This window comes from Pseudomonas machongensis (assembly GCF_034961125.1).
Lineage (GTDB): Bacteria > Pseudomonadota > Gammaproteobacteria > Pseudomonadales > Pseudomonadaceae > Aquipseudomonas > Aquipseudomonas machongensis.
Window position 1 is genome coordinate 1 of record NZ_JAYFUI010000071.1, and the last position, 54878, is coordinate 54878.

At 63.8% G+C, this 54878-nt stretch carries 55 protein-coding genes, 1 pseudogene and 1 riboswitch (1 of these 57 running past the window's edge); of the genes and pseudogenes, 20 read left to right on the plus strand and 36 right to left on the minus strand.

Features of this window, described 5'->3' with window-relative positions; genetic code table 11:
- From VA602_RS05430 to VA602_RS05440, 3 genes and pseudogenes are all read right to left on the minus strand, one after another.
- Positions 1 to 162: pseudogene (locus VA602_RS05430) on the minus strand (IS110 family transposase); the annotation flags it as partial.
- A gap of 412 nt (positions 163 to 574) precedes the next feature.
- On the minus strand, positions 575 to 1513 hold the full coding sequence (locus tag VA602_RS05435; RefSeq protein WP_063545145.1) for a LysR substrate-binding domain-containing protein: 939 nt from the start codon (positions 1511 to 1513) through the stop codon (positions 575 to 577).
- 47 nt (positions 1514 to 1560) lie between these two features.
- Positions 1561 to 2730, minus strand: coding sequence for a porin (locus VA602_RS05440; protein WP_323452696.1), 1170 nt, complete (start codon positions 2728 to 2730; stop codon positions 1561 to 1563).
- A gap of 307 nt (positions 2731 to 3037) precedes the next feature.
- Between VA602_RS05440 and VA602_RS05445 the strand changes: the two genes are divergently transcribed.
- Positions 3038 to 3913 (plus strand): LysR substrate-binding domain-containing protein, encoded by an 876-nt coding sequence (locus VA602_RS05445; protein WP_125929716.1) that lies wholly within the window; start codon positions 3038 to 3040, stop codon positions 3911 to 3913.
- Positions 3914 to 3928: 15 nt separating this feature from the next.
- Here VA602_RS05445 and VA602_RS05450 read toward each other — a convergent pair whose 3' ends face one another.
- From VA602_RS05450 to VA602_RS05495, 10 genes are all read right to left on the minus strand, one after another.
- Positions 3929 to 5278: an MFS transporter gene (locus tag VA602_RS05450; protein WP_323452697.1), complete on the minus strand. Its 1350-nt coding sequence runs from the start codon at positions 5276 to 5278 to the stop codon at positions 3929 to 3931.
- Positions 5279 to 5375: 97 nt separating this feature from the next.
- Positions 5376 to 6815, minus strand: coding sequence for an NAD-dependent succinate-semialdehyde dehydrogenase (locus tag VA602_RS05455; RefSeq protein WP_323452698.1), 1440 nt, complete (start codon positions 6813 to 6815; stop codon positions 5376 to 5378).
- A complete protein-coding gene (locus tag VA602_RS05460; protein ID WP_323452699.1) occupies positions 6812 to 7846 on the minus strand; it encodes an aldo/keto reductase in 1035 nt (344 codons plus the stop codon). The genes VA602_RS05455 and VA602_RS05460 overlap by 4 nt, the downstream gene beginning before the upstream one ends.
- A gap of 9 nt (positions 7847 to 7855) precedes the next feature.
- Positions 7856 to 8368, minus strand: a complete 513-nt coding sequence (gene fae / locus VA602_RS05465; protein WP_054895590.1) for a formaldehyde-activating enzyme — start codon at positions 8366 to 8368, stop codon at positions 7856 to 7858.
- A 525-nt stretch (positions 8369 to 8893) separates the two neighbouring features.
- Positions 8894 to 9241: a hypothetical protein gene (locus VA602_RS05470; RefSeq protein WP_054895589.1), complete on the minus strand. Its 348-nt coding sequence runs from the start codon at positions 9239 to 9241 to the stop codon at positions 8894 to 8896.
- Between the two features lie 83 nt (positions 9242 to 9324).
- Positions 9325 to 10347 carry a UV DNA damage repair endonuclease UvsE gene (uvsE, locus tag VA602_RS05475; RefSeq protein WP_323452700.1) on the minus strand — a complete coding sequence of 341 codons (1023 nt, stop codon included), beginning with the start codon at positions 10345 to 10347 and terminating at the stop codon, positions 9325 to 9327.
- 64 nt (positions 10348 to 10411) lie between these two features.
- Positions 10412 to 11986 (minus strand): sensor domain-containing diguanylate cyclase, encoded by a 1575-nt coding sequence (locus VA602_RS05480; RefSeq protein WP_323452701.1) that lies wholly within the window; start codon positions 11984 to 11986, stop codon positions 10412 to 10414.
- Between the two features lie 79 nt (positions 11987 to 12065).
- Positions 12066 to 12869 (minus strand): HNH endonuclease, encoded by an 804-nt coding sequence (locus VA602_RS05485; protein WP_323452702.1) that lies wholly within the window; start codon positions 12867 to 12869, stop codon positions 12066 to 12068.
- Positions 12866 to 15205, minus strand: coding sequence for an AAA family ATPase (locus VA602_RS05490; RefSeq protein ID WP_323452703.1), 2340 nt, complete (start codon positions 15203 to 15205; stop codon positions 12866 to 12868). Before VA602_RS05490 ends, VA602_RS05485 begins: the two co-directional genes overlap by 4 nt.
- 52 nt (positions 15206 to 15257) lie before the next feature.
- Positions 15258 to 15737, minus strand: a complete 480-nt coding sequence (locus VA602_RS05495) for a DUF2059 domain-containing protein (protein WP_323452704.1) — start codon at positions 15735 to 15737, stop codon at positions 15258 to 15260.
- Between the two features lie 330 nt (positions 15738 to 16067).
- On the opposite strand from VA602_RS05495, the gene VA602_RS05500 reads away from it, so the two are divergent.
- Both VA602_RS05500 and dgt read left to right on the plus strand, forming a co-directional pair.
- A complete protein-coding gene (locus VA602_RS05500; protein WP_323452705.1) occupies positions 16068 to 17489 on the plus strand; it encodes a B12-binding domain-containing radical SAM protein in 1422 nt (473 codons plus the stop codon).
- Between the two features lie 46 nt (positions 17490 to 17535).
- Entirely contained in the window at positions 17536 to 18768 is a 1233-nt protein-coding gene (gene dgt / locus VA602_RS05505) for a dGTP triphosphohydrolase (protein WP_323452706.1), read from the plus strand.
- Positions 18769 to 18813: 45 nt separating this feature from the next.
- Here dgt and VA602_RS05510 read toward each other — a convergent pair whose 3' ends face one another.
- From VA602_RS05510 to VA602_RS05525, 4 genes are all read right to left on the minus strand, one after another.
- Positions 18814 to 18969, minus strand: a complete 156-nt coding sequence (locus tag VA602_RS05510; RefSeq protein ID WP_153773843.1) for a hypothetical protein — start codon at positions 18967 to 18969, stop codon at positions 18814 to 18816.
- Between the two features lie 54 nt (positions 18970 to 19023).
- The gene (locus VA602_RS05515; RefSeq protein ID WP_323452707.1) at positions 19024 to 20175 is read right to left on the minus strand and encodes a DUF1624 domain-containing protein; all 1152 of its coding nucleotides are present in this window, start codon (positions 20173 to 20175) and stop codon (positions 19024 to 19026) included.
- A 170-nt stretch (positions 20176 to 20345) separates the two neighbouring features.
- The gene (locus VA602_RS05520; RefSeq protein ID WP_323452708.1) at positions 20346 to 20801 is read right to left on the minus strand and encodes an REP-associated tyrosine transposase; all 456 of its coding nucleotides are present in this window, start codon (positions 20799 to 20801) and stop codon (positions 20346 to 20348) included.
- A 176-nt stretch (positions 20802 to 20977) separates the two neighbouring features.
- Entirely contained in the window at positions 20978 to 23104 is a 2127-nt protein-coding gene (locus tag VA602_RS05525) for a TonB-dependent receptor (RefSeq protein ID WP_323452709.1), read from the minus strand.
- A gap of 113 nt (positions 23105 to 23217) precedes the next feature.
- Positions 23218 to 23420: riboswitch (cobalamin riboswitch) on the minus strand.
- A 161-nt stretch (positions 23421 to 23581) separates the two neighbouring features.
- Here VA602_RS05525 and VA602_RS05530 point away from each other — a divergent pair.
- The gene (locus tag VA602_RS05530) at positions 23582 to 24328 is read left to right on the plus strand and encodes an outer membrane beta-barrel protein (RefSeq protein WP_323452710.1); all 747 of its coding nucleotides are present in this window, start codon (positions 23582 to 23584) and stop codon (positions 24326 to 24328) included.
- Positions 24329 to 24413: 85 nt separating this feature from the next.
- Here VA602_RS05530 and VA602_RS05535 read toward each other — a convergent pair whose 3' ends face one another.
- From VA602_RS05535 to lpxO, 3 genes are all read right to left on the minus strand, one after another.
- Positions 24414 to 24983: a GNAT family N-acetyltransferase gene (locus VA602_RS05535; RefSeq protein ID WP_323452711.1), complete on the minus strand. Its 570-nt coding sequence runs from the start codon at positions 24981 to 24983 to the stop codon at positions 24414 to 24416.
- A gap of 78 nt (positions 24984 to 25061) precedes the next feature.
- Positions 25062 to 25406: a carboxymuconolactone decarboxylase family protein gene (locus VA602_RS05540; protein ID WP_054890878.1), complete on the minus strand. Its 345-nt coding sequence runs from the start codon at positions 25404 to 25406 to the stop codon at positions 25062 to 25064.
- Positions 25407 to 25508: 102 nt separating this feature from the next.
- Entirely contained in the window at positions 25509 to 26408 is a 900-nt protein-coding gene (lpxO, locus tag VA602_RS05545) for a lipid A hydroxylase LpxO (protein WP_054890877.1), read from the minus strand.
- 196 nt (positions 26409 to 26604) lie between these two features.
- Between lpxO and thpR the strand changes: the two genes are divergently transcribed.
- Positions 26605 to 27153 (plus strand): RNA 2',3'-cyclic phosphodiesterase, encoded by a 549-nt coding sequence (gene thpR / locus VA602_RS05550; protein WP_323452712.1) that lies wholly within the window; start codon positions 26605 to 26607, stop codon positions 27151 to 27153.
- Here thpR and VA602_RS05555 read toward each other — a convergent pair.
- Positions 27114 to 27731, minus strand: a complete 618-nt coding sequence (locus VA602_RS05555) for an NAD(P)H-dependent oxidoreductase (protein WP_323452713.1) — start codon at positions 27729 to 27731, stop codon at positions 27114 to 27116. The two genes, thpR and VA602_RS05555, sit on opposite strands and share 40 nt — an antisense overlap.
- Positions 27732 to 27822: 91 nt before the next feature.
- Between VA602_RS05555 and VA602_RS05560 the strand changes: the two genes are divergently transcribed.
- The gene (locus VA602_RS05560; RefSeq protein WP_112898447.1) at positions 27823 to 28422 is read left to right on the plus strand and encodes a TetR/AcrR family transcriptional regulator; all 600 of its coding nucleotides are present in this window, start codon (positions 27823 to 27825) and stop codon (positions 28420 to 28422) included.
- Between the two features lie 8 nt (positions 28423 to 28430).
- Here the strand turns inward: VA602_RS05560 and VA602_RS05565 are convergent, their stop codons facing one another.
- Positions 28431 to 29336: an AraC family transcriptional regulator gene (locus VA602_RS05565; protein WP_054890873.1), complete on the minus strand. Its 906-nt coding sequence runs from the start codon at positions 29334 to 29336 to the stop codon at positions 28431 to 28433.
- 181 nt (positions 29337 to 29517) lie between these two features.
- Here VA602_RS05565 and VA602_RS05570 point away from each other — a divergent pair, with 181 nt between their 5' ends.
- Complete coding sequence (locus VA602_RS05570; RefSeq protein ID WP_323452714.1) at positions 29518 to 30570, plus strand: NAD(P)-dependent alcohol dehydrogenase; 1053 nt, start codon at positions 29518 to 29520, stop codon at positions 30568 to 30570.
- Between the two features lie 56 nt (positions 30571 to 30626).
- On the opposite strand, the gene VA602_RS05575 is transcribed toward VA602_RS05570, so the two are convergent.
- Positions 30627 to 31919 (minus strand): hypothetical protein, encoded by a 1293-nt coding sequence (locus VA602_RS05575; protein WP_323452715.1) that lies wholly within the window; start codon positions 31917 to 31919, stop codon positions 30627 to 30629.
- 194 nt (positions 31920 to 32113) lie between these two features.
- On the opposite strand from VA602_RS05575, the gene VA602_RS05580 reads away from it, so the two are divergent.
- On the plus strand, positions 32114 to 33325 hold the full coding sequence (locus VA602_RS05580) for a sugar transporter (RefSeq protein ID WP_323452716.1): 1212 nt from the start codon (positions 32114 to 32116) through the stop codon (positions 33323 to 33325).
- A 3-nt stretch (positions 33326 to 33328) separates the two neighbouring features.
- On the opposite strand, the gene VA602_RS05585 is transcribed toward VA602_RS05580, so the two are convergent.
- Both VA602_RS05585 and VA602_RS05590 read right to left on the minus strand, forming a co-directional pair.
- Positions 33329 to 33913, minus strand: a complete 585-nt coding sequence (locus tag VA602_RS05585; protein WP_323452717.1) for a LysE family translocator — start codon at positions 33911 to 33913, stop codon at positions 33329 to 33331.
- A gap of 48 nt (positions 33914 to 33961) precedes the next feature.
- Positions 33962 to 34792, minus strand: a complete 831-nt coding sequence (locus tag VA602_RS05590; protein ID WP_323452718.1) for an AraC family transcriptional regulator — start codon at positions 34790 to 34792, stop codon at positions 33962 to 33964.
- 134 nt (positions 34793 to 34926) lie between these two features.
- Here VA602_RS05590 and VA602_RS05595 point away from each other — a divergent pair, with 134 nt between their 5' ends.
- Entirely contained in the window at positions 34927 to 35796 is an 870-nt protein-coding gene (locus tag VA602_RS05595) for a hypothetical protein (protein WP_323452719.1), read from the plus strand.
- On the opposite strand, the gene VA602_RS05600 is transcribed toward VA602_RS05595, so the two are convergent.
- Positions 35793 to 36689: a LysR family transcriptional regulator gene (locus tag VA602_RS05600; RefSeq protein WP_151924836.1), complete on the minus strand. Its 897-nt coding sequence runs from the start codon at positions 36687 to 36689 to the stop codon at positions 35793 to 35795. The two genes, VA602_RS05595 and VA602_RS05600, sit on opposite strands and share 4 nt — an antisense overlap.
- A 102-nt stretch (positions 36690 to 36791) precedes the next feature.
- On the opposite strand from VA602_RS05600, the gene nfsB reads away from it, so the two are divergent.
- Complete coding sequence (nfsB, locus tag VA602_RS05605) at positions 36792 to 37442, plus strand: oxygen-insensitive NAD(P)H nitroreductase (RefSeq protein WP_323452720.1); 651 nt, start codon at positions 36792 to 36794, stop codon at positions 37440 to 37442.
- Between the two features lie 39 nt (positions 37443 to 37481).
- On the opposite strand, the gene VA602_RS05610 is transcribed toward nfsB, so the two are convergent.
- Positions 37482 to 38042 carry a TetR/AcrR family transcriptional regulator gene (locus tag VA602_RS05610; RefSeq protein ID WP_054890865.1) on the minus strand — a complete coding sequence of 187 codons (561 nt, stop codon included), beginning with the start codon at positions 38040 to 38042 and terminating at the stop codon, positions 37482 to 37484.
- 88 nt (positions 38043 to 38130) lie between these two features.
- Between VA602_RS05610 and VA602_RS05615 the strand changes: the two genes are divergently transcribed.
- The gene (locus VA602_RS05615) at positions 38131 to 38862 is read left to right on the plus strand and encodes an SDR family oxidoreductase (protein WP_054890893.1); all 732 of its coding nucleotides are present in this window, start codon (positions 38131 to 38133) and stop codon (positions 38860 to 38862) included.
- A 40-nt stretch (positions 38863 to 38902) separates the two neighbouring features.
- Positions 38903 to 39493, plus strand: a complete 591-nt coding sequence (locus tag VA602_RS05620) for a 2-hydroxychromene-2-carboxylate isomerase (protein WP_323452721.1) — start codon at positions 38903 to 38905, stop codon at positions 39491 to 39493.
- Here VA602_RS05620 and VA602_RS05625 read toward each other — a convergent pair.
- The 5 genes from VA602_RS05625 to VA602_RS05645 form a co-directional block, all read right to left on the minus strand.
- Positions 39485 to 39772 (minus strand): DUF7693 family protein, encoded by a 288-nt coding sequence (locus tag VA602_RS05625; RefSeq protein ID WP_063545120.1) that lies wholly within the window; start codon positions 39770 to 39772, stop codon positions 39485 to 39487. The genes VA602_RS05620 and VA602_RS05625 overlap by 9 nt on opposite strands.
- Before the next feature lie 6 nt (positions 39773 to 39778).
- Positions 39779 to 40324, minus strand: a complete 546-nt coding sequence (locus VA602_RS05630) for a cupin domain-containing protein (RefSeq protein WP_054890862.1) — start codon at positions 40322 to 40324, stop codon at positions 39779 to 39781.
- 88 nt (positions 40325 to 40412) lie between these two features.
- Complete coding sequence (locus VA602_RS05635; RefSeq protein ID WP_323452722.1) at positions 40413 to 41624, minus strand: MFS transporter; 1212 nt, start codon at positions 41622 to 41624, stop codon at positions 40413 to 40415.
- A gap of 56 nt (positions 41625 to 41680) precedes the next feature.
- Complete coding sequence (locus VA602_RS05640) at positions 41681 to 42214, minus strand: cytochrome b (protein WP_125929736.1); 534 nt, start codon at positions 42212 to 42214, stop codon at positions 41681 to 41683.
- Entirely contained in the window at positions 42211 to 43257 is a 1047-nt protein-coding gene (locus VA602_RS05645) for a catalase family peroxidase (RefSeq protein ID WP_323452723.1), read from the minus strand. Before VA602_RS05645 ends, VA602_RS05640 begins: the two co-directional genes overlap by 4 nt.
- Positions 43258 to 43387: 130 nt before the next feature.
- On the opposite strand from VA602_RS05645, the gene VA602_RS05650 reads away from it, so the two are divergent.
- The 3 genes from VA602_RS05650 to VA602_RS05660 are packed head-to-tail and all read left to right on the plus strand — an operon-like array spanning position 43388 to position 45112.
- Complete coding sequence (locus VA602_RS05650) at positions 43388 to 43909, plus strand: sigma-70 family RNA polymerase sigma factor (protein WP_054890858.1); 522 nt, start codon at positions 43388 to 43390, stop codon at positions 43907 to 43909.
- A complete protein-coding gene (locus VA602_RS05655; protein ID WP_323452724.1) occupies positions 43906 to 44658 on the plus strand; it encodes an anti-sigma factor family protein in 753 nt (250 codons plus the stop codon). The genes VA602_RS05650 and VA602_RS05655 overlap by 4 nt, the downstream gene beginning before the upstream one ends.
- A gap of 52 nt (positions 44659 to 44710) precedes the next feature.
- On the plus strand, positions 44711 to 45112 hold the full coding sequence (locus tag VA602_RS05660) for a hypothetical protein (protein ID WP_054890856.1): 402 nt from the start codon (positions 44711 to 44713) through the stop codon (positions 45110 to 45112).
- Between the two features lie 3 nt (positions 45113 to 45115).
- On the opposite strand, the gene VA602_RS05665 is transcribed toward VA602_RS05660, so the two are convergent.
- From VA602_RS05665 to VA602_RS05680, 4 genes are all read right to left on the minus strand, one after another.
- On the minus strand, positions 45116 to 45733 hold the full coding sequence (locus tag VA602_RS05665) for a LysE family transporter (RefSeq protein ID WP_151924831.1): 618 nt from the start codon (positions 45731 to 45733) through the stop codon (positions 45116 to 45118).
- A 106-nt stretch (positions 45734 to 45839) separates the two neighbouring features.
- On the minus strand, positions 45840 to 47090 hold the full coding sequence (locus tag VA602_RS05670; protein ID WP_323452725.1) for a carbohydrate porin: 1251 nt from the start codon (positions 47088 to 47090) through the stop codon (positions 45840 to 45842).
- 78 nt (positions 47091 to 47168) lie between these two features.
- On the minus strand, positions 47169 to 49586 hold the full coding sequence (locus tag VA602_RS05675; protein ID WP_323452726.1) for a glucose/quinate/shikimate family membrane-bound PQQ-dependent dehydrogenase: 2418 nt from the start codon (positions 49584 to 49586) through the stop codon (positions 47169 to 47171).
- A 219-nt stretch (positions 49587 to 49805) separates the two neighbouring features.
- Complete coding sequence (locus VA602_RS05680) at positions 49806 to 50720, minus strand: AraC family transcriptional regulator (RefSeq protein ID WP_323452727.1); 915 nt, start codon at positions 50718 to 50720, stop codon at positions 49806 to 49808.
- Between the two features lie 102 nt (positions 50721 to 50822).
- Here VA602_RS05680 and VA602_RS05685 point away from each other — a divergent pair, with 102 nt between their 5' ends.
- The 5 genes in view from VA602_RS05685 to VA602_RS05705 are tightly spaced (at most 46 nt apart) and all read left to right on the plus strand, a layout consistent with a single transcriptional unit that may run on beyond the window.
- Complete coding sequence (locus VA602_RS05685) at positions 50823 to 51383, plus strand: carboxymuconolactone decarboxylase family protein (RefSeq protein WP_323452728.1); 561 nt, start codon at positions 50823 to 50825, stop codon at positions 51381 to 51383.
- Between the two features lie 46 nt (positions 51384 to 51429).
- Complete coding sequence (locus VA602_RS05690) at positions 51430 to 52494, plus strand: acyl-CoA dehydrogenase family protein (protein WP_054890850.1); 1065 nt, start codon at positions 51430 to 51432, stop codon at positions 52492 to 52494.
- Complete coding sequence (locus VA602_RS05695) at positions 52491 to 53312, plus strand: ABC transporter ATP-binding protein (RefSeq protein WP_323452729.1); 822 nt, start codon at positions 52491 to 52493, stop codon at positions 53310 to 53312. The genes VA602_RS05690 and VA602_RS05695 overlap by 4 nt, the downstream gene beginning before the upstream one ends.
- Positions 53299 to 54504: an ABC transporter substrate-binding protein gene (locus tag VA602_RS05700; protein WP_153773820.1), complete on the plus strand. Its 1206-nt coding sequence runs from the start codon at positions 53299 to 53301 to the stop codon at positions 54502 to 54504. Before VA602_RS05695 ends, VA602_RS05700 begins: the two co-directional genes overlap by 14 nt.
- Positions 54504 to 54878, plus strand: the beginning of a protein-coding gene (locus VA602_RS05705; RefSeq protein ID WP_054890847.1) for an ABC transporter permease. It continues 381 nt past the right edge of the window; only the first 375 of its 756 coding nucleotides appear in the window; it begins with the start codon at positions 54504 to 54506; its stop codon lies off the right edge, out of view. The genes VA602_RS05700 and VA602_RS05705 overlap by 1 nt, the downstream gene beginning before the upstream one ends.

Genomic DNA, 54878 nt, shown 5'->3' on the forward strand with positions numbered 1-54878 from the left:
GACAGCGATAGCGGTGTTGAGGGGCTGTTGTTTCAGCCACCGTCTGATCTCGAGTTTGGAGTTCTTCAATCTGATGATCTCGTCGCGATCATCGTGATGAATAACCAGCTCAGCTTTTGCAACGTCCACACCCACGATCAATCTGTCTACCTGCATTGCCATGGGCGGTACCTCACGTTATGGTTTCGGGGCTTGAGGGGGTTTCACCAAGAGGCGCTGGCTTGCTTCTATCGTCGCTTGCAAACGATGCATTCTTTATCGGCGCTTTGGTGGAAGGGGTGGGGCGATGTCTCCCACGGTCTGTACTGCTGCGAACAGTCAGAATCGGGCATTTAGTCCCACCACCCCTTCAAGTCTAACCATACAAGCGGGCTTGTCCCGCGATCACCGGCGTAGCCGGTGCCATGCTCCGCGGTGTTCTTTTCGCGGGTAAACGCGATCCCACAGGGATTGGGCAGGCCTCAGATTTTTGAGCAAGACAGTTGCTCAACAGGTAACTGGAGCAGTATTCAGAAGTTGCGGGGCTGTTGGAGGCGGTTCGGCGCCGCGACTTGCCCCGCGATGGCGGCGGCGCCTATTCGCAGACCGCCACCTCCGATGGCCCACCCAGATTGCGCTCGGCCAGCCACACCTCCTGCATCAGCCATTCGCGAAACTGCTCCACATGCGCGGGCAGTTGCTGGTCCGGGCGGGTCACGAACCAGTACGACTGGTGCCCATCGACCTGTACATCCAGCACCTGCACCAGTTGCCCGGCAGCCAGCTCCCTGGCGACCATCTGCCGGTCGGCGATGGTGATGCCGAGCCCGTCGATGGCAGCGCGGATGGCCATGTCCAGCAGGTCGAATTCATAGCCGCCACGCAGGTCCACGCCCTGGATCCTGGCGGCGTCCAGCCAGTGGCGCCAGGTCAGGAAACGTTGGTCCTCGCGGGCCAGGACATGCAGCAAGGTCATGTGATGCAGGTCGACCCGGCGTTCCTCCTGCTGTGCCAGCAGCGAGGGCGAGCACACCGCGATGTGCCGTTCGTGCATCAGCAGCGAACTGTCCAGGCCATCCCATTCGCCATTGCCGAAACGAATCGCGCAGTCGAGCGTGGCGATTTCCGCGAGGTTGTCCTGCAGTTGGGTGGTCAGCGTCACCTCCAGGCCCGGACACGCCTCGCGCAGGCGCCCAAGACGCGGCAGCAGCCAGCGGCTGGCGAAGGTTGGCGGGGCGTTGAGGCGGATGCGCGTGGGGTGCTGGCGCTGCTGGATGCCGCGTACGGTCAGCTCGATGCGGTCGAACGATTGCTGCAGGGCATTGAGCAGCGTGCGCCCGGCGTCGGTGAGCTGCAGGTGATGGTGACGGCGCTGCAACAGCGATTCGCCAAGCTGCTCTTCAAGCTGCCGCACCTGGCGGCTGACCGCGCTCTGGGTGACATTGAGCAGTTCGGCGGCGCGGGTGAAGCTGCCGGTGCTGCCGGCCACCTCGAAGGCTTTGAGGGCGTTGAGTGCCGGGATCTTGCGTTTCACTCGCCGGGTCTCCTGGTGGGAGTGGGGCCGCACAGCGGCCCGGGGTTTCAGAAGTAATAGCCGATGTTCATGTACAGCTGGTTCTCCCAATGGTCGGTGCCGCCCTGGGCGAGGCTTTCGGTGTAGCTGCTGCCGCCGATGTACGGGTCGTTGCGTCCGTTGAGCCACTCCACCGCGATGTAGAAGCTGCGCACCGAGAACGAGGTGCCGAGGATGAAGCGTTCGGAGCTGTCGAAGCCGCTGGCGGACTTGTCGAAGCGGCTGTAGTTGCCATACAGCGTGACCCCGCTGACCCAGTCGCCGAGAAAGGTGCCGGGCACGCTGTAGCTGAGGTCGCCGACGTACAGGTTACCGCGACTGGCACCGTTGTAGGTGCCGTCGTAGCCACCGAAGGTCACTCGCTCGCTGTTGTCCGGGTTGCGTGGCGACATCTGCTGGCGCGCGGCAAGCATCTGCACGCCCCAGGGGCCGTTCTTGCCCAGGTAGTGCACGCCGATCACATTGCGCCGGCCGTCGTCGTGGGTGTCGCGGTTTTCCAGGCGCGAGGTCAGGCCCGAGATGCCGGCCTCCGATTGCCAGTCGCCGAGCTTGAACGAGCGCGCCAGGCGCGCCACGGCGATCTGGCGCTCCTGGTTGCGGCTGCCGTTGGCGACATAGTCGTCGGCCGAGGTCACCACGCTGGAGTAGGTGGTGCCGTTGCTGGTGCCGCGGCCAGGCCAGGCGGGGCGTCCGTAGAGACCCAGTTGCAGGTTCCAGTCGCCTTGCTGGTGGATGTACTTGGCGCCCACCGCCTCGACGTCCTCCAGGCCAATCACGTTGCCGAGGGTCTCGTAGAAGGTGCTGCCGAAGTACGGCTGCAGGCCGAAGGGGATCTTGTTCAGGCCGACTTGGACCTGGCGGTTCTCGTCGAACTTGTAGCCGACCCAGGCGTACTCGGCGAACTGGATGTCGCCGACCTTGTCGGTGTACTGGTAGGGGTAGGCCTTGCCATAGAAGCGGTAGCGCACGGCGCCGATCCAGCTGTCCGAATCGTAGTTGGCGCGCAGCATGATGGTGTCCAGGCCGGCCTTGTCGATCTTGCGGTCGGGGTCGTGGTCGAAGCGTGCGCGGATCGCACCGCCGACGTCGAGGTTCTCGGTGATCGGCACGGCGTGGGCAGCGGCGCTGAGGGTCAGCAGGGCGGGAAGCAGGGTGTGACGCAACGGAAGTGCGGGCATGGGTGGAGGCACCTTTGGTGGTTTCTTGTCGTTATTGGGGCCGCTGTGCAGCCCAATCGCGGGACAAATCGCAGCGGCGAACCGCCCCTCCCACATGTACCGCGCCGTACCTGAGCGCACCGCTGTATCTGTGGGGGCGGCGGTTCGCCGCTGCGACTTGTCCCGCGATTGGGGCGACCCTATCCAACGCCCGTGCCCCGGCACAAACGAGCATTACGCAGCGGTAACCCGAGAAAAACGCATGTTTGCAGGCAGTCGCACGCCTGTAGAATCGCCCTACAAAAACAACGATCAGCAGAGCCCCACCATGCGCACCCTGCCGCCTTTGAACATGCTCAAGGTCTTCGAGGAAGTTGCCCGCCACCGCAGCTTCAATCGCGCCGCCGATGCGCTGAACGTCACCCAGGGCGCCATCAGCCGACAGATCAAGCAGCTGGAGGATTACCTGGGCGTGGTGCTGTTCGTTCGGGGGCCGCGCGGCTTGACCCTGACCGACGCCGGCAACGCCCTGGCCCCGCACCTGGGCGAGGCCTTCGATCGCATCGAGCGGGCGCTGGAGGCGGTGCGCGTGCCCAATCTGCGCCAGCGTCTGCGCATCCTCGCGCCACCGACCTGGGCCACCCGCTGGCTGTCGCCACGCCTGCGCGGTTTCATGCAGCGCTACCCGGACATCAGCCTCAGCGTCACCAGCCAGCGTGACGACGAACACCCCGGCGAGCTCGATTGCCGCATCCTGTTCAGCCGCGAAGGCGAGGGCACGGGCAACCGCCGCCTGCTGGTGATGGAACGGCACATCGCCGTGGCCAGCCCCGAGCTGTTCCAGGACGGCCGCGAGCCGTGCCTGCGCGATCACCCGCTGCTGCACATCCTCCATGAAGGCCGCCGCCTGCGGGTGTGGGAGAACTGGCTGGCGGCCACCGGGCGCAGCGATGTCGATGCCGACAGCGGTATCGAGTTCAGCACCCTGGACCAGGTGATCCATACCGCGCTGGCCGGCGGCGGCCTGGCGGTGATCGACCGGCAGATGATCGAGCGCGAACTGGCCAGCGGCAGCCTTGTGCCGATCACCCCGGTGGAGGTGATCGGGCCTTATGGCTATTGGCTGGAGGTGCCGGGCGACAAGCGCGGGTTGTCCAAGGTGGAGCGCTTTGCCGATTGGCTGGCAGTGGTGAGCAATCCTTGAGATTGCGGCGTCCGATCAGGCCGCCGCCACCTTGCCCGCCGGCGCGGGATTCTCCTCGCCGCGACAGGCCTCGGCCAACGACAGGCTCTTGGTCTCCGGTGCCCAGGCCATCGACACCAGCGCCCCGAACAGCAGGATCCCGGCGAGGATCGCCATGGTCGGGTTAAGGCCGATCCCAGCCACGCTCACCGGCAGCAGGAAGGTACTGATCGCCGACCCCAGCCGGCTTGCTGCAGTGGCCAAGCCGATGCCGCTGGCGCGCACTTCGGTGGGGAAGCTCTCGGCCGGGTACACCCCGACCAGGTTGCTCACCGCCGACAGCACCAGGGTGAACAGCCCGAACAGCGCCACCATCGCCCAGGCCATGCTGCTCGGCATCAGCACCAGCAGGAACAGCGCCGCCGCCAGGATCAGGAAGCTGTTGATCAAAAAGCCTCGGCGGCTGAACTTGATGGTGCACCAGATCCCCAGCAGCGCGCCGACGATCAGCAGGGCATTGAGCATCATCTCGGTGCCGAAGCCTTCGGCCAGCCCCATCTTCTGCAGGATCGCCGGCAGGAAGGTGTAGATGGCGAAGTAAGGCATGACGATGCAGATGAAGAACAGGCAGTTGAACGCTGTGCGCTTGCGGTACTCACGGCTGAACAGCGCGGCGAAACCGCTGTGGCTGGGGCGGGCGATTTCGTCGTCGAGCACCACGTTGGCACCCAGGTGCTTGCGCACGATGGCCCGGGCTTCCTCGGCGCGGCCCTGGTGCATCAGCCAGCGTGGCGATTCCGGCGTGCCGATGCGGGCGATGAGAATCATGGCTGCCGGAATGGCCGAGGACGCCAGCATCCAGCGCCAGGCGTCGTCGCCCAGCGGCAGCAGGGCGGTGCCGACGAAGGTCGCGGCGACATAGCCGAAGGTCCAGATGACGCTGAACGAGCCCAGCAGCACGCCACGGTGCTTGCGTGGCGAGAACTCGGCGAGCATGGCGTGGCCGACGCTGAAGTCGCCGCCAAGTCCGATGCCGATCAATACCCTGCAGAGGAACAGTTGCGTCGCCGTCTCGACGAAGAACTGCATCACCGAGGCGAGGGTGATCAGCACGAAACTGATCAGGAAGATTTTCTGGCGCCCCAATCGGTCGGAGATCCAGCCGAAGAACAGGCTGCCCAGAAACAGCCCGAGCAGCGCCGAGGCGCCGATCAGCCCCTGCCAGAACGGGCTCAACTGCATCTGCGGATTGATCAGGGTAAAGGCGATGCCGATCAGGCCGAGGATATAGCCGTCGGTGAAATGCGCGCCGAAGGTCAGGCCGGCGATCTTGATATGAAAACGTCCGATCGGCAGGTCGTCGATCTTGATTGTCTGTCCCGTCATGTTGACACCTCGTTGTTATTGTTTGGGTCAGGGGCGTTGCTCTGAGTCGCGCGCGATACGTGTAGACGCGGCACAAGGCCGCGTCTACAGGGCTGGATCAGCTGTTCAGCCCACCCATCAGCACGTACTTGATCTCCAGGTAATCCTCCAGGCCGTACCTGGAGCCTTCGCGGCCCATGCCCGACTCCTTGATGCCACCAAACGGCGCCACCTCGGTGGAGATGATCCCTTCGTTGACGCCGACGATCCCGGCCTCCAGGCCCTCGGCCATGCGCCAGACACGGCCGATGTCGCGGCTGTAGAAGTACGCCGACAGCCCATAGGGCGTGTCGTTGGCCAGGCGCAGGACCTGGGCTTCATTCTGGAAACGGAAGCAGGCAGCCACCGGGCCGAAGGTCTCCTCGTTGGCGATCAGCATGTCCGGTGTGGCTTCGGCCAGCACCGTCGGCTCGTAGAAGGTGCCGCCCAGCGCGTGGCGACGCCCGCCACAGAGCAGACGTGCGCCTTGCTCCAGTGCATCACCCACGTGCTGCTCGACCTTGGCCAGCGCTGCGGTGTTGATCAGCGGCCCTTGCTCGGTCTCGCCCTGCAGCGCCTCACCGACGCGCAAGGCCTGCACGGCTTCGGCGAGCTTGCGGGTGAAGGCTTCGTACACACCGTCCTGGATATAGAAGCGGTTGACGCATACGCAGGTCTGCCCGGTATTGCGGAACTTCGAGGCCATCGCTCCGCGCACGGCGGCGTCGAGGTCGGCATCGTCGAAGACGATGAACGGGGCATTGCCGCCCAGTTCCAGCGACACCTTTTTCAAAGTGTCGGCGGCCTGGCGCATCAGCAGCTTGCCAGTGCGGGTGGAGCCGGTGAACGACAGCTTGCGCACCACCGTGGAGGCCTGCAGGGCGCCACCGATGGCCGGGGCGTCGCCGGAAACGATGTTGAACACACCTGCCGGTACGCCGGCCTGTTCGGCCAGCAGCGCCAGGGCGAAGGCCGACAGTGGCGTCTCTTCGGAGGGCTTGAGGATCAGCGTGCAGCCGGCCGCCAGGGCCGGGCCGACCTTGCGGGTGACCATTGCCAGCGGGAAGTTCCATGGCGTGATCGCCGCCACCACACCGATTGGCTCCTTGGTCACCAGCACCCGCGCGTCGGCCTTGGGGGTAGGAATGACGTCACCGTACACGCGTCGACCTTCCTCGGCGAACCATTCGAGAAAGCTTGCTGCATAGGCCACTTCGCCCTTGGCTTCGGCCAGCGGCTTGCCTTGCTCGCGGCTTAGCAGGGTGGCGAGGGCGTCGCGCTGCTCGAGCATCAGCTCAGACCAACGGCGCAGGATCTGCGCACGCTCCTTGGCCAGCTTGCCTCGCCAGGCGGGCAGGGCGCGTTCGGCAGCAGCGATGGCCGCCTGGGTTTCCTCGGCGCCGCCGCGCGGCACCTGGGCGAGGGTTTCACCGGTGGCCGGGTTGAGCACTGGATAGGTGGCAGCGCCACTGAGCCATTGCCCGTCGATGTAGTGACCCGCCTTGAGCAACGTACTCATGCCACCGCCTCCTGGATCGCGAAGTCGCCACGTGGCGGACGACCGACGCGCAGGATGCGCTTGCCGGCGGTGTAGTCGTTGATCAGGTCGCAGGGCGTGTAGTTGCGCTCCAGTTCGTACAGGTCTTCTTCGTCCAGGCGCATGTCCAGGGCCGCGAGGGCGCTGTCGAATTGCGCGGTGGAGTCGGCGCCGACCAGCATGCTGTCCACGCCCGGGTGTTGCAGGACCCAGGCCTGGGCCACCTGGGCGTTGGACACGCCGTGACGCTGGGCCACGCGCTGTACCGAATGGGCGATGGCGAACGAGGCTTCGTCGCTGTACATCTGCTGGGTGAAGAAGTCGGTCTGGTTGCGGGTCGACTGGGCGTCCCCAGTCAGCAGGCCGCGGGCCAGCGGGCTGAACACCGAGACGCCCAGGCCCTGGTCGCGGCAGAACGGGATCATTTCGCGTTCTTCTTCGCGGTAGGCGCAGTTGAGCTGCAACTGCATGTTGATCGGCTTGGCCCAACCATGGCGCTCGCAGGCCAGGAGGATTTTCGCCAGTTGCCCGGTGAGCATGGTCGAGACCCCGATGTAACGGGCCTTGCCGGCGCGGACGATATCGTTGAGCGCTTCCATGGTTTCTTCGACGGGGGTGTTCACGTCGAAGAAATGCAGCATGTAGACGTCGAAGTAATCCATGCCGGCGCGCTGCAGCGAGGCGTCGATGCCGTCGAGGATGTGCTTGCGCGAATGGCCACTGGCGTTGATGCCGCTGCGTGTGCCGTAACCGACCTTCGTCGTCACTACCACGTCGTCACGCCGTACCAGGCGCTTGAGGATACGCCCGACCACTTCCTCGCCGACGCCGGCGGAATAGAAGTCGGCCAGGTCGATGAAATTGACCCCTTTGTCCAGCGCGTGGCGCACGATCGGCTCGCTGGCCGCTTCGTCGAAGATCCACGGCTTCCACTGCGGGGTGCCCATGTTCATGGTGCCGAGGCACAGTTTGGAAACCTGCAGGCCGGAGTGGCCCAGACGAATGTATTGCATGGTCGGACCTCAGGCTTTCGGGGTGTAGAAGGGGTTGGCGATCTGATTGACCACATCGGCCAGCTGCGCACGCGCCGGCAGGCCTTGGAGGGCGGCGCGGATCGCGGTGCGGCAGGCGTTGTAGTTGTTCAGGTAGACGGCATCGAGGTCGTCGCAGGCCGGATTGACCCAGTTGGCGGTGACGATGGCCCATTCATCTTCGGCTTCGGCCGGCAGGGTGCCATCGAGCAAGGCTTCGGTGACCGCCTTGGCGATACCGGCCTGGGACGCCCCCCACGTGGCGTTGGCGTGCAGGTCGCCGGCGATCACCGCCTTGTTGACGTACAGGGTCATGGGTTTGACTGGGATGTTCGGCTGGGCGATGACCATGAACGGGCAGTGGCCCTGGCTGGGAGACGCCAGGCTGTTGGCGAAGGCCTGGCCGGCCGGGCCGTTGCGTGGCCCCATCATGATGTTGATGTGCGCGGCGTTGACGCCGGGACCTTCGAAACCTTCGCCGATGTACAGGGCAAGTTGCTTCATGACAAAACCTCGATCACTCACAGGATGAACGAAGCCTCGGCGGCGCCTGCCGCGCGAGGCGCGAAATCAGGTGCTCGGCACGCAACAAGGGCGAAGGGATATCTGCAATGCAGGCATGGTGCGACGCTCTTTGTTGTTTTTGGGCGAGCAGTGCTGGCGGTCGCCAGTCGTGAGGATTTTTATCAGGCCGGCGTGGGGAGGCAGTAGGGAGAAGAAATCAAGAGGGTATGAGGGCAGGTCATAGCTGTGCAGCGGGCCTTGTAGACCCATTGCCTTGGAGACCAGTGCAGGCCCTGGTAGCGGTGATCCGGTGCCGCGACTTGCCCGCGAAAAGCACACCGGGGTGCATGGCACCGGCTCTGCCGGTGATCGCGGGACAAGTCGGAGCGCCGAACCGCCGATCCCACAGGGATTGGGCTGGTCTTTAGATTTTGAACAAGACAGTTGCTACCACATGAAGCTCCCACATGAGCTTCACATGGATTGCGCTGGTTTGCGGTTTTCGAGCCGCAGGCGGCGAAAGCGCTAGCTGCCGCTGCCGCCCGATCCGGAACCCCCAGATCCGCCGGAACCCCCTCCGCCGATGCCGCCGCCGGTACCGCCACTGGTCGAGCCGCTGCGAGTGCCGTCGCCGCCAGTGCCATTGGTATCGTTGCGATCGGTTCCACCGCTGCCGGAGCCCATGCCGTCACCCGGCGTGCCGGAGCCACTGCCGGTGCCAGTGCCACTGCCGTTGTCCTGCATGGTGCCGCTGCCGTGGGGCTGTTGACCCGGTGCGCGCTGGTCGTTCATGTCGGTGGCTGCCAGGGCCAATGGGGCGGCCGTGGCCAGACACAGTGCGAAGAGACTTGCGTGTATGCGTTTGCCGATCATGGTCGATCTCCTGTCCAAAGGTTTACCCTTGTTAAGGCTTTGGCGCAGTGTCGATGTGCGGATGGATCGACCGGAGGTCGCAGTCACTGGGGTGCTTGAATATAGCGCTCGAAGAAATCCAGCGTGGCCAGGTTCTTGTGCTTGGCCTCGAACATGATGTCGAAGCGCTCGATGAACTGCAGGGCATAGCGATTGGTCCAGTCGTTCCACATACGTTCGCTGTGCTGGTATAGGTCGCGCTTGCTGACCTGCTTGAGCAGCAGGTTGATCGTCAGTTTTTCCCCGGCGCAAAAGCCCAGTTCCTGCAGGCGCTCGGGTGGTTGCGAGTAGTGCATGGTCGGCCGCACGCCGCGCCAGCTGTCGATGATCCGCGCAACCCGCGGGTCGTGCGGGTCGATGTAGTCATTTTCATGGATCCAGCAGTGATGGATGTCGAGCACCACAGGCGCAAGGTCGGCCAGGGCCAGGCAATCGTCCACGCCATAGGTCTTTTCGTCGTTCTCGAACGTGATGACATTACGCGCCTCCTGCGACAGTCGCGGCCAGACGGCGCGCACGCCCGCTGCACCCAGGCGACCGGCGATATGGATATTGCACTTGAAGTCCTGGAAGCGCCGGCCGTAGCCCATCATGCGGATCATGTCGGCGTGGTACTCGAACTCGGCCAGGCTGTTCTCGACCACTTCGGGGCGGTCCGAGCCGAGCACGCAGTACTGGCCAGGATGGAACGACAGGCGGATGTCGTGCGCTCGGGCGAAATCGCCGATGCGCGCGAAGCGTTGCTCCAGCATCGCCTGGACGGGTGGGTCGCGGTAGAAGGCGGCCACCTCGGGGTGGCTGTACAGCGGCAGCAGGTCGCTGGACAGGCGCACCATGTGCAACATCGGCGGCAGCTCGGCCACATAGCCGAGCAGGCGCAGTTGGGCATCGAGGTTATGCTCCACCAGCTCCAGCAACTTGGCGCGTGCCGCTTCCTGGGTCGCGCCAGACAGCCACCGCAGCGTGGTGGTGCGCGGATTGAAGGCGCGTTCGATGGCCTCCAGCGTCTTGATCGATTGGTCGCGGTGAGGATGGCGGTACTGGCAAGCGAAACCGAGGCGCGGCATGGGACATTTCCTGAAGGGGTACGGTCAGCTTGGACAGCGGCATGGCGGCAAGCGATCCGCGCGATCAGGCCTGGCTCGCTTCCACGCGGTTGCGGCCGCTGCGCTTGGCGACGTAGAGGGCGCGGTCGGCCTGGTTCAGGGCCAGCGCCGGATCTTGTTCGTCGCTTGCACAATGCGCGACCCCCAGCGAGATGGTCACCGTACCCACTGGGGCGATCGGTGTTTCGGCGACGATCCGGCGCAGGCGCTCGGCGACATTGATTGCCACGTCCAGGCTGGCACCGGGCAGCAGCATGAGGAACTCCTCGCCGCCGATGCGGCACAGCACATCGCCTTCGCGGCAACAGGTGCGCATCAGCTCGGCCAGCGAGCGCAGTACCTGGTCGCCGATGTCGTGGCCATGCTGGTCGTTGATTCGCTTGAAGTGATCGATATCCAGGACGATGACGCAGAAGCTGCGGTGATCGGCCTGCAGCAGCGACAAGCTCAGGTCCAGGTGACGACGGTTGCCAAGGCCGGTGAGCGGGTCGGTCTGTACATCCCGGTTCAGGCGCCCGATGCGCTCCTGCAACAGGTTCAACCCGAACAGCAGGGCGCGCTTGAGCTCGGCGGCCTCGAAATACCAGGCACGCACGGCATGGATGCGTTCGTGAGTGTCGGCCTTGTCCAGGCTGCGGGCGCCGGCAGCCAGTTGCCAGAGTGGCCGGGTGATGGTCAGCGCGAGCCACCACAGGGCAAGGCCGCCGAGCAGGGCAAGCGGTACGGAAATGCCGACCACGTTGAGGATCAGCCGCTGCGACGGTTGCACGGTCTGTGCCAGCGGCTGCTGGGCGACGATGCCCCAGCCGCTGATCGGCACCGTGGCGAAGCCTGCGATCATTTCCTTGCCCAGGCTGTTGGTGAACTGTTGGGTGCCGCTGCGCTTTTGGTGCAATTGATTGATCAGCGGGTTGTCATTCACCACCGTGCCCACCCGTTCGGCGTCGGGATGATAGAGCAGGCGGCGGTTGTGATCGACCACGTAGAGGTAGGAGCCATCCTGATAGAAATGTTCGCCCAGCAGGCTGTTGAAGATGTTGTGCTGGCGCAGATAGAGGCTGCCGCCGACATAACCCAGGTAGCGCCCGTCCTTGGCGAAGATCGGCTGCGAGGCGACCACCACCAGGTTGTTGGCCTTGGAAATGAACGGCGTCGAGATCAGCGCCCGGCGCTCACGCAGCGCTTCCAGTGACCCCGGCGTTTCCAGGTGTTGTCCGAGCATGGTGCGCAGGGGCGCGGGCGAGATCGCTCGCAGGACACCTTCGCTGTCGACGAAGAAGGTGGAGTTGAAGGCATTGCTCTGGGCCAGCAGGCGTTCACTTTCGCGTTGCAGGCGGGCCGCGTCGTCAAGCGTCCCTCCGCTGGTGTCGGCACTGAACGCGAGCTGCTTGAGCGCGCCCTCCAGGAACAGTTCGGTGATCGAGGCCAGCTTGGCTGCATATACCAAGTTCGATTCCAGGGAGTGATCGATCAGCAATTGTCGCTGCACCCGATAGCTGGCGAAGTAGCTGGTCAGCAACATCACCACGGCGGTGAGTGTCGACAACAGGAGGATGAGCGTGCGCAGGTCCAGGCGCAGGCCTTTCTTGGCGTGTGGCAATCCGGAACTCACTAGTGGAACGGTGCGAATAACATTACGCGCAATGGGTGTCGGGCGCCATCGGGCAACGCCCTGTTGCTCAGGGTTGGCCAACCCTTATGAGTTCCAGTGTTTTTTGTGTCAATGCGGCCTGGAAGGCATCAATCGCCGTCAACGCCTCTTGGCCGAGCTCGTCTGTGGTGTTGTTGATCGTGCGCAGGCTGTCTTTGAGCACAGGATTGCTGTAGGTGACGATCTCCTTGGCCGCAACCTGCCTGAGCAAGCGATTGCAAAGTGCTCGGCCTTGGGCCGTGATGCCGACGTAGAGGCTGATGATCAGCTCGTTGGTCTGAATACGGAAGAACTTGACGTGATCGCCAAATACATGGAATCGAGGATGGTACATGCCAGTAAAGCTGTCTGGATGTGGGTAGTGGCGCAAGATCGGATCCATGGAGTCGAGCCAGACATCATCACTTTTGAGCAGGTTGCAGTCGACGCAGGCGACGGCGAGATTCCAGAAGTGGAAGCTGTATTGGACGAACGCTGATCTGGGCAGGATGTGCTCGATAGGCTTGGCATTGGCAATATTGAACAGTGGGCGCTGACAGTAGCAGCAGAGGTGTCCCTGTTCTCCCTCCAGGAATTTCCTCAGGTATTGCCTGGCAAGCACGCCTGTCACTCCGGCTGTTTTGTGCCGGTCGTGATGGTAGAACAGCGTCCAGTGATCGACGCCGGAAGGGGCGTTGCCCTGTTGTCGGCTGTCGAACTCCTGCAATACCTGCTCCTCGTAGTCCTTGATCAAGGCCAGGGTGCCTCTGCGGTGCTTTACCACGCTGTGGCAGGCACTGCTGTAGCGCTCCTCGACGGCGCGCATGCGCTCGAGATGTTCCTGCCGTGTCATGGCCTGGCTGCCTTGCCGATAAGGTCGATGGCTGCCATGGCTTTCTCGATCAGGTCGAGGTCACTTTCCTTGCTGCGCTTGCTTTGCGGGTCTTCGTGACGTCCTTGAAAGTGACGCTCGCTGGTGGTGATGAGGTTCTGCAGCTCCTGCAGCTGCTTGATCGCGGTGTTTTCCGGCTGCTCGGTTGCGGACGCAGGCTGGTTGGCCTGGGCAATCGTGTCGGCGACCAGACGTGCACAGCGCTCATGAACCTCCCGGTTATGCGGGGTATAGGTCTTGAAGCCATCCAGCAATACGGTTTCGACAGAGCGTCGCTTGTCGGGGGGAATACTGTGCAGCTCGCCTGCCTGGGCGAGGAAACAGTGATCGGTTGGCCAGGTAGCGTTGGCGATGAGCACTGGGGAGTGGGTCGCGACAAGAAAGTGGATTTGCATCTTGCTGCACAGGTCGCTGAACAATGCCGGCAGCAGTTGCTGCCATGCTGTGTGCAGGCTGATTTCCGGCTCGTCGATGATGATCACGTCACCAGCCTGAGCTGCCTCGATGATGTTGATCAATAAGGTCGTGAGGGTCTGCTCGCCTGAGCTGAGGTGGGAGAAGGGGATGACAGGGCGGCTGCCTGTGTGATCATCACGCTCTTTGCGAACCATGGCGATTTCATAATCGTCAGCATTGATGCCTTGAGCAATTGCAGCATGCAGCGCGATGACCGAACCACTGTCGGTGCTTGCGGTCTTGCCTCGGCGGGCCAGATAGTAACGCGATGCGAGACCGAGCTCATCCAGGCCGGCCGAGAGCCAAGCCATTCGCTGCTCCGTCGAGTGAATGTTTATGACACGCTGGGTGATCAGCCTGGCACGCACGACGTTGGAAATGACGGATCTGGAGCTGCGCGGGCCTCGGTAGATGAAGGTCTCATCGGGCTGATCCTTGACGAAATCGAAGCGGTCGGAAATTGCGTTGGTGACGCCGATGGCGCGGCGTCCTTCACGGCCCAACGTATCGACGACACTACGTAGAAGAAAGCTTTTGCCTTCGCCGTTGTTGCCGATGACGTAACAGCAGGAGGGTGACTCCCGTGCTGAAAGCAGCGCAAACACGGGTTGAGCATCGATCATCAGCGAGGGTTGCTTCTGTGCGGTTCCTGCCTGTCGAGCCTGGCTCTTGGAAGCCTTCAACGGCTCATCCTTGATTAACTCGCGACATAGCCCTGCAATGTCTCTGTAACCCTCTTTGAACTGGCTGTTGATGATCCTGCGCACTTGGGTCGGCAAGGTTTCGTCACCGGGCACCGCGCGCTTTTCCCAGAGGTTGAAGATGATGGCTGCTAGGGTGGTTCGCTCCACGGGGTCGAGCGTCGAGAGCTGCTCGTTGTCCATGTCGACGCTGATGTGCAGGGTGGGACGTTCCCGTTGTTCGACCTCCAGGGCGCGGGTGTCGGCGATGATTAGCAAGTAGGGGGCGAGTTTTCCATCCGGGCTGTAGCTGGTGAAGTCGATGAGCGCGTCGATGTGTGTCTGGCGCTGCAGAAAATCGAGAATCGTGGTAGGTGACGTGTTCTTGTTATGTGCTTTGTGCGGCGCGACGACGAAGAGTCGCCCATTTTTTTGGTTGAGGAGCAGGTATTTCAGTCCGCCAGGCGACACCGTACTGGAAGTTGCGTTCCCACTTTTGTTCTCGTTCTGGGTAGCGAAATCGACGAGATAAGCGGCGCCATCGTAAGTATTATTTTTTAGTAAAGAGTTCTCAACATAGGTGGGGGTTGAGGTTGTACTTACGAACTTCAGGTCTATCAAGCTTTTATGCTCGGAGGGCGGCTGCTTGATCATATGACAGTTGTAGGGGTTTCGTATCGCGGCCAAACTGACTTCCGCAGTCGTCGGCGTCATGTCTACCAACATCGGGGGACTGAGTCTGGGAATCACCAGATTGAGGAACGTGGCCACGACTTTGGGATGCCGGTAATCGATATTGATCAGTCTGGCAATGGAGATATCGATTGCGTAGTTCAGCAGGTGTTGAATTTCTTGCTTGGACGCGTGGGCGCCCAGATGTTCCATGATGCTGCGCTCAAGGCTTTCAAGCAATTCATTTGAATACTTAGACAAGAAAGTGCTATCGAGCGTTGCCTTGTCATTGAGAGACGACAGCCGCTGGGCGAGGGGCAATTTTCCCCACATGTTTGGCGGGTGCAGTATGTGTTTTTGATGCTCGCATAGCATCAGAATTATCAGCCAGGGGAAATCTTCAGGCTTGATGCCCTTATGAGTTTTGGCAAATGACATCAAGGTCGTGAAGTGTTGCTCGGATATCAGGTCGCGTTCGTCGTAATGCATTGAAGATAGCTTCTGTGGTATTCCAATTCGATCCGTGAGATACCCGATCAGCTCAAGGCTGCCGCGGGCCAAGCTCCGACAGCTCGTCTTCCACCTGCTGCATGCGCTCTTCAGCCAATGCCTGTACGTGTTTGTCCTGCGCTGTGGCGCGCATCAAACCGGTAAGTTTCTCGCTCAGGCGCTTACCTTCCTCGCTCTCGCCCAGTTGCCGGGCTTTCTGCGGGTCCTGAGTGGCCGCAACGATGGTGTCGAACTCAGCATCGCTGAAGTTCTTCTCGCTGTAGAGCTTGAACAGGTCCTTGCGTTGGTCGTCGACGGTCAGGTGCTTGCGCAGCACGTCCTTGATCTTGTCCTGCGGCACCTGCGGGTGGGTCATCGCCAGCAGTTGGGCCATGCGCTCGATGTTGTGGTCGTAGGCTTCCTGCAACGGCAGGTTGGCCAGGATCCGCTCTTCGCGGGTGGGTTTCTGGTCGCAGGCGGCGAGGCTTGTAAGTAGCAGCAGGGCAAGCAACAGGCGGGGCGGGCGAGGCATGGCGGAGGGCCTTCACGGAGAGAAGCGGCAAGTCTACTGCAACGCAGCACGTGCCGGCAGGATCAGATTTAGCTGTGGGATCATTCTTGCTGGAAGGTATGGTGATGCAACATCTGGTGTTTTGACACATGCCTCTCGCTCGCGGCTAATGCCACTCTCCAGTGGGGCCTGAAGAGGTGGCAGGAATGAAGAATTGCATGGTGTATGGCGACATGGCGGCCGACAGGGCTTCTGAGCAGTATCCGGTGGTGGCTTTGTGCGAGGGGTGTATCGATGAAGACCGCGCGCGTGGCGAGGGGGCATTGATCCTTTCCATCGAGGCTGCAGCGTGTGACCCGTCAGTGGAGCACTGCGATTGGTGCGGCAATGAGGATTGAGGCAGAGCGGCAAGCCGTGTTGTTCGTTTCGGCTGGCATGTTTGCCCCTAAGAAACGCGACCATGCGCTCGCTCGACGCCAGTTATATCTGAACTACGGGGCGCTGGCGCTGGCCACTCGCTGTGAACTCAACGGCGTACCTGCCAGATTGGTACACGGTGAACATGAGCGGCCTGAGGAGCTGGCGGCGCGGTTGTACGAGGCGGGCGAGATCCGCAGTGACTCGCCCGTGATGTTGTCGATTCCAAGCTTCTATGCATTGCCTTGGGCCCAGGTGTTCTGCGAAGAGCTCGTCAGATTCGAGCGCGGGGTACAGATCATCGTCGGCGGACGATGGGTGACCGGGCCAGACAAGGATTGGCTGGCGGGTAAGTTGCCATTGGCCAGTAAGATCGTGCAAGGCCTGGCAGAGGGGCAGATCGAACAACTGCTGGGCTATTCGCTGGCAGGCTCGCAATGGCAGGGCGGCCCCTTGTGGCGCTTGAATCATCGCCTGATCCAGGGCTTTCAGCGCTATCAACCCAGTATCGAAGCTTCGCGTGGTTGCGGCATGCGTTGCGCGTTCTGCGAGGAGCGGGATATTCGCCTGACAGACCTACAGGAGCCTGCGGCACTGGTTGATGGGATGGAGCGCTTGGTCGAGGACTATGGTGATCGAGATATCCATCCCTATCTGCAGTCTTCGTATTTTTTGCCCAATTTGCGCTGGGCTGGACGCCTGGCTGATGAGACGGCACGCCGCGGCATCAAGCTTGCCTGGCGTACTGAGAGTCGGGTGGACAGTATCCGGCCGGAGACAGTGGAAAAACTCGCCGAGGCTGGCCTAAAAGTTCTCGACCTAGGCCTGGAGTCGGCCGCGCCGACCCAGATAAAAGCGATGAACAAGGCAGGCAATCCGCAACGCTACCTGGAGGCGGCGTCACGTCTGCTGGAGGCCTGTGCTCAGCATGGTGTCTGGGCCAAGGTCAATGTGATGCTGTATGCCGGCGAGTCGGCGCATACCCTACGTCAGACCCAGGATTGGCTGGATGAGCATGCCCACTGCATCAAGGGCGTCTCGGTAGGGCCCGTAGTGGTCTATGGTCCGCCCCGTCACAGCGCGGAGTTCATGTGCGAGTTGCAGCGATTGGGGGCAAGCCCGGTAGACCCAGACAGTGCCGAAGACCTCGGTGTTACAGCACTGCACTTGAGTTCGACACTGGATGAATGTGAGGTCGAGGCTCGTGCCTTGGAGCTTTCAAGGCGCTATATGTCGCAAACCGACTACTTTGATCTCAAGCGCTTCTCCTACTACCCACGCGATTACACCCACGCGCAGTTTCTGGCCGATATCGCCGCCAGCGACGCGAGCCGTTTGCCGTTCCGCCTGCAATAGGCGTGGTATCGGACTGGGATACCAGCCAATGACAAGGAGCCAGAGCATGTTCGACCAGGACACGATCGACTACGCCAGGGAACAGGAGCAGAAGGTCTCGCACCTTGAATACCGAGTATTCGAGCACAAGGACGGTCGCTCCACGGGTCGCAAGGAACTGATGCGCGACTACGCCAGGATTCTCTATTCATCCTCGTTCCGCCGCTTGCAAGGCAAGATGCAGTTGCTTGGCATCGATGCCGGGCGCTTCAATCGCAACCGTTTGACGCATAGCCTGGAAGTGGCGCAGATCGCACGCTCCATCGCAAGTGATCTGGATCTGCGCGAAACGGTCGTCGCAGAGGCCGCTGCCTTGGCCCACGACATCGGCAACCCCCCCTTTGGCCATCATGGCGAGGATGTGCTCAACGAACTCTGCGCAGGGTGTGGCGGATATGAAGGTAACGCCCAGGCGTTTCGTATTCTGCGTACCTTGGAGCGCAAGCATCACCTGTACGACGGATTGAATCTCAATCTGCGCACGCTGATGGCAGTGACCAAGTACTTCCACCTGCGTACCGTGAATCCACGCAAGTTCCTCTACGACGATGACCATGCCTTCCTCACTGGCCAGCTTGCCTGTCACGACCTGGTCATCAGCAAGAGCATCGACGCCGAGATCATGGACTTGGCCGATGAGATCGCCTATGCCGCCCATGATCTTGAGGATGCCATGAGTTTTGGCTTGATCAGCCTTGGCGAGATCATTCACGAGTTCAAGATCAGCCATGACTTCTCCGATGCTTGCCCGGCCATTGAAGCGTTGGCTCGAGAGGTCGAGCAGGATGCCATGCAGGCCAGTCGATCAGGGTCCTCGGAAGAGTATGCGATGGTGTTGAAGAAGGAACTGACATCGAAAATCGTCAACACATTGTGTGCCGATATCGGCCTGGTCGAAGGAAAAGAAGGGCACCGGCTCGGTTACAAGCGCCATGCAAAGTTGGCCGAGGGGCTGAAGAAACTGTTGTTCAAGGCGATCTTGCGCAAGAAGGATGTACAGCTCTACGAGAAGCGTGGCGAGCGGGTCATTCGGGGGCTTTTCGAGGTCTACAGCGATGAGAAGTACAACCGCGGCAACAGGCTGCTACCGCCGGAGCTGCGGTCTCTCTCGGCATGCAAGGATCGTCTGGTGACCGATTACATCGCAGGGATGATGGATCTTTATTCGATACAGGAGTACGAGCGTTATTTCGGCAAAGGCAGTCTGGATGGCTATTACTTCGCCGAGCCGAGGAAGTGAAAGGGCGGCGCCGGAAGCGGCGCCGTGTTCCTCGCCTGATGGTGGCTAGTCCTTCATTGGATTACGCAAGCGCACCCAGACGATCGCGGGCAACGCCATCAGCAGCCATTTGAGGTACTGGTTCACGCCAAAGTGTTCACAGAGCGTGCCGATGGCGGTGCAGAGCACAACCACCACCACGAACTGAATCATCCTGTTCATCTCGGGGTTTCCGTCGTTGGGAGCGGCGATGGTAAACGATTCGGGCGCTTTCGCTCACAGATACTTGAGCCAGCGAATGTCTCGGCGGCGGGCCTTGAATCTGGCGAACTGCCGCACCGGCCAGTACAGGGCTGCCGCCAGCAATGTCGCGACCAGCCACAGTGCGCCCACGCTATCGAAACCGAAGTACTCGCCCTGGTTGTGCCCGAACAGGCCGACGCTTGCCAGGTAGAGGGCTTTCAGTGCGTAAAGGTGCAGCAGGTAGAAGAACATCGGTGCACTGCCGAACACGGTCAGCACGCCGATCCAGCGTGCCTGGCCGGCGCGTTCGAAGGCTCGCAGCAGCAACATGCCGACACCCAGGGTCAGCAGCAGGAACAGCAGCGACGGTGGGTACTTGGTGATGTTGAGCAGGCTCATCAGGGTCTGCGTCAGGTCGGGGTAGAGTTGCCACTGTGCCTCGCCGTAGCCGTTGAGCAGACGCAGCGCGACGAAACCCACCAGCGCAGCGCTACCGGCGAACAACAACTGACGCTGGCGCTTGGCGGTATCGCTGCCACGCGCGAACCATGGCCCCAATGCATAGCCCACTGCGATCACGCCGATCCAGGGCAGCAGTGGATAGGAGGTCCGCAGGCGCAGGTTCTGCGATACCTCGAGCCAGCCGCGATCATGCAGAATCGCCCAGGGTGCGTGCAGCAGCGTACCGGGAGCAAAGTGCAGGCCGTCGAGCAGGTTGTGGCCGGCGATGATGATTACACCCAGGGCCAACAGCAACGGGCGCGGCAGCCACACCAGCAGCGACAGGACGATCATGCTCAGGCCGATCGCCCAGATCACTTGCAGGTAGATCACGCTGGGCGGCAGCTGGAAGGTCCAGGCGAAGTTGACCAGGGTGAACTCCAGCACCACCAGGAACAGCCCGCGCTTGAACAGGAACGCCGAGACAACGCCCAGGCCCTGGTGCTTTTCGCCGTAGAGCCAGGCGCTCAAGCCGGTCAGCAGGACGAACACCGGGGCACACAGATGAGCGAGGGTGCGGCTGGCGAACAGTGTGGGCTCGGTGGCGTCGATGCTCATCGGGTCGCTGACCTGGCGATGCAGGAAGAAGGTTTCGCGCACGTGGTCCAGTAGCATGAACAAGATGACCAGGCCGCGCAGGGCGTCGATGCTGTGCAGGCGGGAAGAGGGTGGAGTGGATGGCATGGGGCTTTAGCTGAAGTTGAGTTGATTTTGGAATGTTATCTTATATCTCTATTGTTGGGGTGATTTGCCGGGCCCTATCGCGGGACGAGCCCGCTCCCACAGGTGCTCCACCAGTCTTTAGGAGGGTGGTTACCTGTGGGAGCGGGCTCGTCCCGCGATAGGGCCGGCACTTACAACCAAACAGCATCCCAGTGCGAATACTCCCGCACACTCCCAACCAGCCCCGCACGCAGCGGGTTGGAAACGATGTACCGCGCCACGGCCTGAACATCCTCCTCCCTGCGGACAGCCCTGTCCTGGTACCCAGGCTGCCAGATCCGCCCTGTACCCCCACCTGTCTGGTAAAGCGCATGACTGGTCCTGGACTTGAACCTGCGCATCAACGCCCCTAGCGTCCCAGTGCGCAACTCGATCAGCCAGTGGAGATGATCCGGCATCACAACCCAGGCCAGAGAGCGACATGACTGTTCCTCTTCGGCGTGACGCAGTTGCTGGACGACTGCACGTGCCGGACGCAGAAACTGGAAAAAAGGCTGGCGGGAGCGCGTGACGGTGGTGAGCAGATAGATTCTGCCGGACTCGGAAAAGCGGCCACGGCGCAACAGGCTGGAATGAGGGCGATCCATGCTTTCTCCTTGAACATTCTTCCTTTGTTCAAGGTAGCGATACTGTGGCTGGTTGCCCGGAAGATTTTTTGCTGAATGTGCCGGCCCTATCGCGGGACGAGCCCGCTCCCACAGGATCAGTGAAGAACCTGTGGGAGCGGGCTCGTCCCGCGATAGGGCCGGCGAGGCCTACGGCATCAGAAGCTGTAGTCCACCGTTGCGAAGTACGAGCGTGGCGCGCCTAGCAGCCATTGCTCGCCACTGTGCGCGGCAACCACGTAGTCGCGGTTGAACAGGTTGTTCAACTGCAGGCCCAGGCGTACGTCGGGCAGTACCTGCCAGCCGAGATTGGCATCGACCACGGTGTAGCCGGGGACGCTGTAGGCGTTGGCGGTGTCGGCATAGCGCTGGTCGACGTAGCGCAGACCGATGCCGGCGTCGACGGTCTGGCCGAAGCCTTTGTTGAGCCAGAGGTTGGCGGTGCGGCGCGGGACGTTGGCGGGGCGGTTACCGGCGCGGTCCTGGGGGGCGCCGCCGACGGTCTCGTCGAAGTCATCGTACTTGGCGCGGACCACCGAGGCGTTGGCCGATACCTGCCATTGATGGCCCAGATCCAGCTCAAGCGCGGCTTCCAGGCCGTCGGAGGTCTGCTGGCCGGCCTGCTGTTTCTCATGGCTGATCGGGTCGTCGACCAACAGCTTCTTCTTGACGATGTGATACGCCGCCAGGGTCCATTCACCACGCCCATCCCAGAAGCGCTGCTTGAGCCCCAGCTCGGTCTGCTTCGATTCGGTCAGGTCGTAGTTGATCTGGCTCGGGCTGAGGCTGATCAGGTTGCTCACCCCGTCTTCGCTGGTGGAGTACTGGCCGTACAGCGACAGGTTGTCGGTTACCGCGAAGACCAGGCCGGCGCGCCAGTTGCCGCCTTGCAGGCTGCGGTCGACTCGCGTGTCGTTGGTCAGGTTGTTACGGTCTATGTGGTTCTGGTCGCGGCGGATACCGGTCACCAGCGACAGGCGATCGGTCAGTTGGGTACGGTTCTCGGCGAACAGGGCGAAGGTGTGGGTGGTCGAGAGGGTTTGCGGACGTGTGACGTTCCGGCTCTGGAACCCGCCCGGTGCAGGGTTCCAAGGATCGACATAGTCGCCGCCGACATCGTTGTACGGCGAGTTGCTGTCGACATTGAAACGGATCTTGTTGTACTCGGCACCGACCACGGTCTTGCTGTTCAGCCCGAACAGCGAATGATCGAAGGTGAAACTCTGGCGGTCGCCGATCTGCTCCTGGTTGTGCTTGATCTCCAGGTAGCTTGCCCGCTCCAGCTGCTCGCGGGTCGGATCCCAGGTGTAGTCCTCGGCATTGCGCCAGTGCCGACGGCTCTTGATGTAGTACAGCTGGTTGCTGGCCGTGACGCTGTCGCTGAGGGTCCAGTCGGTGTTGAAGCGGGTCCATTCGTCGTGGTAGCGCTGCACGTCGTTCTGGATGTTGTAGTTCTTCTTGCGCAGACTGTCGCGCAGGTGGCCGTCGATCAGCGGCGTGCCAAAGTAGTTCGAGGGCTGTGCGTCGCCACGCTCATGGGCGAGGGTGAAGCTCAGGTCGTCGGTGGCATCGAAGCGCAAGGCTGCACTCAAGGCCAGGCTGCGCGAATCGGTGCGGTCGACCCAGCCATTGCCTTCCTGCTTGTTCACGGTCACGCGGTAGCTGAGGCGCTCGCTCAGGCTGCCGCCGCTGTCCAGCCCCAGTTGCTGGCGATCCCATGAGCCATAGCCCAGGCGCAGGTGGTTGCGGATCTCGCCGGCGAAGGGTTTTTTCGGGATCACGTTGATCACAGCGCCCGTGGCGCCTTCGCCATAAAGCACCGAGGCGGGGCCGCGGATCACATCGATGCGCTCGACCATCCACGGGTCGACCGGGAAGGTCTGGGTGCCGGCGCCGGTGTACAGGCGCGAGCCGTCGAACAGGGTCATCACCGAGGCGTGTCCGGTGAAACCACGGGCGGAGAGGGCGGTGTTGCCGTTGCCCGGGGTGCCGACGGAGGTGATGCCGGGCGATCGGGTCACTGCGTCCTGGATAGTGAGGTTGGCGCGCTGCTGGATCTGCTCGGCGGTGATGCTGGTGGTGCTGGCCGGGGTTTCCAGGGCGCTGAGATTCAGGCGTGAACCGGCTTGGGTAGGGGTTGCCAGGTCGACGATCTGTTCGTCGCGGGTCTCGGTGATCGCCGTCGAGGGCAGGTCGAGGACCTTGCCTTGCGGCTGCTCGGCCAGGGCCGGCAGGGACACGGCCATGCAGGCGGCCAGAGTGTGAAGCTTGAAGTGTCGGGACATGTCGTTCCACGGGTTCAGGAATGAATGGATCCCGGTGGAAACAACGCAAAGACGAGCAGACACGCACGCAGGCGCGCACGCGAACACCGGCCTGCGCCCGCCCACCGCGGGTTTGCCAACAGAAGCGTCAGGCCGGTCTCCGGGCTTGCGAGGGTCGTGAAGCCTTCACCTTCCCATGCATGAGCACAGTGGTGTGTCGAAGGATTCGCTCGCTTACCGTTGCGGGGGCAGCGCCGGACTTGTCTGCAAAGACGCACCGGCTTCCCGTTTCACCCTGCGCACGGCGGCGCAGGACACCTGAAACTGGCGGCATCTGACCATCGAACGCAGGGGGAGTCAATCGTTTGGATAGGCGAAAAAACGTGATGGGCTACAGGGTTGCGCGTTTTTATTAGATTTTTTTCGAACTTTTCCGACTGACGTTGTCTCGAATCGCTCGTTCGCCCTTCTTATTCAACGTCATGGAGACTTTTGCGAATGTTTACTGGAAAACTGCTGCGTCACACTTGCGCCCTGGTCCTGCTCGGCGCGCCGCTGGCAGCGATGGCAGCCCCCAGCACCGAGCCCTTGTTCACCTTCGGCCTGCTCGGTTCCTACGACAAGTTCAAGTTCGAAGGCGGCAGCGACTCCGACAAGGAGCACCTGGGCCAAGGCGGTGTGTTCGCCAACTTCGGCAACAAGATGACGGCCGAGTCCGGCTTCATCTACCAGATCGGTGCCGAAGCCAAGTATGGCAAGAAGAACGACAACAAGCTCAAGGAGGCGCAGGCCGACCTCGACCTTGGCTGGCGTGCCGCGCTGGATGCGCGCAACTTCGTCGACGTGATCGTCGGTGGCGGTTACAGCTGGACCCGTTTCGAGCCCGAGATCAACGACCTGGACACCAAGTTGACCTACAAGTCGCCGTTCGCCAAGGCCGCGCTGGGTTACAACCACCAGTTCGATGCCTCGACCCTGCGTGTCGAAGTCGGTGCTCGTCACACCATCGATGGCCGTGCGCGCTTGAAGGTCGACGACTTCGGCAGCGACAGTGTCGACATGAAGGACCGCACCAACCCGTATGCCGAAGTCACCCTGCTGATGAACCAGCAAGGCAGCATGCCGATCCAGGCGGGCGTGTACTACACCCGTACCGAGTACAAGATCGACGAGGACTCGCCGGTTGCCGACAACAACAAGCTCAAGCGTGACGAGTTTGGCGTGAAGGTCGGCCTGGCGTTCTGATGCCTTCGGTGGTTGTACGCCGTTTGTAAGGGCAGCCTCGTGCCGCAATCGCGGCACGAGGATTCCCCTGTAGGCTCAAGGGCGCCTAGCGGCCCCGGCGCCGCGACACCCGCGCCTCGATGTTCTTGCGTCCGATCAGCAGTGCCGGTTTCTCGGTCACCGGCTCATCGGCCAGCCACTTGTACATCACCAGGCAATCCACCAGCCCCAGTGCTGCATGACGAAATGCCTTGGGCAGGCGCCCGACGGTCTCGAAACCGAGCTTGTGCCACAGCCCCACGGCCACCTCGTTGCTCGCCACGACCGAATTGAACTGCAAGGCCAGAAAACCCTCCTGGCGCGCCAGCTTCTGCGAGTGCTCGCACATCAGCCGTGCCACGCCACGTCCGCGTGAACGGGGGGTGACCATGTATCCGCAATTGCCCACGTGCGCGCCCGGGCCTGCGGCATTGGCCTTGAGGTAGTAGGAACCGAGCAGCTCGCCATCCTCTTCGGCCACCAGGGTGTGCAACGGAAACTCCAGCCACAGCGTGCGCGCCTGCTCGTGCGACATCTGCGGGTCGTATGCGTAGGTTTCGCGCGCCTGGACGATGGCCTGGAAGGTCGGCCAGAAACGCTCGAAGTCTTCCGCGGTCATTGGGCGAATGTGGATCATGTCGGTTCCTGCTCGGGCTGGGCCGGCAAGTCTGGGTTGATGGGCGCCATCATGCAAGGGCTGTGGCGCCCAAAAGCGTCAACTGCCGGCCTTGCCGACCGCATCCAGCGCCCGTGCCGAATACACCAGGGCAGCGCCCGCGTTCATGGCCACGGCCACGCCGAGGGCTTCGGCGATTTCCTCGCGGGTGGCACCGTGCTTGACCGCCTGCTGCGAATGCACGGCGATGCAGCCGTCGCAGCGAGTGGTCACCGCCACGGCCAGGGAAATCAGCTCGCGGGTCTTGGCGTCGAGGTGGTTGGTCTTGGCGCCGGCAGCACTGGCGGTGGCGTAGCCGGCCACGGTGTCGGGGGAAAGCTGCTTGAGATCGCCGATGCCGGCCATCAACTGCTTACGGTAGGCGTCCCAGTCCATCATGCTCATCGTCTTCACCTTGTCAGGTTGGCAACAGGAGCTTTCAGGCTAGTCGAAGATGGGGGGAAGGGCAGGCCTCGTCACCGAGGGGCAAGGAGGCCGCAAGACGTGTCAGATGTAGATGAACAGCAGCACCAGTGCCGCCACCACGGCCCATTTCTCGAGGTAGTAGCGGGTGCGGTTGCGCTTCTTCATGGCCTTGCCACGTTCACGGATCTTGTAGATGCGCGTGAACAGTCGATTGATGCCGCCAGTCTTGTCGTTGGCATCGTTGGGCGCGGCTGCCGCGGCCATGACGTTGCGGCTGAACCAACGGTTGAAGGCGCTTGCCCAGCGGTACTTCAACGGGCGCTCGACGTCGCAGAACAGGATGATACGGTTGTGCTCGGTGGTATTGGCCGCGTAGTGGATGTACGTCTCGTCGAAGATCACCGCCTCGCCGTCGCGCCAGGAATACTTCTCGCCGTCCACATCGATGTAGCAACCATCGTCGTTCGGTGTGTCCAGGCCCAGGTGGTAACGGTAGGAGCCGGCATAGGGGTCACGGTGACGAACCAGCTTGGCTCCCGGCGGCAGGGTGGCGAACATCGCCGCCTTGACCGTGCCGATACCTTGCAGCAGTTCGGTCGTGCGTGGGCACAGGGTCATCGCCGAAGGGTGGCTCTCGCCGTACCACTTCAGATAGAAGCGCTTCCAGCCGGTCTTGAAGAACGAGTTGAAGCCAACGTCATCGTAGTTGTCGGATTTCTTGATCTCGCCGGCGTGCAGCAATTGCTGGGCTTCTTCGCGGATTTCCTGCCAGTGGTCCTTGAGCGGCTGCAGCTCAGGGAACGACTCGACGGGCAAATAGGGCTTGGCCGGGTGCTTGGAGAACAGGTACAGGAAACTGTTGACCGGGGCGAGGAAGCTCGAGTGGTCGCCCAGCTGGCGAGTCAGCTTGTGGCGAACGCGACCGCGCAGGTGAACATAGGCGATCGAGAGGACGAAGATCAGTACGAGTGCAATTTTCATGGACGGTTACTTGTCGAATAAAAATGGCCATGCGCCATGGCTGTAGCCCGCCAGCATAAACAATCGTGTCGCCAGTTTGTACTTATTGTTAAGTCATCGCTGATGGACGAAGGTGGAATACCCTGCAAGCTGCGCAAACGATTCAACCCTGGCAGCGTTTGAACCTGCATGCCCTTCAGCCCTCGAGGAGTTTCCGATGGTTCAGGATGTACGCCCAAGCGGCGCGCCCTTCAAGCGCCTGTTTTTCGCCCTGGCTTTGCCCGAAACCCAGCGCCGGGCCGTTGCCCAGTGGCGTCGTGAATTGGGGTTGCGGGCCGGCAAGCCGGTACCGGCCGAGAATTTTCATGTGACGTTGCTGTTTCTGGGCGATGTGGATGCCGCCCAGGTACCGGCACTGTGCGCGGCGGTAGACGGCATGACGCGCCCAGGGGCGCCGATACGCCTGTTGCTCGACCGTCTGCAGGTGTGGCGACGTGCCGGCGCGCTGGTGCTCGAACCTGGCGACACCCCTGCCAGCCTGCGCCAACTGGTCTACGGCCTGGAGCAGCGGGTACTGCCACTGGGCATCGCCGAGCAGGCCCGTGAATACCGTCCGCACCTGACGCTGTCACGGGATTTCCAGGGGCAGCCACCAGAGGCGGCGCAGGCTCCGGAGTTCTTCCTCAATGCCCGCCGGTTCGGTCTCTATGAATCGCGCAAGGGCCGTTACTGTCCGCTGGCCGAGTGGCCGCTGGACGAAGCCTGAGGGGCGAACAGACGTTGTCCGAGGGTGTAGGCGGTGGGTAAGTGCCTGGCGGTATCCGGGCCTTCGCTCTCGTCCAGAAGGATCGCGCTCGAGACCTGGGCGCCGCACCAGTCGAAAATGCCATGCTCGATCTGTACGCGCATTGCAGCGCCGTAGCCATGGCGGTCGAACAGGGCAGCGTCGGCGCCGCCGACCGCCACCAGGTGGACCTTCAGGTGGTTGAGCAGCTTGGTGGTCTTGCCGTCTTCGTAGCTGAAGGCCCAGCCATTGCTGAACACACGGTCGATCCAGCCCTTGAGCAGTGCGGGGAACGACCACCAGTACACCGGGTAGACCAGCACCAGGGTATCAGCCCTTTCGATGCGTGCCTGCTCGGCAAGTACGTCCGCCGGCGGCTTGGCCAGGTGACGATGGACATTGAGGTCGGGCAACTCGAAGCGCGGATCGAAGCCCTCTGCGGCCAGGTCGGCGATTTCGCTGGTATGGCCTGCTTGGGCCAGGCCGTCGGCGATCTGCCTGGACAATGCGTGGGTGAGTGATTGGGCGTCGGGGTGGGCGAGTACGATCAGGGCGTGCATGAATGCGTTCCTTTATGGGATGCGGGAAGAGGCCGGGCGCTATATACTCGGCGTAAGTTACGATTAGTAAGTTACTTTTGGTAGGTAAGCTATGTCAAGCGGTGAGACGCGTCCTGTACGCAAACGCCTGTCCCGTGAGGATCGTCGGCGGCAATTGATAGCGGTGGCCTGGCAGATGGTTCGTGAGGAGGGCACCGATGCGCTGAGCCTCGGGCGCCTGAGCGAGCTGGCAGGGGTGACTAAGCCGGTGGTGTACGACCACTTCGAAACCCGCAACGGCTTGCTGGTGGCGCTTTACGAGGAATACGACGCACGCCAGACCGCCATGCTCGAGGTCGTGCTGGCGGACTGTCCTGTGGACCTTGAGGCGCGTGCGGCGGTAATCGCCGCAGCCTATGTCGATTGTGTGATGACCCAGGGGCGTGAGATACCGGGCGTCAGTGCGGCGTTGGCCGGTTCGCCAGAGCTCGAGGCGCTCAAGCGTGGGTACGAGGATCCGTTCCTGGACAGGTGCCGCCAGGCGCTGGCGCCGTTTGCGCCGGGCGGGGATATCGGATTGGCCGGCTTGCGTCTGCTGGTCGGCGCCGCCGAGGCATTGTCACAGGCGGCGGCGTCGGGGGAAGTCGAACCAGGGCAGGCCAAGGCGGAACTGAGCGCCGGCATCGTGGCGATGGTCCGGCGCCAGGGCTGAGGGCCGGGTCATACCGGTAGGCTGCGGTAGGGCAGTTCGTCTCCCGGGCTGCGGGCGAATTCGCGCTTGTATTCGCGGCTGAACTGCGAGGTGCTCTGGTAGCCTACCCGGTGCGCCACCTGGGCCACGCCCAGGCTCTCGCCGATCAGCATCTGCTGCGCCTTGAGCAGGCGCAGGCGTTTGAGGTATTGCATCGGTGCGAGTTCGGTGCAGCGCTTGAAGTGTTCGTGGAAGGTCGAAACGCTCATGTTGGCACGGCTGGCCAGCGCTTCGACACTCAACGGCTCGGCGAAATGATCGCGCAGGTAGGCGAGCGCGACGCCGATCCGGGCAAAGTGCCCCTGCTGTTCGACCAGCGCCCGCAACACACCGGCTTGAGGGCCGCGCAGGGCCGTATACAGCACCTCCCGCACCCGTGCGGCCCCCAGCATTTTCGCATCCAGCGGGTCCTGCAGGCATTCGAGCAGACGCTCGACGCTGGCGCGCATTGGTGCCCCCAGCGCCGCCGAGCTCATCGACTGCGGCGTCTGCGCCTGTACCGCCGGGTCCGGCGGTAGGGCCATGTTCTGCACCAGTTCGCTCAGCACGGTACGGTCGATGCTCACGGCCACGCCGAGCATGGGCGCCTGGGGCGTGGCGAAGGTTTCGCACATGAAGGGCACTGAAAGCGCCTGGATCAGGTAGTGCCCGGCACCGTATTCCAGCGTGCGCGGCCCCAGGCGCGCGAGCTTGCTGCCCTGGGCGATGATGATCAGGCTCGGTTCGTAGATCTGTGGGCTGCTCGCCACATAGTGGTCCCACGACAACACCTGGACCTGGGGCAGGTAGGTGTCGACGAATCCGGGGCGCGAGGCGAGGGCGCGGATCAGCGAGCAGAGAGGGGCATTGGCGTCGACGTGTTGGGTCAGGTGCATGGCAAACCAGGGACAGAGAATCAGACACTGGCATCTTCGCAGATTGACAGTCCAGCGCCAGATCGCTGCGGCCAATTCCGGAGAATCAGGCACGAATGCCGGAGGATCGGCTGTGGGCCGGGCCCGTTTCGATGCGCAGAATGCGTGGCCTGAATCGTTTCAATATTGCGAGGTCCAGAGCATGTACACCGCCATCGGTTATGCCGCCCAGTCTTCCACCGCGCCCCTGGCGCCCATGACCTTCCAGCGCCGTGGCCTGCGCCCGGATGATGTCGCCATCGACATCCTCTACTGCGGCGTGTGCCACTCCGATATTCACCAGGCCCGCAATGAGTGGGGCATTGCCGTCTACCCACTGATGCCCGGCCACGAGATCGTCGGTCGTGTCACCGCTGTAGGTGACAAGGCTGGCAAGTACCAGGTCGGTGACCTGGTCGGCGTCGGCTGCATGGTCGATTCCTGCCGCCATTGCGAGGCTTGCCGGCAGGACCTGGAGCAGTATTGCCTGGAAGGGCCGACCCAGACCTACGCCAGTCCCGACCGTATCGACGGCAGCAATACCCTGGGTGGCTATTCCAGCAGCATCGTGGTCAGCGAGCATTTCGTCCTGCGTATTCCCCAAGGGATGGACCTGCCCAGTGCAGCGCCGATCCTCTGCGCGGGCATCACCACTTACTCACCGCTCAAGCACCACGGCGTGGGGCCCGGGCACAAGGTCGGCGTGCTGGGCATGGGCGGCCTGGGCCACATGGGCATCAAGTTCGCCAAGGCCCTGGGCGCGGAGGTGACGCTGTTCACCCGCTCCCCGGCCAAGGCCGAGGAAGCCCGTCGCCAGGGCGCCGATCATGTCATCGTCTCCACCGACGAGGCGCAGATGCGCGAGGCGGCGGGTCGTTTCGACTTCCTGCTCGACACCATCCCGGTGCAACACGACCTGAATCCCTACCTCGAAACCCTGAAGTTCGACGGCGTGCACATCCTGGTCGGCCTGATCGAGCCGGTCGATCCGCCCGTGCATGCGGCCAACCTGGTGCTCAAGCGGCGGGTGCTGGCCGGCTCCTTGATCGGCGGCATCGCCGAAACCCAGGAAGTGCTGGACTTCTGCGCCGAGCACGGCATCAGCTGCGATATCGAGATGCTGGATATCCGCCACATCAACGAGGCGTTCGAGCGGATGATCAAGGGTGATGTGAAGTACCGCTTCGTGATCGACATGGCGACCTTGAAGGCCTGATCCGGGCGTTGAACGCAATCGCGGGGCGAGTCCCGCGATTGCGGCCAGTACAGGCGCTACCAGACCATTGCTTTCTTCCACCCTTTCCAGAACAACCAGCGCCGCACCTCGGCATGCTCGCCGGTGCCGATCTGCCACGCAGGCCGCTTGCTGTCCAAGGCGATCAGCGAGATGAATCCGGCATGGCTGGCTGCGACCAGGGTGCGGCCGTCGGCGCTGATGTCCATGGCGCTGATGGCCGACCCCAGATAATGCTGCCAGTGCGCGCGACCGTCTTCGCCGAAGCCACGCAGGTAACCTTGGGCATCGCCGACGATGTACTCGCCTTGACGTGCGACGCCGGCATGGATCTGCACGCCGTCCTGCAGCATCGAGACCTGCGGATCGGTTGCCAGATTGGCGAGCGTTACGCCAAGGCTGGCGCCGCCGTCGCCCTGGCAGGCATTGAGCAGCAACTGGTCGCCGCGGTGGTTGAACAGGGCGAAGTGCGGATGTTCCCCCGCCGGGACGATCTCGGCCAGCGGCTCCAGGTGCTCGTCGAGTACCTGGTGGTTGCCGCGCTGCTCGCCCAGCACGATCCGTCTGCCGTCCGGCGACAGTGCAGCATGGGCTTGGGTCAGGGTCAGCGCGATGTCGTCAGGGTCGGTGCCGTCGGCCAGTTGCGCGAGGATGTCTGCTTCGCGGCGCAGCAGGCGGGTGGCACCTTGAGGTGTGAGCAGGAAGATGCCCTCGCGGCTGACCAGCAGTACCCGTCGGCCATCCGGCAGGGGGAGCAGGCGGGTTGGGGTGGGTGGCAGGTCGAAGGGATCGAACGGGTAGCCAGGCGGCAGGCCTTCCAGGCCATGGGGCCAGGACAGCCGAGCGACCTGAGGGCCGCCCCAGCCGTCGGTGACCCTTACGCCCTCCGCATTGGCCAGGGCGAAGTAGCGTCGTCGCGGGCAGCGGCCGAAGTGCTCGACACCGATCATCGGGGTCACCCCGTTGCGGTCGATCTGCACCACCTGGCCGTTGTCATGGGGCATGCCGATGCGTGCCAGCAAGCGGCCGTCATCGAGCAGCAGCACCTGGGCGATACCCTGGCCATGGCTCGGGAGCAGTGGCAGCAAGGGATCATGGGTGGGCGGCCAGGCTTCGCGAAACAACTGACGCTGGTGCTCGTCGATGCCAGGCCGGTTGATGGCGTGCAGGGCGAGCTGCCAGGCTTCGAGCAGGTGATCGATGGCCGGTGGGCAGGGCGCTTGTGCTGTGTCGTGTCCTTGTGCGCAACCTTGCGCAACATGACGGTTGACGGCCTCGGCGTAGGCGGTGACCGCCTGTTGCCACTGCTGCTGAGGGTGTTGCTTGTCCATGAGCGGATCGGACTCCTTGTTCCGCATGTTGCTACAGTGCGTCATGGTACTCCGTGCGCGCGCGGTTGTGAGGCCTGGCCTTGACGCGTACCATGCCGAGTATTCCTACCAATAACAAACGTGCATCCGCGACCCGAACCTGGGCACGTGGGGCGCGTCCTATCGCTTTGCCTGCGGAGATTGCATTGGCCTCGATGAATGGACCCCTACCTGATTCCCTACCTGCACCGGCAGGCGGCGGCAGTTGGCTGAGCGTGATCGCGCTGGCGCTGGCGGCGTTCATCTTCAACACCACCGAGTTCGTGCCGGTGGCACTGCTCAGCGACATCGGTCGCAGCTTCGACATGACCCCCGCGCAGGTGGGCCTGATGTTGACCATCTACGCCTGGGTGGTGGCACTGGCTTCGCTGCCGATGATGCTGATGACCCGTAACATCGAGCGGCGGCGCCTGTTGCTGTTCGTGTTCCTGGTATTCATCGTCAGCCATTTGCTGTCGTGGATGGCGCAGAGTTTCGCCATGCTGCTGGTCAGCCGCATCGGCATCGCCTTGTCGCACGCGGTGTTCTGGGCGATCACCGCGTCGCTGGCGGTGCGCGTGGCGCCGGCTGGCAAGCAGGCCAAGGCGCTCGGGTTGCTGGCCACCGGCACTACCCTGGCGATGGTCCTGGGCATCCCGCTCGGGCGTGTGGTGGGCGAGGCGCTGGGTTGGCGCATCACCTTCCTCAGCATTGCGGGCGTGGCGCTGGCGACCATGTTGTGCCTGATGAAGTCGCTGCCCTTGCTGCCGAGCCAGAACTCCGGTTCGCTGCGCAGCCTGCCGATCCTCTTCCGCAGGCCTGCCCTGGTCATCACCTATCTTCTGGTCACGCTGGTGATCACCGCACAGTTCACCGCCTACAGCTACATCGAACCGTTCGCCCTGCATGTGGCGCAGATCAGCGGTGAGCACACGACCCTGATCCTGTTGCTGTTCGGTGGGGCGGGTGTGCTCGGCTCGGTGCTGTTCAGCCGTTACAGCGACCGCTTCCCGCACGGTTTCCTGGTCGGCTCGATCGGTTGTCTGGCCGCGTGCCTGTTGCTGCTGTTGCCGCTGTCGGGGAACTTCGCCGCGTTCGCCGTGCTGAGCATGTTCTGGGGCGTGGCGATCCTGAGCTTCAGCCTGTCGTTGCAGTCGAAGACGCTCAAGTTGGCGTCCGACGCTACCGATGTGGCCATGGCACTGTTCTCGGGGATCTACAACATCGGTATCGGTGGCGGGGCATTGCTGGGCAGTATCGTCAGCAGCCAGATCGGTGTGGCCAATATCGGCCTGGTCGGTGGTGTGGTGGCGGTGGTGGGGTTGGGCCTGGCCTTGGCCAGCAGCCAGCGCTTTCGCGATGCCCTGGCCGCGCCCCCCGCGCCTTGAGCTTCACGCCAGTAAAGCCGACCACGCCGACACCAGCAGCAACAGTGCCAGCAACTGATTGAAGCGCTGCAGGTGCCGGGGCGAACGCAACCAGCGGGCACTGCCGATCCCGAGCAGGGCCCAGGCGCCCATGCAGGGCAGGGCGATGATCAGAAATACCAGCGCCAGGTGCCACACCGGCAATCCTGGCGTGGCAAACACCCCGATCACCGCCACCGCCATCAGCCAGACCTTGGGATTGACCAGTTGCAGCGATGCCGCGCTGCCGACCCCGAAGCGCTGCCGCGCCGTGGCATGCAAGGGCTCGCCAGCGGCGCGGAACAACTGCCAGGCCAGGCGACTCAACCACAGCACGCCCACCCAGCTCATCACCTGCTGCGCCAGCGGGTGGCGCAGCAGCACCTCTCCCAGCCCCAGGCCCACCACCCAGACGATCGCCGCAGCCGCCGCACAGGCCGCGAAGATCGGCGCCAGGCTGGCACGCAGGCCGTTGTGCGCGCCATGGGCGAGAATCAGCAGGTTGGTCGGCCCGGGGCTGATGCTGGCGACCAGGGCAAAAAGGATGAAGGGCAACAGCGATGACGACATGGTGAGGCTCCTGTGGTTCGAAGCTCCATGGTCAGGCTTGGGCGCGATTCAGTCTGGAAGCTTTGAGCAGCGTCGGCGGTAGTCCGCCGGTGTCAGCCGGTAGGCGCGGCGGAACCAGCGGCCCAGGTGGCTCTGGTCGGCAAAGCCCAAGGCCATGGCCACTTCGCTGGGGGTGTCGCCGCGAGCCAGCAGGCGCCGGGCGCGGGCCAGGCGCAACTGAATCAGGTAGGCGTGCGGCGCCAGGCCGAAGGCAGCCTTGAAAGCGCGGGTGAGGCGAAAGCGATCGACGCCGCAGGCCTGTGCCACTTCGTCCAGGCCAATGTCCTGGTCGATATGGGCGTGCAGGTAGTCGCGCGCTCGCTGGGCGCACAGCGGCAGGCGTGGATCGGGGTCGAGACGCTTGCGCCAGTGCAGGTGCCGGGTCAGGCAGGCGAGCAGGTCGTCCATGGCGGTCTGGCGCACGATGCGCAGTTCGCCGCCGTGCATGGCCTGGAAGGCGCGCAAGGTGGCGCCCGCCAGTCGCGGGTCGGCGCACAGGGTGTCGGCGAAGGCCGGCAGGCAGCCTGTCGGAGCCTGTTCGAACAGCGCATGCAGTTCGTTTTCCAGCCACTTCGAGTCCAGGTACAGCGTGGAATAGGTGAAACCTTCGTGGGTGGGGGCGTCGCCATCGTGAAGGTCGCCCGGCTCCAGCAGGAACACTTGGCCTGGCGTGCTCTGGTGCCGAACCCGGCGGCAATTGAACTGCTGCACACCCTGTTCGGTGACCCCGACCAGGAAGCTGTCGTGCCAGTGTGGGTCGTAGGCATGGCCGACGAAATGCGCGCGGACCGACTCGATGCCGGTGTCGGCGTCCTGCTTGAGGTCGATCCAGTTGGACATGGGCGGGGCCTGCGAAAGGGAGTCTTCACCTTAGCTTAAAAGCGCTGCGGATTTTAGAACGGATGTGCACGGGATGGCTGAATAGTGGCACTGAGCCGGTATACTGGGTGCTTTTGCAGGAAGCTGTTGCTCTGATGAAAGACATATCTAAAAAATGGTTGCGGGTGCTACTGGTCGTGGTCGTCACTGCGATGATTGCCCAAGTGGCAGCAATCTTGATACTGGTTCCCTTGGTCCAGAACATGGGCGCCACGGGCGCCTGGCTGTTGGGCGCCTACCTGGCGTTCGTCGGCTTATGCACCCTGGTGTGCGCTGGCATATCCTTGCGAGCGCCGACGGTGGGGTTTGCCCATGACTGGAAATTCTTGTCGCTGATCGCCTCCAGCAAACTCATGCTTCTGGTGACTGTGGCCCTGAGCGTCGTACCTCTGGCGGTCGAAGGGTTCAAGCTGGCGGGACATGTCGAGCAATTGCCTTTCAGCTTGTTCATGTACTGGCTGAGCGGTTTGAGCCTACTGGTGTTTTCCGTTCTTTATCACCTGTGCGCGCCCGGCGCGTATCGGTATCCGACCTTTGCGGACCTGATCAGGCGTGAAGGCAGCGCCAGGGTACTACGTAGCGAGGCCGGCAAGATGTTGGAGGGCTTGCGCGCGAGGCAATCGAAGAGCGGGGCTGTTGGTGCAACGCCCTTCACGAGCCAGGACGAGCATGTCCTGGAGGGGCTTGCCCAGGGCCGCGTCATTGACGATGCCCAGTGTTATTTCGTCATGCGCGAGCATGGCGCCAACGACAATTGGGCGGTGCGTTTGGTGCTGACGCTGGCGCTGCTGATTCCCGCCTACGTCATTCCAACCGTGACAGTGGGCAAGATGTTCGCGGTCGTGGACACCGCTCGACAGCAGGTACATGACCGGGGTGGCTGGTTGTGCGCCATCTATGGCAACGTGCTGATGCTTGGCAAGGATGCCAACGAGAGGGCCGAGTCTTCCTGCAAGGCGCACTAGCCAGGGTCGGGCTGCAACTGCGCAAACTTGCCCTGCAACCACTGATGCAAGCGCGCCACCGCCGGCGACAGCTGCTTGCGGTGTGGGCACACCAGGGTCAGGGGCCGCAGGTCGCCGGGGAAGTCCGGCATCAGCACCTCGAGCTCGCCGGCGGCAACATTGGCGCGCACGTCCAGCCATGACTTGAAGGCTATGCCTTCGCCAGCCAGCGCCCAGCGCCGTACCACATCGGCGTCATCGCAAAACAGCGGCCCGCTGACCTGCACCGTCTGCTCACCCAACTGCCAGCGGTCGAACACCCGCGACTGCTGCAGGTACAGCAGGCAATCGTGCTGTTGCAGGTCTTGCGGGGTGTGCGGGCGGCCGCGGCGGGCGAGGTAGGCGGGGGCGGCGACCAGTACCCTGCGGTTCCACGGCGCCAGTGGCAGCGAGATGTAGTTGGCAGCGTCGTCGATGCCATAGCGGATGCCGACATCCACCGGGTCGCGGTACAGGTCGGCGAGTTCGTCGGAGAGAAAGAAGCGCAGGCTCAAGCCCGAGTGTTCGCGGCGAAACTCGGTGAGCCAGGGCAGCACCAGGTTGCGTCCGACATCCGAAGGCGCCGACACCTGCAGTACACCGCGCAGTTCACTGTGGTCGCCATGCAGGCTCTCGCGCCCGTGACGCAGGGTCTCCAGCACGCTGTGGGCGGTGGGCAGGTACAGTTCACCCTCGGCGGTCAGGCGCAGGCTACGGGTGGTGCGGGCAAACAGACGCACGTCCAGCTCTCGCTCCAGGCGCTTGATCGCTGCTGCGACCTGGCCCGGTAGCAGGTCGGCTTCCAGGGCGGCAGCGGTGAAGCTGCCCAAGGCGCTGGAGCGAATGAACAGTTGTAGATCGTCAAGGCGCAGCATTTTCACTCCTGGAATGAAAGTGTTGCTGCATTGTGCTGGTTTTTCTTTCCTGTGGGAAAGATAAGATACGCGCCATCACCTTCCCTGACAGGAGCAGTTCCGATGGATACCGTCACCCTGGCCAAGCGCCGCTACACCACCAAGGCCTACGACGCCAGCCGCAGGATCCCGCAGGCCACCGTCGATGCACTGCTCGAGCAATTGCGACATAGCCCGTCCTCGGTCAACTCGCAGCCTTGGCACTTCATTGTCGCCGACAGCGCCGAAGGCAAGGCACGCCTGGCCAAGGCCACCGAAGCCTTCGCCTACAACACACCCAAGATTCTCAACGCCTCGCACGTAATCGTGTTCGCCACACGCACCGAAATGACCGAGGCGCACCTGCACGCCGTGCTTGACCAGGAAGCGGCCGACGGCCGTTTTCGCGATGATCAGGCCCGTGCCGGCCAGGACACGACGCGCCGTGGCTATGTGAACCTGCACCGCTACGACCTCAAGGATGCGCAGCACTGGATGGAAAAGCAGACCTACCTGGCCCTGGGCACCGCTTTGCTGGGCGCTGCCGCCCACGGGCTCGATGCGACCCCGATCGAGGGCTTCGACAGCAAGGCGCTGGACGCCGAGCTGGGCCTGCGCGAGCGTGGCTTCACCAGCGTCGTGCTGCTGAGCCTGGGGTACCGCAGCGAAGACGACTTCAATGCCGGCCTGAGCAAGTCGCGGCTGCCGGCCGAGACGGTGTTCACCTTCCTCTGAAGAAAAACCGGGGCAGGCCGCTACGGTCTGCCCCGGCTTTCAATCTTCCTCCAGCGCCTGCTCGACCACGTCGCGGCTGGCGTCCAGCACTTGCTGCTGTACTTCTTCGCTGGCCAGCATACGCCCGACCACCAGAGCACCGACGCACTGGCTGATCAGCGCCCAGGCCCTGCGCTCATCCCCAAGCGTTTCACTCCACGCGGCCTGCAGTTCGAGCAGCCAGTGTTCGGCCTGTTCACGCACCGGTCGCTCGGCGCGAGCGATCTCGACCCCCAGCGGCGGCAGCGGGCAGCCACCTTCGGGATTGTGCAAGTGGGCCAGGCTCAAGTACTGCTTCAGGCAGCGGCGCAGACGTTCGCGGTCGGCGCCCTGGCTGGCCAGGCGAGCGAACGGGCTATTGCACAGCTCGCGTCGCACCACCTCGCTGAACAGGTCATCCTTGGACGGGAAGTGATTGTAGAAGGCGCCACCGGTAAGGCCGATGGCCTTCATCAACTCGGCGACGCCGGTACTGGCGAAACCACCACGCTTGGCCAGGACGCCGCTGCTGGCCAGCAATTTCTCGCGAGTCTGTTGCTTGTGATCGGTGGAGTAGCGCATCCGTGACCCTCGGTGTGCTGGCTTGACGGTGCAGCGATCATAGCATAGCGTTCATTTACTAAATGATCGTTCATCAATGGAGGTGCCGGTGACAGAACAACGAAAAGCGGTCCTGGTGATAGGGGCGGGTGATGCCACCGGCGGCGAGATCGCCAAGCGTTTTGCCCGCGAAGGTTATATCGCCTGTGTGACCCGCCGCGACGCTGACAAGCTGCAACCACTGGTGGACGAGATCCGTGCGGCTGGCGGTCAGGCCTACGGTTTCGGCTCCGATGCACGCAAGGAAGAGGCGGTGGCCGAGCTGATCGAAACCATCGAGCGTGATATCGCCCCGATCGAGGCCTTCGTGTTCAACATCGGCGCCAACGTGCCCTGCAGCATCCTCGACGAAACGCCGCGTAAATACTTCAAGATCTGGGAAATGGCCTGCTTCGCCGGTTTTCTCACCGCCCAGGCAGTGGCGCGGCGCATGGTCACCCGCGAACGCGGCACCCTGATCTTCACCGGCGCCACGGCCGGCACCCGCGGCGCCGCCGGTTTTGCTGCCTTCGCCGGTGCCAAGCACGCCTTGCGCGCCCTGGCCCAGAGCATGGCGCGCGAGCTGGGGCCGCGAAACATCCACGTGGCGCACGTGGTGGTCGACGGCGCCATCGACACGGCGTTCATTCGCGATACCTTCCCTGAGCGCTACGCCCTGAAGGACCAGGATGGCATCCTTGACCCGGCGCATATCGCCGACAGCTACTGGTACCTGCACACCCAGCCCCGGGACGCCTGGACCTTCGAACTTGACTTGCGCCCCTGGATCGAACGCTGGTGATCCGCTGTGCCCAACCACCTTCCGCCACAAGGAGTGCTGCATGAGCAAGTGCGTCGAGTTCTACTTTGATCTGGGCAGTCCGGCCAGCTACCTGGCTTGGACCCAGTTGCCCGCCCTGTGTGCCCGCCGAGGCGCCACCCTGGCGCTGCGGCCAATGCTGCTGGGCGGCGTGTTCCAGGCCACCGGCAATGCCTCGCCGGCGACGATACCGGCCAAGGGGCGCTACATGATCGGTGACCTGAAACGCTTCGCTGCCCGTTATGGCGTGCCGTTCAGCCTCCCGCCCGGGTTTCCGGTCAATACCCTGAACCTGATGCGTGGCGTGCTCGGCACGCAGATGCGTTCGCCCGAGCGCCTCGAACCCTTGCTCAAGGCGTTGTTCGACGGGCTGTGGGTGCAACAGCGCAATCTGTCGGACCCTGAGGTGCTCGATGCGACGCTGCGCGAAGCAGGCATGGACCCCGAGGCGTTTCGTGCCCTGGCGGCCGACGTCGAGGTCAAGGAGCGGCTCAAGCAGGCGACCCAGGAGGCGGTCGAGCGGGGCGTGTTCGGCGCGCCGATCTGTTTTGTCGGCGGGCAGATGTTCTTCGGTCAGGACCGCTTGGACTTCATCGAAGAAGCATTAACCTAACAGCCGCTCCAGTTGCGTGCGCTCCCAGACGCTGAGCAGCTCGACCGGGTCGGTGCCATAGCGCTGCCAGTGGCCGCGCTCGGCCTCGCGGCCATCGGGGGCGCGGCATTCGCTGCAATGGGCGAGGCCTTCGTCGTCGAGGGTCAGGATCAGTTGCCAATGGCCGATCTGTACCCTGACCCGCCCGTCGCTCAGGTGCTCGTGCACGTCCAGCGCCTGGACGCCGAGGGCGGCGTCACGCAGGCACTGGTAGATCTCACGGCTGTTGGGGGCGGACATGAACGATCAGAAGTTCGCCGGGGTGTTGGCGCTGATGATTTCTGCTTCGTCCGGGCCGATGTTCTTGAAGCTGTGCGGCAGCGTGGTGGGGATGTAGTAGCCGTCGCCCGAGTTGAGCACGCTGACCTGGCCATCGACCCACAACTCGACCGTCCCCCGGGTGACCAGCCCGCATTCCTCGCCTTCGGCATGCACGATCGGCTCGCCCGAGTCGGCACCCGGTGCGTAGAGCTCGCGCAGCATGCGCATCTGTCGGCCTTCGACACTGGCGCCGACCAGCAGCATGCGCAGGCCGTTGCGACCCAGGTCGGGTTGCTCGCCGCCGCGGAACACGTAGCGCTCTTCGCGTGCAGGTTCATCGAAGCTGAAGAACTCGGCGAGGCTCATGGGGATGCCTTCGAGGAGTTTTTTCAGGGAACTGACCGAGGGGCTGACGCGGTTCTGCTCGATCTGCGAAATCGTCGAGTTGGTCAGGCCGCTGCGGCGGGCCAGCTCCCGCTGGGAGAGGTTGTTGCGTTCACGCACCAGTTTGAGTCGTGTCCCCGTGTCCATAGCCGCCTTGAGTAGTGAGTGATCAGAGGTGTCAAAAATAATGGGCAGCGCATTAAAACACACTCTGACCGGCAACGCGCTGTGCTTGTCAGGTGCGCTGGGCGGCGGGGGCAGGCCACAGCCCGACCAGCAGCAACAGCACGGCCACGGCCAGGAACGGCAGGCGCGGATCGACGGCGTAGACCAGCGTCCCGGCCAGCGGCCCGATCACCGCTCCCATGCCTTGAGCAGCGCTGATCGACCCCGCGGTGGCCCCTTGTTCGCTGGCTTGCATGGCATTGGCGGCCAGCGCCGAGAAGGCAGGGAAGACGAAGCCCATGCCGGCGGCGGCGACGAAGAAGCACGCCCACAATGCCGGAGCAGTGGTGGCCAAGGCCCCGGCGGCAAAGCCCAGCGCGCTGATGCTGGCGCCCACGCGGATCATCTTCAGCGGTGGCCACTCCAACTGGCGCAGCAGAATCTGCGAGCCAATCAGCGCCACGCCCACGGCGGTCAGGGCGATGCCTGCGGCCTGGGCGGCATCGGCGCTGTTCAGTTGCAAGCGATCGAGGGCGAAAAAGCCCACGGTGATCTGCGACACGGTCACGCTGAGCATGGCGCTGAAGGCCACGATCAACGGTCGGCGCAGGCGCGGGTCACCCAGGCGCACGGGGCTTGGCGCATAGTTGTGGGGCAGTGGCTGCGGCTTGAGCTTGAACAGCAGCACGAGGAATGCACTGGCCGGCAGCAGCGACATGATGAAGAACGGGGCGCTCAGGCTATGGCGCGCCAGCAACGCGGCCAGTGCCGGGCCGAGCACCAGCCCTACGGCATTGGCTGCGCCGAGCAAGGCCATGGCGCGGGCGCGGCGCTCGGGCTCGACATGGTCGGCGATCAGCGCATTGCCGCCCACCGGCAGCGCGGCATAGAAGGCGCCGATCAGGCCGCGGGTCAGCATCAGGCCGAGAAAAGCCAGGGTCGCGCCCGGCAGCCAGCGCAAGGCGCCATCGATGAACAGGCACAGTAGCCAATAGGCGATGGTGAAGCCGGCACTGCCCATCAGCAGGATGCGTCGTCGGCCCAGGCGGTCGGCGGCTCGGCCCCAGGGGCGCGCGAGAATGACCCAGACCACGCCTGCCACGGTGACCGCCGCACCGGCTTGCCAGGTCGCCATCCCCAGCAGGCGGGCAATGGGGCCGATCAAGGCGACGAACGCCATCATCGACATGGTGCAGGCCATGTTCACCAGCAACAGCGGGCGCAGGTCCAGGGGGGGGGGTTGGGGGGGGGTGGGAGATGCAGTGTCCTTCGCAGTGGTCATTGAAACATCCATGGCAGGCGGAAAGGTATCGGCCCCATTCCGCCTGCAGGCGTTTTTCAGTCGCTGCGGCGCAAGGGCCCTGGCCACATGCTACGCAATACGCCATCGCGACGCACCAGTGCATGGAACAGCGCTGCGCCGAGGTGGGCCAGGATGGTGACGAACAGCAGGTAGCCCGCCCAGCCGTGCGCCTGGCGCAGCACCGCATACAACTGCAGGTCGTGAGGCATGATCGCCGGCAGTTGCAAGGGCCGTGGGTAGCCGCCGGCCGAGAGCATCGCCCAGCCGAGCAACGGCATGGCCAGCATCAACCCGTACAGCGCCAGGTGCGAGGCGCCGGCAGCGAAACGCTGCAGCGGTGGCAGGTCGGCGGGCAGTGGCGGGTGCGGCAGGGTCAGGCGCAGGATGATGCGCAGCACCACCAGTGCCAGCAGCGCCAGGCCCGTGGCCTTGTGCAGCTCCACCAGCCAGGGGTGACGTGGCGACAGGTCGCCGACCATGCTCACGCCGATGAACAGCATCGCCAGGATCAGTATCGCCATGAGCCAGTGCACCAGGCGGGCCAGGGGGTGGAAGGCGGACGGTTTCATGGGCGGGCTCCTGCGCCGAGGCTTTCACGGCTGCGGCGGTTGAACGATTCCGAGTAGGCGGCCGAGCGCGCGGCGAGGATCGGATCGGCGGAGGCTTCGATGCCGCTGGGCAGAATCAGCGGGTCGAAGTTGAGGTCGCGGCAGGCGCCTTGTTCCGGTGCATCGACGTGGTCGATCACCAGGGTGCCGGCATCGATGGTGCGGCGCGAGTCGGGCCATTGGCTGGCCGGGTCGTCGATGGCGTCGCCGGGTTTGGCGAGGGTCAGGCGCAGTGTCCAGCGCAACGGCGCCTGGCTCAGGCGTTGTTGCAGGTCGTGTTGCAGGTACAGGTTGTCCTCGACCTGGGCGGGCAGAGGGGCAAAGGGTGTTTGCGCGACCATGCGCCAGCGCACGGCTTGCGCCTTGCCACTGGCATCGATCAGGCGAAAGGCGTTGATGCTGTTGTAGTCGGTGTTGGCGAAGCTGTCGCTGGGCTTGGCGCTGGCGGCCCATTGGCGAAAGGCTGCGCTCTCCGGGTGGGCGGCGAAGAACGCCTGCAGCTTGGCCGGGTCCGGTTTGCCGGTGGCCGGGCTCGGGCCGCTGGCCACGACCAGTTCATAGAAAGCTTGCGGGGTGCTTACCGCCAACACGGGTGGATTGTTCATGCCGGTACGCCATACCTGGCCGTCGTCGGTACTCAGCTGGACCGCCAGGCTGCGGGTAGGTACGCCGGCGTCGGGGCTGTAGGGGTTGGCACCGCCGATGGCGAAGCGGCCGATCACCGGCACCCGTGCCTGGCTGAATACCCGCGCGCTCGACAGCGCCTGCGCCTGGCCGCTGCTTTCGAAGTAGCCGCTGACGCACAGGCCCTTGGCGTGGTTCTTGCGGTAGCCGGGATGGTGGCCGGCCTGGGCTTCGAAGGTGTCGATGATGCGCTGTGGCGTCAGGGCAGGGGTGCCGATCCATCCGGCGGCATAGGCGAAGCCCGCACCCAGCGCCACGACCGTGGCGCCTATGGCGGCCAGGCGCAGGGCCTTGGCAGGGCCTTGCAGGGGTGTGTTCATGGTGACGTTCCGAGTCAGTGAATGAGCCGGTATGACGTGGGAGCGAAAAATTTATTCCCTCGACGGGAATAGATTTCGTCGCGCCCCGTCTGCCCATTACACTGACAGCCCATGGGGCCGGGGCCTGACCATGCATGACCTGGATGAACAACAATGGCGCGAACTGCTGCAAAGCCTGCGGCGCTTCGCCCTGTGGCTGACCCGCGAAAGCGGCAGTGCCGACGACCTGGTCCAGGCCACCGTCGAGCGTGCGCTCACCCGCAGCGGTCAACAGCGAGAGGAACAGAACCGGCGTGCCTGGCTGTTCACCATCCTCTATCGGCTGTTCCTCGACGGCAAGCGCCGCGATCGCCTGCACTCGCGCTGGCTGAACTGGTTCGGTCGCGGCGGGCAGGCCGAGGAGCCGCTGGGCTACGAGACCGAGAGCATCGTGCTGGCCCAGGCCGACCTGCAGGCCTTCGCCCGCCTGCCCAGCGAACAGCGCGCGCTGTTGCTGCTGGTCAGCGTCGAGGGCTTGAGCTACAAGGAAGTCGCCCAGGCCCTGGATATACCGATCGGCACCGTCATGTCGCGCTTGTCGCGCGCCCGTGCCGCGTTGCGTGAACTGACCGAGGGCAAGCCATCGTCCCCGGCCTTGCGGAGACTGAAATGACTCGCCTGATCCCCACCGAGCAAGAGCTGCACGCCTTTGTCGACGACCAACTGGAGCCTGTACGCCGGGCCGAGGTCGAGGCCTGGCTTGCGGCCAATCCGGAGCAAGCCACGCGGATCGAGGCCTGGCGCAGCGATGCCCGGCGCTTGCGCGCGGCGCTCGCCGGTTTCAACGACATGCCCCACAACCCGCAACTGGAACTCGCCCACCTGCGACGGCGGGTGCGTCAGCGTCGCCAGCAGCGCTTCGCGTCGGCCGCTGTCCTGCTGCTGGCGTTGGGGCTTGGCGGGCTAGGGGGCTGGCAGGCACGTGAATCGACGATGCTGGCAGACGATTTGCCGATGGCCGACGCGGTGCAGGCACACAAGCTGTTCGCCGATGCCACGGCCCTCGATGTCCAGGCCGATGACCCTGCGCAGTTGCAGTCGTGGCTGGGGCGGCATTTCAACCGGGTCGGCCAGGTGCCGGATCTCAGCGGATACGGCTTCCAGCCTGTGGGTGCACGCCTGCTGGCCAACGAGGACGGCCCGGCGGCATTGTTGGTGTTCCAGGACAAAAAAGGCGAACGCATCAGCCTGTTCATGCGCTCCCCAGGCGGGCGCTACGACCAGATGCCCAGCGGGCAGCGCGTCGATGGGCAGCTCGAGGCGCGCTACTGGTCCCATGGTGACTACAACTTCGCCCTGGTCAGTGCGGCAGACGATGCTCGCGCGGAACAGGTCAGGAGGACCTTGGGCGTCAGTCTCTAGCGACGATTTCCAGGGGAGGCGAACTTTCATTTGAAAGCGCTATGCTTGGCCCATGTCCAGCACACCTGCCTTGCGCCAGCCTTGCCCTCCCGGCGCCTGTGATTGCGGGCGCGAGCAGTTGCACGCGCACCCACCCCAGGCCCAACGCATTCTTCTGCTCAACCGCCAGGAGGAGAAGCGCCTGCTCGAGCGCCTGGAAAACCTCCAGAGCCTGGAAGACCTGCAGCGCCTGCAGTCACGCCTCTACGAGCAATTGGGCATTCGCGTGCATATCGCACCAGGCTACAACGAGGTGCGTACCATGCGCGGCTTCGTCATCGAGCTGGACGACCAGCCGGGGCTGTGCCGCAAGACCCGCCAGTCGATCCCAGCCGCCATTCGCAAAGGTCTGGAGCGCAATCCGGAAGTGGCCTTCCGGCTGCTCGATGCCCACGACCTGCTTGGCGGTGCCTGAGTCTCAGCGCATCGCCGCCAGCTTGATGCCAAACCCGACCAGACAAGCACCGGCTAGCCGCTCGAGCAGATTGGAGACCCGCGGGTTGGCGCGCATGCGCTCGGCCAGGTGGTGGGTCAGCAACACCGCGAACAGGCCGTAGAGAAGGGTCAGCCCGGCGACCGTCACCGCCATGAAGGCGAAAGTGATGAAGCCCTGATGCTGTACCGGATCGATGAACAGTGGGAAGAAGGCCATGTAGAACATGATCGCCTTGGGGTTGAGCAGGGTGATCATCATGGTCTGGCGCAGGTAGTGGCCGCTGTCCATGCGGCTTTCACGCGGCGCAGTGCCGGGCTTGCTCAGCACCATGCGCAGGCCGAGCCAGGCCAGGTAGGCGGCGCCAGCCCACTGCACGACGTGGAAGGCGGCCGGGTAGGCGGCGAGCAGGGTGGCGACGCCTGCAACGGCCAACCACATCAGCACCTGGTCGCCGAGGATCACCCCGAGGGTCGCCGCCAGCCCGCCCTTGATCCCGCCCTTGCCGGTAGCGGTGATCAGGGCGAAGTTGCCGGGGCCGGGAATGGCCAGGAGGACGATGAAGGCGATGACGAAGGCGCCGTAGTCGGTTACGCCGAGCATGGGAAAGTTCTCCTGGGGGAATGCCAGGATATATGCCACGTTCCGCCCGCCTTGCATAGCGGCCCATCATGAATGCGCTGGAACCTGCAGAAGCGGATCTTGCCGGTCAGAACGTCGCCTTTACCTGCAGCCCGACGACCAGCGCGTTGTCGATCGCTTCGCCGGAGAAGGCGCCCGGCTCGATGATGTACTGCACATCCGGGCGCAGGTTCAGCCATGGCGTGGCCTGGTAGCCATAGCTGAGTTCGATCAGTTGCTCGGCGCTGTCCAGGCCGGGGAAGTCACGTCCGGCATCCAGCGCGGTGTTTTCCAGCAACTGACGGCTGCGCGGATTCGGCACCGCCCGCCCGTAGCCCAGCGCCAGGGTGTCGCGTGGTCGTCCTTCGAATGGCTTGTACAGCACCACACCGGCGCCATACCAGCGAGTGAAGGGCGAGGCGGCCTTGCTCGACGCTGAATATTGGCCGAACGCATGCAGGCTGCGACCCGCAGAGGCTGGGTCGTTCCACAGCGCCTGGTCGACCAGCAGGTAATGGCCACTGCGTCCGGCCACGTCCTGGTCGCTGCCGATGCGCTTCACGTTGGAGCTGTCGTAGTAGTAGCCCAGCTTGTACTCGCCCGGCCGTTCGCCCTGCACCTTGTAGACCAGCTCCACAGGCACCACGGTGCCGGTGCTGTGCTTGGGCCCCAGGTGCCAGGCGCGGCTGGAGTTGCCGTTGCTCTGCGGATCGACGTTGAAGGCCGCCACGCGCAGTTGCCAGGAGGGCGAGAGATCGTATTTGACCCGGGCGCCGAGGTGCGCGTTGGGGTAGTTGGTCCAGCCGCTGCCACCGGACATGTTCAGCGGGTGGCCGCAGAAGCCGGCATTCATGAAATTGCACAGGATGCCGCTGTCCAGGCCGCCGAGGTCGTTGCCCATGGCCATGTAGCCGAGCTTGAGGTTCAAGGCCGGAGTGAACAGGCTGCGCTCGTAGCTCAGTTCGGTGAGGCGGGTATACAGGCCGCCGTAGTTCTCCTGGATCGGCAGACGGTTGCCGACCAGGTCTTCAGAGGCGCTGTTGCCGCGGCGGTCGTTGACGGTGAGCTGGACCTTGCCGCCGTTGTCCAGGCCATACAGTTTCGACAGGTCGAATTGCACGCCCAACTTGAGGTTCTGCGAATAACGCGCCGAGCGGTGCAGGCCACCGTGGGCGTTGTAGGCGGTCTCGCCGCTGTAGTCGCCGGTGATGTGGATGCCGTCTTCTTCCAGTTGCTGGCGCAGGCCGCCCCAGTCACCGGTCAGGGTATTGTCGGCGGCGAGCGAAGCGGTGCTGGTCAGGGCGAAGACAAGAGGGGTCAAGCGAAAAGCGGGGGACATTGCAGGGTCTCGGATGGTCTGTGAGGGCCCCTTCGCGTGCAGGCCGCAGCGACTTGCATGCGAAGGGAGCAACGCGGTCTATGGCAAGGCGTACGAAATCACATAGTCGCCACGGTCAGTCGACTGTCGCGCGCCACCGGCGGTGATCACCACGTACTGCTTGCCGGTCTTGGGCGATACGTAGGTCATCGGCCCGCCCTGGCTGCCGACCGGCAGGCGCGCCTTCCAGATCTCGTTGCCGTTGCTGCTGTCGTAGGCACGCAGGTAGAAATCCTGGGTACCGGCGATGAACACCAGGCCGCCTTGGGTGGACAGCGTGCCGCCCAGCGTTGGCAGGCCGATCTTGATCGGCAGGTGCATGCGGATACCCAGGGGGCCGGTGTCCTCGACGGTGCCGACCGGCACCTGCCAGGCGATCTGCCGGGTCTTCATGTCGATCGCGGTGAGGGTACCGAACGGCGGCGCCTGGCAGGGGATGCCGGCCACCGACAGGAAGCGGTTCTTGTTCACCGCGTAAGGCGTGCCCTTGAGCGGCACGGCACCCATGCCAGTGTTCAGCGCCTCGCCACCGGAGGCTGCCTGGCCACTGTTCTGCGAAGGGATCATCTGGATCCACAGGCCCAGGCGCATGTCGTTGACGAAAATGAAGCCGTGCACCGGATCAGTCGAAAGGCTGCCCCAGTTCATGCCGCCCAGCGAGCCGGGGAAGCTCAGCGACAGGTCAGTGCCGGGGGCGGTGTACAGGCCGTCGTAGCGCATCTTCTTGAAGTCGATGCGGCACAGCAGTTGATCGTACGGGGTGGCACCCCACATGTCCGACTCGGTCAGGGTCTGCGCGCCGATCTGCGGCATGCCGACGGATTTGGGCTGGGTCGGCGAGTAGGGCTCGTTGGGGATGTTGCTCGGCTTGACCGGTACTTCATCGACCTGGGTCAGCGGTGTACCGGTGGCGCGGTCGAGCACGTAGATCTGCCCGGCCTTGGTGCCGATCACGACTGCCGGCACCGTGCTGCCGTCGTCTTTGGTGAAGTCGATCAGGCTTGGCTGCATCGGCAGGTCGAAGTCCCAGAGATCGTTGTGCACGGTCTGGTAGACCCACTTCTGGTTGCCGGTGGTGGCGTCCAGGGCCAGCACCGAGGCACCGTAGGTGTGGTCGAGCTTGCTGCGCTCCACGCCGTAGATGTCGGTGGAGGAGGAGCCCATCGGCAGGAACACCGTGTTCATCGCCGGATCGTACGACATCGGCGCCCAGCTGTTGGGGGTGCTGCGCACGTAGGTACTACCGTCGGCGGGGGCGTTGCGGTCCTGCGGATTGCCCGGATCGAAGGCCCAGCGCATCTGCCCGGTCATTACATCGAAGCCGCGCAGTACGCCGCCGGGCATGTCGGTCTGGACGTTGTCGGCGACCCGCCCGCCGACCACCACAGTGGTGCCAGCCATCAGTGGCGCCGAGGAAAGCTGGTAGTAGGAGTCCGGGACATCGCCAAGGCCGGCCTTCAGATCGACCTGGCCGTTGTTGCCGAAGCCTTCGCAGAAGGCGCCGGTGTCGGCATCCACCGCGATCAGGCGACCGTCGATGGTGTTGGTCAGCAGGCGGCGCTGGCAGTTGGCGCCCGCCGGCAGCGCGGCAACGGTGATCGGCGAACTGTGCGGTTGGGTCGGCTGGACGATTGGCGCGGTGGCATCGAAGTAGGCCAGGCCACGGCAGCGCTGCCAGACCTTGGATTGCGCGTTGATGGCGTTTTTCCAGAGCTCCTTGCCGGTGTCGGCATCCAGAGCGATCAGGTTGTTGTGCGGGGTGCAGATGAACACCTTGTCGCCGACCTGCAGCGGGGTGAGCTGGTCTTCGGCGCCATTGCCGTCGCTGATCGCGACATCACCGGTGTGGTAGGTCCAGGCCACCTTGAGCTTGTCGACGTTGGCGCGGTTGATCTGGTCCAGCGCGGCGAAGCGGCTGCCGCCTTCGGTGTTGCCGTAGTGCGCCCAGTCCTTCTGCTCTTTGCCCGGCTCCACGGCGGTCAGGCCAGGGCCGTTGCCGGTCGGTGCGACGCTGGGGTGAGCGACGAACATATTGCCTGCGGCGATGGCCAGTACCACTGCCAGTGCTGCAGCCAAAGCATAGGCGCGTCGGCCGCTACTGCCGCCGTTGGCACGCACCAACAGGGGATAGACCAGCGTGACCACCAGGCCGATGGCGCCGAACATGAACAGCCGCGAGAACAGCGGCCAGAACACCAGGCCTGCATCGGCCAGTGCCCAGATAACGGTGCCGAGCAGGAACACGGCGTAGAGCCATGCGCCGACAGGCTTGCGACGGGCGATGAGCAGGCCGGCGATGGCCATCGCCAGGCCGCCGATCAAGAAGTACCAGGAACCGCCCAGACCGACCAGCTTGACGCCGCCTGCGGCCAGGAGCAGACCGAGCAGGGCGATGATCACGCCCAACCCGACCAGGAGGAATGTGGAGGCGCCAGAAGCGCGGGGTGTGTCGTTCATGCCAAGGATCTCGCAGGTGAAATGCGTGAAGTCTAAGCCCTTAGCAAGCTAATTAACAAGTTAGTACATTTTATTCGGTGACGGATTGTCGCAGGCGCTTACAAGCTTTTCTTCGGGAAAAACCAGTAATCCAGCGGCTAAATGTAGCTAACTTTGGGCGAACGACATTGCTTAAACATTCGACCAACGTCGCATGCGCAAGGTCGCATTACGTCGAAATCAGCGCTTGAGTTCGTGTTGCTTGCGGTAGGCACCCGGCTGCATGCCGATCGCTTTTGCGAATGCTCGGGTGAAGGCCGCCACGGATTGATAGCCCGCCTGGGCGCCAACCTGTTCCACGGTATTGCCTGCGCGCAGCAACTGGCAGGCATGGCGCATGCGCAAGGCCAGCAGCACCTGGCCCGGCGACTGCCCGGCGAGTTCGTTGAAACGCTTGAAGAACGCCGAACGCGAAAGCCCGGTGCAGGCCGCCATGCTCTCCAGCGACCAGCTCTGGCCCGGGTCTTCGATCAGGCGTTCGAGCAGGCCGGCAAAGGCCGGCTGGCGGGCGAGGGCGATCAGCCCGCCCAACGATTGGCCGCCATTTGCCTGCTGGCGCAGCACATAGAGGAACAGCAGGTGGGTCAGGCGTTCGAGCAACGTCTGCGACGGTGTCGGCTGGCGGCGGCACTCTTCCAGGATCAGTTCGAACAGTGCTCGCGCGGCGCTGCCGGCCGGATCGTTGGCCCGCAGCAGGATCCAGTCGGCCAGCCCTTCGACGATCAGCGACGACAGCCCCGACTGGAACTGGAAGAACCCGCACACCAGGCCCACGCCATCCCCTGCGTCGAGTTCCAGCGCTTGCATGGTGCGCCGCGGCTGGGCGCAGGCATCGACGGGGTCGGCGTCGCTGGAGAGCCTGTAGGCCAGGTCGCGCAGCAGAAACACCGCATCACCGCTGTCCAGGCGGATCGGCTCCGGTTGCCCGTCGATGTGCAGCCAGCAGTGCCCCTGAACCACCAGGTGGAAGCTGGCCCGGCCCATGCCCTGGGTGCTGGCGTGCCAGCCGCCGCAGTAGCGGCCGACATGAAAGAGGCTGGCGTCGAGCTCCAGGCCCTCTAATAACCAATCGACAAGGTGGCAGGACGAAATCATCTAATGCAAAGACTCAGGAGCAAGGAAAGGCGACTGATGAATATGGATGCTATTTCTTATAACCAACAGACTGTATGGACACACATCAAAGGAGACTACTCCATGTCCTCGCGCGTTACTCTACACACTCTGCAGAGCGCCCCGGAAGCGGCACGTCCCTTCCTTGAAAACGCCCAGAAGAATTCCGGCTTCATCCCCAACCTGCTGGGCATTCTCGCCAACGCCCCGGCGGCCCTGGAAACCTACGTCACGGTTTCGGCCCTCAACGGCAAGTCCGAACTGACCCTGGCCGAGCGCGAAGTGGTGCAACTGATCGCCGCCACCCAGCACGGTTGCGACTTCTGCGTTGCCGGCCACACCGCCGTGGCCCTGAACAAGGCCAAGCTGCCGCAGGAGGTGGTCGATGCCCTGCGTGCGCGTGGCGAGCTGCCTGATGCGCGCTACGAAACCCTGGCCGAGTTCGCCCGTGAAGTCATCGCCACCCGTGGCAATGTCAGCGATGCCACCTATCAGGCCTTCCGCGATGCAGGTTTCAGCGAAGGCAATGCCCTGGAAGTGATTCTGGGCGTGAGTCTCGCAACCCTGTGCAACTTTGCTAATGTGTTCGCCCAGACGCCGCTCAACGACGAGTTGAGCAAGTACCGCTGGCAGCCTTCGGCGTAATCCACGCCTGGTGCCGGCGCGCCGGCGTTTTCAAAGGAGTAGGGACATGCTTGATTCTGCATTTCGACAATGGCTGGATGCCAATGCCGAGGCAATCGACCAGGGCCAGTGCGACCCGCACCTGGTGCTGGCCCATATCGCCGAGTCGCAGTTGCTGCGGGTTGGCGTCGATCCGGCACTTGGCGGCTCGGGCGGTGACGTCACCGACGCCGTAGAGGCCATCGCCGCCATCGCCAGCCGCTCGCTGGCCTCGGCCTTCGTCTGCTGGGGACAGCGGGCCTTCATCGAATACCTGCTGCACAGCCCCAACCAGGCCTTGCGCGAGCGGCTGCTGCCAGACCTGCTGACCGGCGAACTGGCCGGCGCCACTGGCTTGTCCAATGCCATGAAGTTCCTCTCCGGTATCGAGGCCCTGCAAGTGCAGGCGCGTACCGAGGGCGAGGGCTGGACCCTTGAAGGCCGCCTGCACTGGGTGACCAACCTGCGCAAGAGTGGCTTCGTGGTAGCGGCGGCGATCGAGGCTGAAGCGGGCCAGGCACCTTTCGTGATGGCGATCCCGTCCAGCAGTCAGGGCCTTGAGCGTTCCGACGACCTGCAACTGATGGGCCTGCAGTCGAGCAGCACCGCCGCGCTGGCGTTCCACCAGGTCGCCCTGGACCGCACTTGGCTGTTGCACGAGAACGCCCGCGAGTTCCTGCCTCGGGTGCGGCCGGCATTCCTGGCGCTGCAGTGCGGCATGTCCATCGGCCTGACCCGTCGCGCCCTGGATGAAGTGCGCGAACACCTGCAAGGGCGCGGTTCGTTCCTCGCCGAAGCGGAACAGGTGTTGCGCGAGCGACTGGAGAATACCGTCGGCGAGCTCAAGCAGGGCCTGCTCGACGGGCGTTTCCTCAACCAGCCCGCGGCACTGTTCAAGCTGCGCATCACCCTGGCCGAAAGCGCCGCCGATGCGGTGCAGATGGAGCTTCAGGCCAGCGGCGGCAAGGCTTATCTCACCGCCTACGGCGAAGGCTTCGCCCGGCGTTGGCGCGAGTCGGCCTTCGTGCCGATCGTCACGCCGAGCCTGGTGCAACTGCGCGCCGAACTGCAACGCCAGGCGGCGAACGTATGACCGACGTGTTGCTCGAAGCCCGCGCCATCAGCCTGGGTTACCCCCGCGAGGGCGGCTGGCAGGCGGTGCTGGAACAGTTCGACCTCAAGCTCTCGCCGGGTGAAGTAGTGACCATCCTCGGCCCCAGCGGTGTCGGCAAGTCCAGCCTGCTCCGCGTGCTGGCCGGTCTGCAGCAACCTGGTGGTGGTGCGGTGTTCCTGCACCGCGAGCCCCTGCAGGGGCCGCACCCGCGTCTGGCCGTTGCCTTCCAGGATCCAAGCCTGCTGCCCTGGCTGAGCCTTGAAAAGAACGTTGCCTTTGGCCTGGACTTCGCCCGTCAGCCTGCGCTGGCGGCGGCCGAGCGTCGTGCCCGGATCGACCACGCCATCGAGGCAGTGGGCCTGAACCATGCGCGCAGCCAGTACCCGGCGCAGCTGTCGGGCGGCATGGCCCAGCGCACGGCGCTGGCCCGTTGCCTGGCGCGCCAGCCCGAAGTGCTGCTGCTGGACGAGCCCTTCGGTGCTCTCGATGAAGTGACCCGCGCGGACATGCAGCAACTGCTGCTGCAACTGATCGCCACCCACAACACCGCGGCGGTGCTGATCACCCACGATATCGACGAAGCCCTGCTGTTGTCCGATCGCGTGCTGCTACTGGGCAACCACCCGGCGCGCACCCTCGGGCAATGGCACATCGACCTGCCGCAGCCGCGCGCGCAGCGGGTCGAGGAGCTGGGCGCGCTGCGCATCGAGATCCTGAAAACCCTACGGCAGGCGAGCCGCCCCACCTCAACATCTTCTTCCCCCCTGTCGTCGGAGCCTGCCCATGTGCATGGATGATTGCTGCTCTTCCACGTCGCGTCGCGATTTCATCAAGCTCAGCGCCATGCTCACCGCCGCCGGCGCCTTGCCGATGCTGTCGAGCCTGCAGGCGCGCGCTGCCGCCGAGCCGGACGCGCCGGTACGCATCGGCTACCTGCCGATCACCGACGCCACGCCCTTGCTGGTGGCGCACAACAATGGCCTGTTCGAGGCCGAAGGCATCAAGGCCGAGCGTCCGGTACTGCTGCGCAGCTGGGCGCAGGTGATCGAAGCGTTCATCTCCGGGCAGGTCAACGTGATCCACCTGCTGTCACCGATGACGGTCTGGGCCCGCTATGGCAGCAAGGTGCCGGCCAAGGTCGTGGCCTGGAACCACGTCGGTGGCTCGGGCCTGACCGTTGCGCCGGACATCACCGACATGAAACAGCTCGGTGGCAAGACCGTCGCCATTCCGTTCTGGTACTCGATCCACAACGTGGTGTTGCAACAGATGCTCAGTGACAACGGCCTGACGCCTGTGTCCAAGCCTGCCAACGCGCAACTGGCGGCCAACGAGGTCAACCTGCTGGTACTGCCGCCTTCGGACATGCCGCCAGCGCTCGCCAGCAAGCGCATCGCCGGTTACATCGTCGCCGAACCCTTCAATGCCCTGGCCGAGAATCTCAAGGTCGGGCGCGTGCAGCGCTTCACCGGCGATGTCTGGCGTAACCATGCATGCTGCGTGGTGTTCATGCACGAGCATGACCTGAACAATCGTCCGGAGTGGTCGCAGAAGGTGGTCAACGCCATCGTCAAGGCGCAGCAATGGACCCGCGATCACCGCGCCGAGGCCGCTGCGTTGCTGTCCAAGGCCGGTCCCAACAAATACACCCCGCACGAGCCTGCGGTGTTGACCAAGGTCCTGGCGCCTTCGGCCGAAGACCGCGCCGGCTACATCGCCAGCGGTGCGATCCAGCATCAGCAGTGGGACGAAAAGCGCATCGACTTCCAGCCGTACCCGTTCCCCAGCTACACCGAGGAGCTGGTCAAGCGTTTGAAGAACACCCTGATCGAGGGCGAGAGCGGCTTCCTCGCCGGGCTGGACCCGGCGCAGACCGCGCGCGACCTGGTGGACGACCGCTTCGTGCGCAACGCCATCGCCGCCGTGGGTGGCCCGTCGGTGTTCGGCATCGCCGACAACTTCGAGCGTAGCGAGGAGTTCGCGGTCTGATGCGCAAGCATGTCGTACATGGCGCCCTGGGCCTTGCCGGGCTGGCGGTGCTGTTGCTGTTGTGGTGGGCGGGGGTGCAGGTGTTCGGCGAGGCCGACGGCCTGTCGGCGCGTTTCTCGCCCCAGGCGACGCTGGAGAGCCTGGTCGAGCTGCTGGGCCATGGCGAGGTCTACGGGCACATCTGGGTGAGTCTCAAGCGTATTCTCATCGGCCTGCTGCTGGCCCTGCTGATCGGGGTGCCGCTGGGTTTGCTGGTGGGCAGCTACCGGCATCTGGAGGCGGCGACCACGCCGGCGTTCCAGTTCCTGCGGATGATCTCGCCGCTGTCGTGGATGCCGGTGGTGGTGATGCTGATGGGGGTGGGCGATCAGCCG

Excerpts from the sequence above, each read along its gene's own strand:
- VA602_RS05440 (WP_323452696.1), bottom strand. The coding sequence starts at position 2,730 with ATGCCCGCACTTCCGTTGCGTCACACCCTGCTTCCCGCCCTGCTGACC.
- VA602_RS05445 (WP_125929716.1), top strand. The coding sequence starts at position 3,038 with ATGCGCACCCTGCCGCCTTTGAACATGCTCAAGGTCTTCGAGGAAGTT.
- VA602_RS05450 (WP_323452697.1), bottom strand. The coding sequence starts at position 5,278 with ATGACGGGACAGACAATCAAGATCGACGACCTGCCGATCGGACGTTTT.
- VA602_RS05455 (WP_323452698.1), bottom strand. The coding sequence starts at position 6,815 with ATGAGTACGTTGCTCAAGGCGGGTCACTACATCGACGGGCAATGGCTC.
- VA602_RS05460 (WP_323452699.1), bottom strand. The coding sequence starts at position 7,846 with ATGCAATACATTCGTCTGGGCCACTCCGGCCTGCAGGTTTCCAAACTG.
- fae (WP_054895590.1), bottom strand. The coding sequence starts at position 8,368 with ATGAAGCAACTTGCCCTGTACATCGGCGAAGGTTTCGAAGGTCCCGGC.
- VA602_RS05470 (WP_054895589.1), bottom strand. The coding sequence starts at position 9,241 with ATGATCGGCAAACGCATACACGCAAGTCTCTTCGCACTGTGTCTGGCC.
- uvsE (WP_323452700.1), bottom strand. The coding sequence starts at position 10,347 with ATGCCGCGCCTCGGTTTCGCTTGCCAGTACCGCCATCCTCACCGCGAC.
- VA602_RS05485 (WP_323452702.1), bottom strand. The coding sequence starts at position 12,869 with ATGACACGGCAGGAACATCTCGAGCGCATGCGCGCCGTCGAGGAGCGC.
- VA602_RS05490 (WP_323452703.1), bottom strand. The coding sequence starts at position 15,205 with ATGCATTACGACGAACGCGACCTGATATCCGAGCAACACTTCACGACC.
- VA602_RS05495 (WP_323452704.1), bottom strand. The coding sequence starts at position 15,737 with ATGCCTCGCCCGCCCCGCCTGTTGCTTGCCCTGCTGCTACTTACAAGC.
- dgt (WP_323452706.1), top strand. The coding sequence starts at position 17,536 with ATGTTCGACCAGGACACGATCGACTACGCCAGGGAACAGGAGCAGAAG.
- VA602_RS05510 (WP_153773843.1), bottom strand. The coding sequence starts at position 18,969 with ATGAACAGGATGATTCAGTTCGTGGTGGTGGTTGTGCTCTGCACCGCC.
- VA602_RS05515 (WP_323452707.1), bottom strand. The coding sequence starts at position 20,175 with ATGCCATCCACTCCACCCTCTTCCCGCCTGCACAGCATCGACGCCCTG.
- VA602_RS05520 (WP_323452708.1), bottom strand. The coding sequence starts at position 20,801 with ATGGATCGCCCTCATTCCAGCCTGTTGCGCCGTGGCCGCTTTTCCGAG.
- VA602_RS05525 (WP_323452709.1), bottom strand. The coding sequence starts at position 23,104 with ATGTCCCGACACTTCAAGCTTCACACTCTGGCCGCCTGCATGGCCGTG.
- VA602_RS05530 (WP_323452710.1), top strand. The coding sequence starts at position 23,582 with ATGTTTACTGGAAAACTGCTGCGTCACACTTGCGCCCTGGTCCTGCTC.
- VA602_RS05535 (WP_323452711.1), bottom strand. The coding sequence starts at position 24,983 with ATGATCCACATTCGCCCAATGACCGCGGAAGACTTCGAGCGTTTCTGG.
- VA602_RS05540 (WP_054890878.1), bottom strand. The coding sequence starts at position 25,406 with ATGAGCATGATGGACTGGGACGCCTACCGTAAGCAGTTGATGGCCGGC.
- lpxO (WP_054890877.1), bottom strand. The coding sequence starts at position 26,408 with ATGAAAATTGCACTCGTACTGATCTTCGTCCTCTCGATCGCCTATGTT.
- thpR (WP_323452712.1), top strand. The coding sequence starts at position 26,605 with ATGGTTCAGGATGTACGCCCAAGCGGCGCGCCCTTCAAGCGCCTGTTT.
- VA602_RS05555 (WP_323452713.1), bottom strand. The coding sequence starts at position 27,731 with ATGCACGCCCTGATCGTACTCGCCCACCCCGACGCCCAATCACTCACC.
- VA602_RS05560 (WP_112898447.1), top strand. The coding sequence starts at position 27,823 with ATGTCAAGCGGTGAGACGCGTCCTGTACGCAAACGCCTGTCCCGTGAG.
- VA602_RS05565 (WP_054890873.1), bottom strand. The coding sequence starts at position 29,336 with ATGCACCTGACCCAACACGTCGACGCCAATGCCCCTCTCTGCTCGCTG.
- VA602_RS05570 (WP_323452714.1), top strand. The coding sequence starts at position 29,518 with ATGTACACCGCCATCGGTTATGCCGCCCAGTCTTCCACCGCGCCCCTG.
- VA602_RS05575 (WP_323452715.1), bottom strand. The coding sequence starts at position 31,919 with ATGGACAAGCAACACCCTCAGCAGCAGTGGCAACAGGCGGTCACCGCC.
- VA602_RS05580 (WP_323452716.1), top strand. The coding sequence starts at position 32,114 with ATGAATGGACCCCTACCTGATTCCCTACCTGCACCGGCAGGCGGCGGC.
- VA602_RS05585 (WP_323452717.1), bottom strand. The coding sequence starts at position 33,913 with ATGTCGTCATCGCTGTTGCCCTTCATCCTTTTTGCCCTGGTCGCCAGC.
- VA602_RS05590 (WP_323452718.1), bottom strand. The coding sequence starts at position 34,792 with ATGTCCAACTGGATCGACCTCAAGCAGGACGCCGACACCGGCATCGAG.
- VA602_RS05595 (WP_323452719.1), top strand. The coding sequence starts at position 34,927 with ATGAAAGACATATCTAAAAAATGGTTGCGGGTGCTACTGGTCGTGGTC.
- VA602_RS05600 (WP_151924836.1), bottom strand. The coding sequence starts at position 36,689 with ATGCTGCGCCTTGACGATCTACAACTGTTCATTCGCTCCAGCGCCTTG.
- nfsB (WP_323452720.1), top strand. The coding sequence starts at position 36,792 with ATGGATACCGTCACCCTGGCCAAGCGCCGCTACACCACCAAGGCCTAC.
- VA602_RS05610 (WP_054890865.1), bottom strand. The coding sequence starts at position 38,042 with ATGCGCTACTCCACCGATCACAAGCAACAGACTCGCGAGAAATTGCTG.
- VA602_RS05620 (WP_323452721.1), top strand. The coding sequence starts at position 38,903 with ATGAGCAAGTGCGTCGAGTTCTACTTTGATCTGGGCAGTCCGGCCAGC.
- VA602_RS05625 (WP_063545120.1), bottom strand. The coding sequence starts at position 39,772 with ATGTCCGCCCCCAACAGCCGTGAGATCTACCAGTGCCTGCGTGACGCC.
- VA602_RS05630 (WP_054890862.1), bottom strand. The coding sequence starts at position 40,324 with ATGGACACGGGGACACGACTCAAACTGGTGCGTGAACGCAACAACCTC.
- VA602_RS05635 (WP_323452722.1), bottom strand. The coding sequence starts at position 41,624 with ATGACCACTGCGAAGGACACTGCATCTCCCACCCCCCCCCAACCCCCC.
- VA602_RS05640 (WP_125929736.1), bottom strand. The coding sequence starts at position 42,214 with ATGAAACCGTCCGCCTTCCACCCCCTGGCCCGCCTGGTGCACTGGCTC.
- VA602_RS05645 (WP_323452723.1), bottom strand. The coding sequence starts at position 43,257 with ATGAACACACCCCTGCAAGGCCCTGCCAAGGCCCTGCGCCTGGCCGCC.
- VA602_RS05650 (WP_054890858.1), top strand. The coding sequence starts at position 43,388 with ATGCATGACCTGGATGAACAACAATGGCGCGAACTGCTGCAAAGCCTG.
- VA602_RS05655 (WP_323452724.1), top strand. The coding sequence starts at position 43,906 with ATGACTCGCCTGATCCCCACCGAGCAAGAGCTGCACGCCTTTGTCGAC.
- VA602_RS05660 (WP_054890856.1), top strand. The coding sequence starts at position 44,711 with ATGTCCAGCACACCTGCCTTGCGCCAGCCTTGCCCTCCCGGCGCCTGT.
- VA602_RS05665 (WP_151924831.1), bottom strand. The coding sequence starts at position 45,733 with ATGCTCGGCGTAACCGACTACGGCGCCTTCGTCATCGCCTTCATCGTC.
- VA602_RS05670 (WP_323452725.1), bottom strand. The coding sequence starts at position 47,090 with ATGTCCCCCGCTTTTCGCTTGACCCCTCTTGTCTTCGCCCTGACCAGC.
- VA602_RS05675 (WP_323452726.1), bottom strand. The coding sequence starts at position 49,586 with ATGAACGACACACCCCGCGCTTCTGGCGCCTCCACATTCCTCCTGGTC.
- VA602_RS05680 (WP_323452727.1), bottom strand. The coding sequence starts at position 50,720 with ATGATTTCGTCCTGCCACCTTGTCGATTGGTTATTAGAGGGCCTGGAG.
- VA602_RS05685 (WP_323452728.1), top strand. The coding sequence starts at position 50,823 with ATGTCCTCGCGCGTTACTCTACACACTCTGCAGAGCGCCCCGGAAGCG.
- VA602_RS05690 (WP_054890850.1), top strand. The coding sequence starts at position 51,430 with ATGCTTGATTCTGCATTTCGACAATGGCTGGATGCCAATGCCGAGGCA.
- VA602_RS05695 (WP_323452729.1), top strand. The coding sequence starts at position 52,491 with ATGACCGACGTGTTGCTCGAAGCCCGCGCCATCAGCCTGGGTTACCCC.
- VA602_RS05700 (WP_153773820.1), top strand. The coding sequence starts at position 53,299 with ATGTGCATGGATGATTGCTGCTCTTCCACGTCGCGTCGCGATTTCATC.